Origin of the sequence: Pseudomonas fluvialis (genome assembly GCF_002835605.1) — a bacterium.
Classification (GTDB): Bacteria; Pseudomonadota; Gammaproteobacteria; order Pseudomonadales; family Pseudomonadaceae; genus Aquipseudomonas; species Aquipseudomonas fluvialis.
The window spans coordinates 337,502-395,172 of record NZ_PIYS01000003.1; the positions used below are offsets into that span (position 1 = coordinate 337,502).

The following is a 57,671-nucleotide window of genomic DNA, read 5'->3' on the forward strand; positions in this document are numbered from 1 at the left end:
CTGACCACACAACCCTGGGAAAACCCGCGGGACAATCGCCCCCTGCAACAGGTCCTGCAAGACAGCGACCTGCTCCTGGCGATCGACGACAGCCAGCTCTACAACTCGCAAACCGCCAAGACCATCCTGCTGAGCAGCTACAGTCGCCAACGCGCCGTCATCGGCCCTAGCGCTGCCTTCGTCAAGGCAGGCAGCCTGGCTAGCAGCTACAGCGACCAGGCAGACTGGCTGGCCACGCTGGCTCCTTTGCTCGAGCAACCCAGCCAGCAATGGCCGAGCAGCCTGTATCCACAACACTTCAAGGTCATCAGCAACCGCCCGGTAGCTCGCGCTCTGGGTCTGGCACCACCTGACGAGCCGCAGTTGCAACGCCTGCTTCGCGAACACGAGGCGCAACCATGAGCCTTTTGCGTCCCCTCGATATCCACACGCGCACCCAGCTGATCAGTGTTGGCCCTGCCCTGCTGCTGACCTTGCTGTTGACCGCCTTCTTCACCCATGCCCGGCTCAGCGACCTGCAGGATGAACTACGCAGCACCGGGCAACTGATTGCCTCGCAATTGGCGCCAGCCTGCGAATTTGGCGTGATCACCGGCAACCAGCAGATTCTCGACAACCTCCTCCAAGCCACTCTGAGCAGTCAGCCGGTGCGCTTCATTGAGGTGCGTGACAGCGAAGACCAGATCCTTGCCTTTATCCAGCGAGACACTCAGACAGCCGTGCGAGTACGCAGTTTTCAGGCAGCCATCAACCTGCAACAGGTCAGCCTGGAAGGTAGTGAACCCTTTGCCAGCAACAACCCACCCGCCAGCGATGACACCACCTATCTGGGCCGCGTTGTGGTCGGTCTTGCCGAAGACACCTTCGACCGTCGTCAACAAGGTATTCTGCTCAAGGCCATCAGCATTTCCCTGTTCGCCCTGCTCCTGACCTTCCTGCTCGCGCGGCGCCTGTCGTCGCAACTATCCACACCACTCAGCGACATGAGCAAAGCCGTGGAAGCCATTCAGGGTGGCAACTATCAGAGCAGCCTACCGGTTCCCGAAGACCCACAGCTGGGCAGCCTGGCACAGCACATCAATAGCCTGGCCAGCGCCCTGGATCACGCCAGTCGCGAACAGCAAATGGCCATGCAGGCATTGATCAGCGCCCGCGAGGAGGCCGAACGCGCCAACAGCGCCAAATCGGAGTTCCTGGCCATGATGAGCCATGAATTGCGTACGCCCATGAATGGCGTGCTGGGCATGCTGCAACTGCTGGAAACCACCGAACTCAACCACGAGCAAAGCGAGTACGCCGAACTGGCCGTGGAGTCCACCGAGCACTTGCTCAAGGTGATCAACGATATCCTCGACTTCTCGCGCATTGAGCGGGGCGCTCTGGAGCTGGAATGCATTCCCTTCCTGCCCGCCGAACTGCTACGCAACTCGGTCCAGGTATTCCAGCACAGCGCCCAGCAACGCGGCCTGCAGCTTGACCTGCAGCTGGCCGAAGGCCTGCAAGGCATCCAGGCCTTCGGCGACCCCACGCGCATCCGCCAGATACTGGTCAACCTGATTGGCAATGCGCTGAAGTTTACCGAGCAAGGCTCTATCTGCATCGATGTAGCCTGGCGGCAACGTGATGAAGACAGCCTTTGGCTGACCTGCGCCGTGCAGGATACCGGCATCGGCATCGCCAGCGCGCAGCTGGACGCCATGTTCGATGCTTTCCGCCAGGCTGACAGCTCGATCTCCCGACGCTACGGCGGCACCGGATTGGGTCTGCCCATTGCACGCACCCTGGCCGAATGCATGGGCGGACGCCTCACCGCGCGTAGCCAGGAGGGCCAGGGCTCGACCTTTACACTGGAAATTCCCTTGTTCTTCTGCCAGCACGGCCAGTGCGCCGGGCGCAGCATGCCGGCGGCCAGTGCGCCGCCTACCCAGCTCAACGTATTGCTGGTCGAAGACAACGCGGTCAACCGCAGTGTCATCGAAGCCATGTTGCAAAGCCTCGGCCACCGGGTGATCTGCGCCAGCGATGGCCAGCAGGCCATCGATTTGCTGGCGCATGAGCCCATATCCCTGGTGCTCATGGACTGCCGCCTGCCCGTACTGGACGGCTACCAGACCAGTCGCCTGATCCGCCAGCGCTTTACTGCCGCGCAGCTCCCCATCATCGCCCTCACCGCCAATGCCCTACCCGGTGATCGTGAGGCCTGCTTGGCCAGCGGCATGAATGATTACCTGGCCAAACCGTTCAAACGCACCGAACTCCAGCGCCTGCTGCAGCAATGGAGCAGTCCGGGAGCCTCGACTTTCGATGAGTAGCATCAAGTCTCGCTACACGCCATGCTGCTACCCTGCAGCCGGTTGGCATTACCATTGGATGAAAATGGGTGAACAGTTGTACGCTATGCGCTGTGACTTTCTGCAGCGTGTCACAGTCTATGGCTAGGCTGATGCCCCTGAGCATAAGTCTGCTCGACCAGGATGACCTACCGGCCCGCTGCACGCGGCACTTTGAGGAACCCGCATGACCAAGCAAAACGCCTATACCCGAGAAGAACTGCTGGCCTGCGGGCGCGGTGAACTGTTCGGCCCGGGTAATGCGCAACTGCCCGCGCCCAATATGCTGATGATCGATCGCATCCTGCACATCAGCGAAACCGGCGGGAAATATGGCAAGGGAGAAATTGTTGCGGAACTGGATATTCATCCGGACCTGTGGTTTTTCGCTTGCCACTTCGAGGGCGACCCGGTCATGCCCGGCTGCCTGGGCCTGGATGCCATGTGGCAACTGGTCGGTTTCTATCTCGGCTGGCAAGGCAATCCCGGCCGCGGACGAGCCCTGGGCTCGGGTGAAGTGAAATTCTTTGGCCAGGTACTGCCTACCGCCAAGAAGGTCACCTACAACATCCATATCAAACGCACCATCAACCGTTCGCTGATCCTCGGCATCGCCGACGGCAACGTCAGCGTCGATGGCCGCGAGATTTACAGCGCCGAAGGCCTGCGCGTTGGCCTGTTCACCTCTACCGACAGCTTCTGAAGGACATCCGCATGCGTCGCGTCGTGATCACCGGTCTGGGCATCGTTTCCTGCCTGGGCAATGACAAAGAGACCGTAACCGCCAGCCTGCGCAACGGCCAGTCAGGCATTCGCTTCAATCCGGCCTATGCCGAGATGGGCCTGCGCAGCCAGGTTTCCGGTTCGGTGCAGCTCAATCTGGAAGAGCTGATCGACCGCAAGATCTATCGCTTCATGGGCGACGCAGCGGCCTATGCCTACCTGGCCATGCAACAGGCGATTGCCGATGCCGGGCTAAGCGCCGAACAGGTTTCCAATCCGCGTACCGGCCTGATTGCCGGCTCGGGTGGCGCTTCAACGCTAAACCAGATGGAAGCCATCGACACCCTGCGCGAGAAAGGCGTCAAGCGCATTGGCCCCTACCGCGTGCCGCGCACCATGGGTAGTACTGTTTCGGCCTGTCTGGCCACCCCCTTCCAGATCAAGGGCGTCAATTACTCGATCTCCTCGGCCTGCGCTACCAGTGCGCACTGCATTGGCAATGCCATGGAACAGATCCAGCTGGGCAAGCAGGACATCGTCTTCGCCGGCGGTGGTGAGGAAGAACACTGGAGTCAAAGCTGCCTGTTCGACGCCATGGGCGCTCTGTCCACCCAATACAACGAGACGCCCGAACGTGCGTCGCGCGCCTACGATGCTCAGCGAGACGGCTTCGTGATTGCCGGCGGTGGCGGCATGGTGGTGGTTGAGGAACTGCAGCACGCACTCAAGCGCGGCGCAAAGATCTACGCGGAAATCGTCGGCTACGGCGCAACCAGCGACGGCTATGACATGGTCGCCCCGAGCGGCGAAGGTGCCGTGCGCTGCATGCAGCAAGCCCTGGCTAACGTAACTACGCCTATCGATTACCTGAATACCCACGGCACGTCGACCCCCGTCGGTGATGTCGCCGAAGCCCGTGCCGTGCGCGAAGTATTCGCGGACAAGGCGCCGCTGATCAGCTCCACCAAGAGCCTCTCCGGGCATTCGCTGGGTGCTGCCGGCGTTCAGGAAGCCATCTACTGCCTGTTGATGATGCAAGGCGGCTTCATTGCCGGCTCGGCCAACATCGACACCCTTGACCCCGAGGTCGCCGATCTGCCCATCCAGCGCAGCACACTGGAAAACGCCAAGATCGACACGGTGATGAGCAACAGCTTCGGTTTCGGTGGCACCAATGCCACCCTGGTACTCAAGCGCTGGCAAGGCTGAGGCAGGCGACAGAACATGCCCTGTCAGTGCACGGCATGTTCTGTATTGACCGGAGGGGCTGCATGGATCCGCAAGACTTGTTGAAGCTGGTCAGCCAGAGCATGCCCTATGGCAAATACCAGGGCCGCCTGCTGGCTGACCTGCCAGGTCATTACCTGACCTGGTTTGCCCGCCAGGGTTTTCCACGCGGCGAACTGGGCCGCCTGCTGGCCCTCATGCACGAGATTGACCACAACGGACTGAGCGCCCTGCTCACTCCGCTGCGCCGCCAGACGCCTAGCTATTAAGCCGACTGGGTAGCCCGCTGCAGGCTGGGCTGGGCAAAAATCCCCACTTCCACAGCCAGCTCCAGCAGCCTTTCCAGGTCACAGCGATAGACCAGCACTGCCTGCAAGGCATCATCCAGCGGCTCGCTGAAGTCCACCAGCACATAGCCGCCCTTTTCCGGATACAACGCCGACAACTGCACCTGAATGCGATTGAGTGCCTTGGCGGCCTCAACCTTGTGCAACTGCTTGGCCTTGAGTACAAAGTTCACCTGCGGCCCGAAAGACTCGGTGATCTGCTGGAACAACTGGTCATAGCGGTCAGCCTGGAACAGTACGGTATCCGGCAGACTGCCCACCACCACCCATTCACCCAGGGGGATGGGGAATTCATCGTCGTAATTGATATCCGCATTGGCCTGCAGGAAGGCCTGCGGATCGGCATAAGCCTGCGCGGCTTCCTCGGCTACGCGGGCGATCTGCTCATCACTCATGCATCCGGAGCTGATCAGGGTAATGAGTTCCTGCAAAGCGGCTTTCATGGCGCTACCTCAACAACCAAACGCCGCATTGTCGCCGATACGACAGCGTAGCGCCCAGTGGTTTATCCTTGCAGCCCCGTTTCAGACTTCACGGAGCAGCCTGTGTCAGCGGTTATCGCCATCCAGCAGCTGTCAAAAACCTATGCCTCGGGGCACAGCGCCCTGCGCCAGGTCGACCTGGAAATTCAGCGCGGCGAAATCTTCGCCCTGCTCGGCCCCAACGGCGCGGGCAAGACCACGCTGATCAGCATCATCTGCGGCATCGTCAACCCCACTAGTGGCCAGGTACTGGTCGATGGCCAGGACATTGTCCGCGACTACCGTGCCGCGCGCAGCCAGATTGGCCTGGTACCCCAGGAACTGGTCAACGATGTGTTCGAGACCGTCAGTGCCTCGCTGCGCTTCAGCCGCGGCCTGTTCGGCAAGAAGCCTGACCCTGCCTACCTCGAACAACTGCTACGCGACCTGTCCCTGTGGGACAAGCGTGACGCCAAGATTTTCGAGCTATCCGGTGGCATGAAGCGCCGGGTGATGATCGCCAAGGCGTTGGCCCACGAACCACGCATTCTATTCCTCGATGAACCCACCGCTGGCGTCGATGTCGAGCTGCGCCGTGACATGTGGGAAATGGTACGGCGCCTACGCGAGCGAGGCGTGACCATCATCCTGACCACTCACTACATCGAGGAAGCCGAGGAAATGGCCGATCGCATCGGCATCATCCGCAAGGGTGAAATCATCCTCGTCGAGGATAAGGCGCTACTGATGCGCAAGCTCGGCAAGAAACAGCTGAGCCTGCAACTCAAGCAACCACTGGCCAGCCTGCCGGGCAGTTTGCAGGGCTTTGCCCTGGAGCTCGACGCACAGGGCCAAGTGCTGCGTTATCACTACGATGGCCAGCAGGAACACAGCGGCATTGCCGAACTGCTGCGTACGCTGGACGAGGCGGGTATCGAGTTTGGCGACCTGCAATCCAGCCAGAGCTCGCTGGAGGAGATTTTCGTCAACCTGCTGAGGGAGTCGGCATGAACCTCTATGCCATTCGCGCTATCTACCGCGCTGAACTCGCACGCACCTGGCGCACGCTGATGCAGAGCATCGCTACGCCGGTCATTTCGACGTCGCTGTATTTCGTGGTGTTCGGCTCGGCGATCGGCAGCAGCATGACCCAGGTACAGGGGATCAGCTACGGTGCCTTCATCGTCCCCGGGCTGATCATGCTCGCCCTGCTCACCGAGAGCATTTCCAACGCCTCTTTCGGCATCTACATGCCACGCTACTCGGGCACCATCTACGAAGTGCTCTCGGCCCCCGTCTCACCTCTGGAGATCGTCATTGGCTACGTCGGCGCGGCTGCGACCAAGTCGATCATTCTTGGTTTGATTATTCTTTGCACTGCACGCCTATTCGTCAGCTTCGAGATCGCTCATCCGCTGTGGATGGTGGCCTTCCTGCTGCTGACGGCCATCACCTTCAGCCTGTTCGGCTTCATCATCGGCCTCTGGGCAGACGGCTGGGAGAAACTGCAGATCGTACCGGCGCTGATTGTCACCCCGCTGACCTTCCTTGGCGGCAGTTTCTACTCGATCAGCATGCTGCCACCCCTCTGGCAGCAACTCACCCTGTTCAACCCGGTGGTGTACCTGATCAGCGGCTTTCGCTGGAGCTTCTACGGCGTTACCGACGTACCTGTCGGCATCAGCCTGGGCATGACCCTCGGCTTCCTGGCGTTGTGCCTGGCTACCGTGTACTGGATGTTTCGCACCGGCTACCGGCTGAAAAGCTGACCTGATCTCAGCGTGGCAAGGTAGCCGTAGCTGCCACCAGTGCCTGTGCCTGGTAGCCACGCAACAATTCCAGCACGCCCTGCGCCGGCAGTGGCCGGCTGAAATGGTAGCCCTGCATCTCGTCACAATCATGCTGCGCCAGGTAGAACAGCTGCGCCTGGCTTTCCACACCTTCGGCCACCACGCGCAGCCCCATGCGATGCCCCAGTGCAATGACCGAAGTGGCAATGGCTGCCGCACGCAAGTCCGTGGTGACATGTTCGACGAAGCTGCGATCGATTTTCAGGTAATCCACGGGCAGCCGGCTAAGGTAGGCCAGGCTTGAGTAACCGGTGCCGAAATCGTCGATCGACAGCTTCAGCCCCATCTGCTTGAGGCGAGCCAGCACACCCAGTGCCTGCTCGGGATTTTCCATAAAGATGCTTTCGGTCAGCTCAAATTCCAGGCAATGCGCCGGCAGCCCTGTCAGTTGCAACACCTCGGCCACTCGCTCGGGGAAGCCAGGCTGCTTGAGTTGGTCAACGGAAATATTCACCGCCATAGTCAAGGCTGGCAGCCCTTGCTCCTGCCAGCGCCGGCTTTGCTGGCAGGCTTCCAGTAATACCCAATCACCCAGCGCATGAATGAGGCCACTCTCCTCGGCTACCGGGATGAATGCCTGCGGCGAGACATATTGACCGGTACGCACATCGCGCCAGCGAGCCAGCGCTTCCACCGCATGGATACGCCCGCTGGCAATCTCGACCTTCGGCTGGTAGTGCAATTCCAGGCCACCCAGGCTCAATGCCTGACGCAACGCACTTTCCAGGGCCAGACGCTGCTGGGCGCTGATATCCATTTCATTGCAATACAGGCGCACGCGCTCGACCGGCGATTGCTCGGCATGGTGCAGGGCAATATCCGCATTCTTCAGCAATACTTCGAAGCCGCCGGTAGCACCCTGCAAAAGACTAATCCCGGCCTTGGGCGTCAGTTGCAGCTGATGCTGCTGCAACAAAAAGGGGCGTGACAAGGCATCGACCATGCGCGTGGCACGCTGCAAGGCATCCTCGGCATCGCGTACCTGGCAGAGCAATACACTGAACTGCCCACCCTCCTGGTGCGAAACGGTGTCCTGGGCTTTTACACAGTTTTTCAGGCGCCGGCCGACCTCACGCAATACCTGGTCACCAACGGCCCAGCCCAGGCTGTCATTGATGGTTTTCAGTCGGCCAATGCTCAGCGACACCATAGCCAGCGCCGGGTGCAACTCACCGGCTTGCTGGCTGGCCTGGGTAAACCGTCGCGCCAGCAACTGGCGATTGGGCAGATTGGTGGTCTGATCGTAATAGGAGACGAAGTCCAAACGCTCGGCGATGCGCTTGTGCTCGCTGATATCCAGGTGGATATCGATATAGTGGGTAATCTCTCCCTGCTCGTCACATACCGGGCTGATCGACACCAGTGCCCAGTAAAGTTCACCATTCTTGCGCTTATTGAGCAGTTCACCCATCCATACCTTGCCGCCACGAATGGTATTCCACAAATCCTGATAATTGCTGGAAGCGGTTTCTCCGGAGCGCCAGACACCAGCCTTGTGACCAATCAACTCATCCTCCCGGTAGCCGGTCACCTTGGCAAACTGCGGATTGATGTACTCGATGATGCCATGTCGATCGGTAATCAGCATGGCCGCCACACTCTGCTCGATAGCCGTGTGCAGTTTATGCAACTCGCGTCCCTGCACGGCACGGCGCGCACAATCGGCGAGCAGTTGCTCGCGCATACGCTCGAAGGCCTGGCCCAGCCGGCCCACCTCATCGTCCTGCAGTGCCGCCAAGGGGTGATCCAGCTGACCGCCGGCAATCTCGTTGGCAGCCAGGGTCAGGCGCTGCAAGGGTTGCAGGATACGCTTGCGCAGTAGGTGTACGGCCAGGCTGAACAGGGCAAACAGAGCAATGAATGCGAGCAGAACCAGTTGTCTTGCCCATACCGCATTGCGTCGCAACTGTTCGACATTCTCTTCGAACTGCCGGCCCAGGCTGCGCGACATCTGGTGCACGCTCTGGATAGCCAGGGTGGCCTGGGTAAACCACTGCTCGGCGGTTACCTGATAGGCTTCCTCGCGTCGGCTGCTAGCCAGGATATCGGCTCGCAGCTGGTCATAAACCAGCATTTCGCGTTCGAAATGCAGACGCACCTGCTGCAACCCCTGCCGCCCTTGCAACTGGTCAAGAATTGCCTCTGTGCGCCGCCGCGCCTGCTCCACCACACTGCGATGCTCATCCAGTTGGCGCTGCTCGGCGAGCGTCAGCGGCGAGCGCCGCGACAACACCACGACCAGCAGGGCACGCTCACGGCCCAGGTATTCACCCATGGTGAACAACACATCCTTGATAATCGGCTGCGAAGCATAACTGTAGATGTTGTCTTCCAGCGGCAGCATGCTCACCCCAGCCAGGCTGTGCAGCACCTCGATCATGCGACTGCTGTCACTGATCCATTGGCTGCTTTGCAAGGCCGGCCGCTGCCCTGTCACCGCGGCAGCCACAGCCACGCGGCGCGACTGCAAGGTGCTCAGCATTTGTGCAAGACGCTGCTGGTACTGGGCAAGCGGGTGTCCGGGGGAAAGCTCTACCAGCTCGTCGAGTAAACGGCGTAGCTGTTCATGCTGGCGATCAACAGCTCTGCGCTGCACCTGCACACGCAACCACAGACCATCATCCGGAGCATCCAGGCTGGCCAACAGGCGGGCGGTAAGCCCCCGTTCGACCGCCAGCTCCGCGCTGGCCTGCTGACTGGTATCGACCAGGCGATTGCTTTTCTGCAGCCAGTCGACCGCCAACACCTTGGTATGGCTGTCAGCCACCAGCCAAAGGCCCAATGCCCCCAGCAACAACGCCAGCATCAGGGTCAGCAGGAAAAACAGGTTTCGTATCGACATGCGCTCACTCGTTCCGGACTCGGGCCGCCGCCATTTCACCCACATCACAGCCTGATGCATGGCAGTTTGCGATCTTCTGGGTATTTTCACAAACCCGATCACCCAGAGCGATGCGACCGATGCGCCGAGGCTGATGCTCAGGCGCCACGCACCTCGCCGAGTAAATCCCCCTGTAGCGCGCCTGGCTGCGCACTGAACAGGTGTGGGTAGCAGCTCTGCAAGTGCCCCAGAAACAACTCCAGCGGCAGGTCGCTGAACTGCCCGTGATCCCGCAGGTACTCCATGTAGCGGCTACCCGCACTATTGAAGGGATAGAAAACGCTGTCCTGGCGACCATCGAAGTCCAGTGGCGCCACGTTGAAAGCGCGACAAAGCGCAGCATTGAAAGCCGGCGTCGCCTTGACCCAGCGCCCGTCCAAGTACAGCTCGGTATAGCCATGCATGGCAAACACATCCGTGCGCAGTAGCTGCAGCAAACGCGGCGACGACAGGTGATTGCGTACATCCGCCAGGCCAATACGTGCGGGAATGCCGCAGTGGCGCGCGCAGGCCGCCAGGAGTAGCGCCTTGGGCACGCAATAGCTTTCCCCTTGCTGCAACGCATGACTGGCCTTGAGCGTGGCCGGCTCACTACTGAAGCAGTAAGGGTTGTAGCGCAACTGGTCACGCACTGCGTAGTACAGGCTGACCGCCTGCTCGCGCGGAGCAGCCTGAACGCCACGGTGCTGCTCGGCGAAGGCTTTTACCGCCGGGTGCTGACTATCGATGTACTCGGCGGGTTGCAGGTAGACATGCATGGCAACGCTCCTCTGTCTCCGCCAGTCTAGGACGACAAGCGGCAAGGCCCCCAGCGCCGATCATGCCAAGTTGTCCGCCTAACAAGCCAGGGCCTTGCGTATAATTGCCAGCCCTACTTTTCCACGGATCGCGCCATGACTGCCAAAGACACTGCCCTCGACTATCCCCTGGCTTTACTAGGCCACCTGCGCGGTATCCTGCAGGCGCTGGGCGACGCCGAGCAGATCGAGGACGATAGCCATGCCCTGTTCCTTGAGCGCTATGACGAACTGCTGGAGCAACTGCGCCAGGAACCGGTAGCCAGCCAGTACCTGGGCCAGGAACTGATCTGCCAGATATTCCAGCGCTATCCGCAGATTGCCCACCTGGTACCGCGCGACCTGCTGTGGTTCTTCGCCGGCGACTGCCTGCACTACATGCCGGACGAGGAAATCGCCTTGTACCAGCGACTCGATGAACGCCGTTTCGAAGCCGAAGCCAACGATGAACCCTTCGACTGGCAACACGAGAAACAGTGGCTGCTCGAACAGGCCCAGGGCGCCCCGCACTGAGCGGGGCCGGCCATAAAAAACGCGACCCGAAGGTCGCGTTTTTTATGGCCGGGTCATGGCTTACGCCTGACGCAGCTTCTCCGGTTTGATCAGGAAGCGGGCCAAGGCCGGCAACAGCCAGATCGCCCCGAACATATTCCAGAGGAACATGAAGGTCAGCATCAGGCCCATGTCGCCCTGGAACTTGATCGCCGAGAAGATCCAGGTCGCCACGCCAATCGCCAGGCACACACCGGTAAACAGTACCGCCTTGCCGGTGGACTTGAGCGTTTCGTAATAGGCATCCTGCAAAGCCATACCCTGGCGCAGGTAGGTTTCCATGCGGCTGTAGATGTAGATGCCATAGTCGACACCGATACCCACACCCAGCGCGATCACTGGCAGGGTTGCTACCTTCACGCCGATGCCCATGTAAGCCATCAGCGCATTGCCCAGTACCGAAGTCAGCACTAGCGGCAGGATCACACAGAGCGTGGCAGCAAGGGAGCGGAAGGTCAGCAGGCACATGATAACCACCGCCGCATAGACAGCGATGAGCATGGTGGTTTCCGACGAGGCAATTACCTCGTTGGTAGCGGCTTCGATGCCCGCGTTCCCCGCTGCCAGGAGGAACTCCAGGCCGTCTTCGTTATGCTCCTCGGCAAACTGCTTGGCGACTGCAACGGTACGTTCCAGCGTCTCGGCCTTGTGGTCGTTGAGGAACACCAGTACCGGCGCCAGCGAGCAGTTGCCGTTGTACAGACCTTCGGCACGCGCAATGGAGTTGTTCAGCACGTCCTGGTTGCGCGACAGGGTTTCCCATTTCAGGTTGCCCTCGTTCATGCCCTTGATGACCTGCTTGGACACGCTCACCATGGATACCGCCGACTGCACGCCCTCGGTGTTCTCCATTTGCCACATCAGCTGATCCATCGCCGACAGGGTCTTGTAACTGGAGCAACCTTCTGGCGCCGTCTTGGCCATGATCACCAGCACGTCCGAGCTGGTCGAGTAGTTGCGGATGACAAAATCGTTATCCAGGTTGTAGCGCGAGTCGGGGTGCAGCTCGGGAGCGCCCTGGTCAAGGTCACCGATCTTCAGATTCTGGCCATACCAGATGCCGCCGCCCAGGGCAGCCAGCGCCACCACCACGGAAATCGGCGCCACCAGGGGGTGGGCGAAATTGGAGATCAGGCGCCAGAACGGATGATTCTTGCTGGCCTCTTCACGACTGATGCGTACGGCTTTCTGGCTGATGCCGATATAGGAGATGGTCACCGGCAACAGGATCAGGTTGGTGAGGATGATCACCGCCACACCGACCGAAGCGGCAATGGCCAGCTCGCGGATCACCCCGATATCGATCAACAGCAGGGTAATGAAGCCGACGGCATCGGAGAGCAGCGCCACCATGCCCGGAATGAACAACTGGCGGAAAGCCCGACGCGCAGCCGTCAGGGCATCGGGCGCATCCCCCGAGGCCATGGCAATACCATTGATCTTCTGCACCCCATGGGAAATACCAATGGCAAACACCAGGAACGGCACCAGCATCGAATAGGGGTCAAGACCAAAGCCCAGCACATTGAGCATGCCCAGCTGCCAGACCACGGCAATCAGTGTGGTGCACACCACTGCCAGGGTGCTCTTGAAACAGTGGGTAAACCACAACAGCAGGACAAAGGTAATGGCGATAGCCACACCGAAGAACATCACCACACCGATCAGGCCATCGATCAGGTCGCCGACCTTCTTGGCAAAACCGATGATGTGCACCTTCACATTGGGGTTCTGTGCCTGGTACTTCTCGCGAATTTTCTCTTCCAGCTCATGGGAAAACTGCTGGTAGTCGAGCTTGATCAGACGGCTCTGATCCTGTGGATCCGGGTAGGACTCGAGCAGCGGGACATCAATGATGCTCGACTTGAAGTTGTTGCCCACCAGGCGGCCGACCTGACCAGACTTGAGTACGTTGTTACGCAGCTCTTCCAGACTCTCCGCGGAACCGTCATAGGTCTGCGGAATGACCTCGCCACCATCGAAGCCTTCTTCGGTGACCTCGGTCCAGCGAACGTTGGGGCTCCACAGCGACTTCATGCCAGAACGATCGACGCCGGCAATGTAGAACACCTCGTCATTGATCTGACGCAGGGTCTCCATGTACTCCTTGGTGAAGATATCGCCATCCACCGCTTCCACCGCAATACGCACCGTGTTGCCCAGGTTGGACAGGTCGTTGCGGTGATCCATCATGTTCTTGATGTAGGGGTGCTGCAGGGGAATCATCTTCTCGAAGCTGGTCGACGGACGAACCTGCGCCGCCTGGTAAAACAGGAACAGGCTGATCAGGGTACAGATCAGGATGACCGCCGGACGATTATTGAAAATCAGACGCTCGAGAAAAGGCGCCGGCGTGTGTTGTTGCTTGTTGATGCTCATGGGGCAAACTCCCGGCCTTTATTATTGTTGATCCAGTTCACTGCCATTGGCCGTGGCGAGGTGTACGCCGCCCTGACCAACCAGGATCAAGCCACCATTGCCGGCACTGGCTACTCCCGCCAGCGGCAAGCGGTCGGCACGGTTGATAACCGTGAAACTCTGGCCGGCATCACGACTTAGCAGCACGCTGCCACCATGGCCGACCACAACCAGCTGCCCGTCTTCCAGCAGTGCGCTGCCGGCCAGGCCAAACTCCAGCGGGCCGTTCTCCGCTTCCAGGCGAATCGCCTGCCAGCTGTTGCCGAAGTCACTGGAGCGGAACAGATGGCCACGCAAGCCGTACACCACCAGGCTACCGGGCTGCCCAGTGGCACCCACACCAAACAGCGAGCCTTCATAAGGGCTGGCAACAGTTTCCCAGCTCAAACCCCAATCGGCCGAGCGATACATCAGCCCCAGTTCACCGACCACGAACAGGCCGCCCCCCTCCACATAGGTCACCCCGTTAAGGTGATAAGCATCGGGATTGTCCAGGCGTTCGCTGATCTCTTCCCAGGTCTGACCACCGTTGTTGGTGGTCAGCACAGCACCGTAGGCGCCCACGGCAAAGCCCTGCTGGCGGTTGCGGAACCAGACATCCAGCAACGGCGCCTCGCGTTCGAGATCACGGTACTGACGTTGCCAGGTCTGACCACCATCACGACTGGCAAGGATTTGCGCATCGTGGCCAACCGCCCAGCCATGCTGGTCATCGACAAAGAACACGCCGGTCAGCATCTGCCGAGTAGGCACTTCGGCCTGCTGCCAGTTTTGCCCCTGGTCATCGGAGAAAAGGATGTGGCCACGATCCCCCACGGCCACCAGACGATTGCCGGCACGCACTACGTCGACCAACAGGCTGTGCACGGCACGCTCGGAAGGCACGGCGTAACCAGGCTTGGCAGGCGCAACGGCCTCAGCCTGCACCAGCGCTGGCAGGCTCAAGCCGGCCAGCAGGGCCAGCAGCGCGCAAACCTTGCTCAGTGGAAGCAGACGACTGGCTGTCGATGCGGCTACGGGCTCCATGCCCACATCGAATCGCGTGCGCCGCAAGACGGGCTCACTCATACACCTTTCCCCCTTATTGTTATAGGTGAATCTGCATTCGGGCAGACGGGCTATCCTATAGGCCTAGGCAAAGCCCTGACAATCAACCCGTCGTTATGTTTTGTTAAGCGTAACCCCGCATGCTTGAGCATTTCCGGCACTTTTCCCGGGTTTGCACATCAACACGCCGCACAAATGCCGGTCGCCACTCCGCCGTCAAGCCGTACGCAGGCTTTTGTCGAGCACCTCGAAGACATCGCTGGACAATGATCCACTGTCGCGGATACGCAGCAACTCGTTGCGCATCAACGCTTGGCGCGGCGCGTCGTAGCGTGCCCAACGTGTCAACGGAAGCAACTGACGGGCAGCAATCTGCGGATTGAGGCGATTGAGGGCAATCACCTGGTCAGCCAGGAAGCGATAGCCGGCGCCATCGGCCGCATGGAAATGCACCAGGTTCTGGTTGGCAAAGGCACCGATCAGTGCACGCACCTTGTTGGGATTCTTCAGACTGAACGCCGCATGGTTCATCAAGGCCTGCACGCGCGCCAGCGCACCAGGACGCTGGCAGGCCGCCTGTACACTGAACCACTGATCCATGACCAGCGGATTATCGGCAAAGCACTCGGCAAACTGGGCCAGCGCACGCTGCGCGGCTTCCTCGGCGGGGCTGTTGACCAGCACCGCGAGAGCCGCCAGACGCTCCGTCATATTGTCCGCCGTCTCGAACTGCTCGACACAGGCGGCCAGCACTTCGCCACGATTGCACAGCATCAGGTAGGACAGCGCGATGTTCTGCAGGCTGCGCCGGGCAAAGTGCGCGGCCTCGGCCTGATACGGCGTGCTGCGCGACACCTGGCGGTTGGCCTGATAACGCGCCCACAGCGGCTCAAACAGTGCCTCGGCCAGGCGAGCACGGGCAAACTCGCGGGCCGCATGGATAGCCTCGACATCCGCCTGCTCAGCCAGCTCGGCCAGGTAGCCTTCGCCGGGCAACGAGAGCATCTCGGCCACCATGGCCGAATCCAGGCTGTGGTTTTCCAGCACACTGCGCAGCGCCGTAACCAGCCTCGGATCGAGCAACATGGGCTCGCCACGCTGCTGCTGGCCGATCAGCTCCTGCAACACCTGCACGGCCAGTTGCTGGCCGGCTTCCCAGCGATTGAAGCCGTCGGAGTCGTGCTGCATGAGGAACATCAACTGGTCGCGGCTGTACGGGAAGCTCAGCTTCACCGGCGCGCTGAAACCGCGCAACAACGACGGTAGCGGCTGTTCGGCCAGATTGACGAAGGTAAACGACTGCTGCGCCTCGGTAACTGAAAGCACACGCTGAACGCCCTGCGCCTGCGCTTCGCCGGCCAACTGCAGGGGCAGCGCGTTACCCTGGGCATCTAGCAGCCCCAGGGCAACCGGAATGACAAACGGCTGTTTTTCCGACTGCCCCGGCGTGGCCGGGCAGCTTTGTGCAAAGGTCAGGGTATAACGCTGCGCGAGCGCATCGTAGTGGTCACTCACTACCAACTGCGGCGTACCGGCCTGACTGTACCAGCGCTTGAACTGGGTCAGGTCGACGCCGCTGGCATCCTCCATGGCCTTGACGAAGTCGTCGCAGGTTACCGCCTGGCCGTCGTGCCGTGCGAAGTACAGGTCGGAACCCTTGCGGAACAGTTCGGCGCCAAGCAGGGTATGGATCATACGCAGCACTTCCGCACCCTTCTCGTAGATGGTCAGGGTGTAGAAATTGGAAATTTCCATGTACGCATCCGGGCGCACCGGATGGGCCATCGGGCCGGCGTCCTCGGCAAACTGGTGGGTACGCAGATAGGCCACGTCTTCGATTCGCTTGACCGTGCGCGAGTGCATATCGGCCGAAAACTCGGCATCACGGAACACCGTGAAGCCTTCTTTCAGGGACAACTGGAACCAGTCGCGACAGGTCACCCGGTTGCCTGACCAGTTGTGGAAATACTCGTGGGCCACCACTGCCTCGACGCGCTGATGGGCCGCATCGGTGGCCGTTTCGGCCCTGGCCAGCACACAGCTGGAGTTGAAGATATTGAGGCCCTTGTTCTCCATGGCACCCATGTTGAAGTCGTTGACCGCGACGATCATGAAGATGTCCAGGTCGTATTCGCGCCCGTACACCTCCTCGTCCCACTTCATCGACTTTTTCAGGCTGTCCATGGCGTGCTGCACCTTGTCGATGTTTTCCGGCTCGACATAGATGCGCAGTGCCACGTCCCGCTGGCTCATGGTGGTAAAGGTGTCTTCGACACACCACAGGTCGCCGGCAACCAGGGCGAACAGATAGGCCGGTTTTCTGAACGGATCTTCCCAGGTCGCCCAATGGCGCCCCCCCTCTTCCGTGCCGCTGGCAATCGGGTTGCCGTTGGACAGCAACACCGGATAGCGATGCTGTTCGGCGCTGAGCGTGGTGGTGAATTTACTCATCACGTCGGGGCGATCGAGGTAGTAGGTAATCTTGCGGAAGCCCTCGGCCTCGCACTGCGTACAGAACATGCTGCCGGACTTGTACAGGCCTTCCAGCGCGGTATTGCTTTCCGGGTGGATACGCACGCTGCTGTCGATGACGAACTGCTCGTGCGTCGGCTGCAGGCTCAACTGGCTGTCGCTCAGTTGGTAATCACCCGCCACCAATACCTGGTCACCCAGTTTCAGCTCCAGCAACTCCAGCTGCTGGCCATCCAGTACCAGCAACGGAAGGCCAGCGCCCGCCTCGGGGTTACGCCGCATCACCAGTTGGGCGTGCACCAGGGCGTGGTCCTCGAACAGCTCGAAGGTCAGGTGTGTCTCGTCAATCAGGTAGTCCGGCACCTGATAGTCCTTGAGGTAGATCATCTTCGGTTGTTCGGTACGCATAAGGGGAGCCTCGTCCAATTCGAGTAACAGCGCTGAAAACGGGAGGCTGAACGCCTCATTCATGCGTTCAGCCTCCAGCGTCAAGCGCTCTTTTCGTCTTTAAGCGGCAATCTCGTGGATCGCCAACTGGTAAGCGGTGTATTTGCGGATATTGATGACACCGCTGTCGAACATCAGGTACTGCCCCTTGATGCCCAACAGGGTACCTTCGGCGACAGGATCTTTGTCCAGGTTGAAACTGTTGATCTTCGCCGGGTAGGCCGTGATCGGGTACTGAATGGTCGTGACAGCGACGTCATACACCGGCTGGATGGCCTGCAGGCCAAAACGCTGCTGCAACGCGGCGATACCCTCCGCACAACGCGCAAACAGCTGCTCACGCAGCGCCGGCAGGTCGACAGGCTCGGCATCCCCCTTGAGCAAGGCACGCCAGTTGGTCTTGTCGGCTACCTGGCTACGCAGCAGATCTTCGACAAAGCCCGACTGCTGACGGGTCGCTACGCGCATGATCGGCAAGGCCTGGCTGGCGCCCTGGTCGATCCAGCGCGTCGGCACCTGGCTAGCCCGGGTAATACCCACCTTCACACCACTGGAGTTGGCCAGGTAGACGACATGATCGGTCATGCAGAACTGCTCACCCCAGGCAGGCTCGCGACAGGTGCCGGCCTCATAGTGGCACTTTTCCGGGCTCATGATGCACAGGTCACACTGCGCCAGCTTCTGCATGCAGGGATAGCAATAACCCTGGCTGTAGCTGCTCTTGGTCTTGCGCCCACAATGGCAGCAATGGATGGCGCCCAGGTATTCCAGGCGTACGGTTTTACCCAGCAGGCTGTTCAATAGCAGCGGCTGCTCACCCAGGTGCAGGGCATACTGCACCGGCGTGTCCAGTTGCGTATGCATCTTGTGCAGTGCGCCACGCGCCAGCTCCTGTATCAATGCCGCGTCCCCGAAGCCGGGGCAAACAGGGCGTTGCTGGCTGCCGCCTGCTTGGCCTTGGATCCACATTCCTGGCCACCCATGTAACCGGTACGCTCCTCCTCGGGCAGGTTGTGCTGTTCCCAGGCGATCATTGCCTGCAGAGTCAGCTCTTTCTGCTCACGGGTCAGCAGGCGGCCATCCGGCCACTTGCCGATCTCTACCGCCTGCTTGAGGTTCTGGTAGATCTCCGGGGTTATGTTGGCAATCATCTCGGCAAAACTGCTCATTGCATTCTCCTCGCCCTCTATCAATTCGTTCGCCGCGCCCAGAGCCCTGCCAGAAGGCCCAGCAGGCAGCCCAGCAACAGGCCGCCGACATGCGCGGCATTGGCTATCTGGCCAAACCCAAGGGCAGTGATCAACCCGCTCAGGCACAACAACAGCCAGACCAGCATCATCACCAGCACCCCGGCCGGCAGTTGCAAGCCGGCCTGCGGACAGAGGCGCTGATACCACCAGCAATAGCCCAGCAACGCATAGAGTACCCCAGACAGGCCGCCAAACAGCCCAGGCCCGCCAATCAGATACTGTGCCAGGTTAGCCACCAGGGCGCTGCTCAAGGTCAGCCAGAGCAGCGTCCAGCCGCCTCTGGCCGCCTCGATACGTCGCCCCAGCTCCCAATACCACAAGCCGTTCATGGCCAGGTGTAACAGCCCAAAATGCACCAGGGCGGGAGTCCACAAACGCCACCACTGGCCTTCGGCCAGGCTGTCCTGCAACGGCAGGAAATACAGATGGCGCTCATCAAAAGTAAAGGCCTGAAAGTTCAGCCAGGCGAGCACCTCGATGCGCTCACCCAGCCCGCTGAGCAGTGCGACCAGCAGGCTCAATGCGAGCACCAGCAGGCTCACAGGTGCCTGCAGCAGACGCTGTTTCAGACGCGGCGCCGGAGACGACGCCGTATTGTGCTGCGGCAACCACTGCGGATCCTGCTCGTAGCGCTGATAGAGCATCTCAACCTGCGCCACCCAGGCCTGCTCGGGCACCCACAACACCTGTGCACCGCCCTCTTCGGTAAAACGATGCGGCACCTGCAACTGCTGCAACTGCCGGGCAAAACCGACCAGGTCATGATCCAGGGGCCAACGACGCACCACTACCCCGCTCATTGCGGCAACTCCGGGCGTTCTACCTCGACCCAGCAGAACTTGCCGGGGTCCAGCTGGCGCTCCTCATCGAGCCGATAGGCCACCAGCTTGCCGAACTTCACTGCGCTGTAATCCAGGCAGGCCAGGTTGGGACGAATCGGCGCCGGCCGCCCCTGCCGCCAGTAATGCCCCACGAACAACAGCGGCTCATCGGCCCCATAGGCCAGCAGCCGGCTACGCTCGCCCGGTCCCAGGGGCATGGCTGCCACCGGCTCGGGCAACGCATCGGGCTGGAAGACCACATCACCATAGGTGCGCGGAGCCTCTTCCCAGAACTTGGTGCGGAAGAAACGCCGGGTATAGCCGTCACCACTGGTCAAGGTCATACCCGCAGGCAATGGCAGGTCAGTACCACGCAACAACCGCTCGAACACCTGGCCAGCCAGGCTGCCTGGTAACGCGGCCTCGGCAACAAACGCCTGATCAACCTGCGCATTGGCAAAACGACCACGTAACTGGTCAATCAACTGTTGATCCCAACAGGCATGCACCAGGCGGAAATGTGCGCCCTCCAGCAGTAGCGGCAACTGCAGGAACCAGTCGAGGAAAGCCTGCCAGTCCACGGGATGCGCCTCGAACTGCTGCTGGGTTTCGCGGATCAACCGCGCATGCCGCGGCGTATGCTCGCGCACAAATTGACACGCGCTATGCGGCGGAGCCGGCGTGTGCCAGCCAAGGGCGTTGAACTCATGATTACCCATGATGCACAAGGCCTGCCCGGCCTCGACCATATCGTGCACCAGGTGCAGCGCTTCGCGGATACGCGGCCCACGATCGATGATATCGCCGAGAAACAGCGCCTGTCGGCGCGGGTGCTGCCAGACACCCCGCTGGCGCTTGTAACCCAGCTGCTCCAGCAGGCGCTCCAGGGTATGTGCACAACCATGCACATCGCCGATCAGGTCGTAGCCACGCCCTGCCTCGAGCACACGCGGAGTGTCCATCAATCGCCTCCGCCCAGGCGGCTCCCCCAGCCCAGCTTGGTGCGGCAGACCTCGTAGTAGTTGTGGTCGAGCGGATGGATCAGCTGCAGCTTCTGGGGCTTCTTCAACACCGTGATGGTATCGCCGGGCGCACAGGTAAAGTGATTCTGGCCGTCACAGGATACCTGCGGGTAGATCGCGATATTCGGCGACACCACGATACGCAGTTCGCTGTTGCTGTCGACCACGATCGGTCGGCTGGATAGCGTATGCGGATACATCGGCACGACCACAATCGCATCCAGCTTGGGATGCATGATCGGCCCGCCGGCCGATAGCGCATAGGCGGTCGAGCCAGTAGGTGTGGCCACGATCAACCCGTCGGCCTTCTGACTGCAGACAAAATGCCCATCGATATACAGCTCGAATTCGATCAACTGGGTCGACTTGCCTGGGTGCAGCACCACATCGTTCAGGGCGTCACCCTGACCTATCGCCTCACCATGCCGACGCACCTCGGCCTCCAGCAGAAAGCGGTTCTCCACCAGGTACTGGCCATCCAGCACCTCGGCAACCTTCTGTTCGAGCTCATCCGGGCGGATATCGGTCAGAAAGCCCAGGCTACCCCGATTGATCCCCAGTACCGGCACCTTGTGACGTGCCAGCGCCCGCGCTGCACCGAGCATGCTGCCATCGCCGCCCACCACGATCACCAGATCGCAGACTTCACCGAGGATCTTCCGCGAGCAGGTCTGCAGGCCATGCCCTGGCAACACTTCGGCAATGGTGTCTTCAAGAATCACATGCAGGTGGCGGTCGAGCAGGAAGCGTTTGAGACGCCGGATGCTATCAAGCACCTGGGTGCTGCCGAGGCGGCCAATAATGCCGATATTGCGGAACTGCTCCATGGGACCCCTGCCTGCCACACCGCCCGAAAAGGGCTCGATTATGGGCGAAAGCACGATCCCTCAGCAAACCGGCAAACGCCCTGGATCAGGCACTACGCTCGATGCGTCCACCACTGCGCGCCAGGTAGCCGGCACCGTTCTCGCTAAGCAGCGCATCGCGTTGCAACGCCGGCAGCGCGTCATAACCATCCCGTAGGGCATAGGCACTGAAACCCAGCTGAGCCAATAGGTAGACGGCATTGGCACTGCGCTTGCCGCTGTCGCAGTAGCAGATGTAACTGCGCTCCTTGTCCAGCAGGCGTGCCTTGAGGCGCAGCAGGTGCAACGGCATGTTCAACGCCTGAGCTGCATGCGCCTGCTGGTATTCATCCTGCAGGCGCACATCCAGCCAGGCCGCCCCCTGCGCCAGCAGACGCGAGGCTTCGCCCAGCGACAGCTGATCGACTACCGGCGCCTTGAGCAGCGCTACGAAATCCTGGCGATCCAGGCGCAACAACAGGCTATCTTCCAGCAGCGTGACGCTGGCATTGCGCGGACGATCGGCCAGCAGGGCTTCTTCACCGAAACAGGCACCCAGCTCCAACTCGGCCAATACCTGGCGCTGGCTGTCGCTGCCACGTAATACCTCGGCCCGCCCCTGCTTGAGGAAATAGCAGCAATCGCCCTGCTCACCTTCCTGTAGCACCACACTGCCCGCCGGCAGCGTCACCGGCTGCAGCCGACCCAGCATGGCACGCACGTTGGCGGGAGGAACACGAGCAAACAACGGATTGGCCAGCAGGCGCTGTAACCACTCAAGATCCTCGCCATCCTGCTGCAATTCCAGCAACAACCCCTGCAAGGCGGAATGCCAGGTCAGTAGACGAGTCAGCGTGGCACTGTCCAGCGCCAGCACACTGACGTCACTCAGGGCTCGAGCCTGCTGCACACGCGGCAAGGCCGGCGACAACGGATGGCAGCTGGCAACAGTGCCAGCCTGCAGACGCTCCTCGCAGCCATCAGCATCTTCCAGTAGCAGCTCGCCACTGAGCAGGTAATAGGTCGTGCGCGCCTGATCGCCGCGGCGGAACAACAATTGCCCGGCCAATACATGCTGCGGCACCAGTTGCGTCCGCAACTCGCGCCACTGCTGCTCGGAAAGCATGTTCAGCGGCGTCAAACTACGCAACTGAGCCGGGGTCAAGGCGTCATTCATCACGGGCTTCCTGCGGGTTGCACCCTTGCCGATCACCGGCCTGCAGGGCGCGCGCGCCTTGCAAACCGCCACTGTGCAGCATGACCAGGCGGGTTCTTGGTGGAAAGTAACCCCGCTGCACATATTGGCGCAATGCCAGCAAGGCCTTGCCGGTATAAATCGGCTCCAAAGGTATACCGCTATGCCGGGTAAAATCACCCATGCACTGCAGCAGCTCTGCATTAACTCTAGCAAAGCCTCCCAGGCTGGCATCCACCAGCCGATAACCACCTGCCGGGCAGCCTGCCTCAGCCAGCAACGCCTCGATCTGCCGCTGTGGCTGATAACGCGGCGGCACCGCCAACGCACCCCACAATGGATGCGCGCCCTGCTCGGCCAACACCAGGCCGGCCAAGGTTGTGCCACTGCCCACAGCAAGCCACAGCGCGTCATAGTCAGACCAGCCAATACCTGCCAATCCGGCACGCAGGTGCTCGATAATCATCGCGCAGCCCGACAGGCCAGGTGCACCGCTGCCACCTTCGCCAATCAGCAGATAACCGGGATAGCGTGCCTGCCAGGCACGCCAGAAAGATTCATGGTGGCGCTGACGATAATCTCCGTGACTCAACCAGTGCAGGGTCATACCCCAAGCCTGCAGATCCATTACGGTAGGCGTCTGCTGCGGCTCGCCGCGCAGCAAACCGACACAGGGCAAGCCCTGTTCCTTAGCCAGTGCAGCCAGAGCATGCAGGTGATTGGAGTGTGCGCCGCCCACGCTGAGCAGGCCACAGGCACCCTGAGATAGAGCCAGCTGCAGGTAGCCGGCCAGTTTGAACGGCTTGTTGCCGGACAGCACGGGATCCAGTTGATCCAGACGCAACACGGCCAGCTCAACACCGGCCTGCTGCAACCAGTCGCTATTCACCCGCTGCAACGCTACCGGAACATCACGCAGCAGGTTCAGGCCTGGCTTTTTACCCGAGAGGCAACCTTGTGGCGTGAGCAGCAATTGCTATCCCCATCGACAAAACGGCTAGGCGTGTCGACCCGATCCAGGGGCATCGCACACCGCTCGCCATTGGCCAGACTGGCCTCGCACGTCGGCTCCTGATAGTGCGCCAACCACTTGCGATACTGCCCTTCGGCCACAAAACACTTACTGGCTGCGTAGCCTACCGGGTTGTCCTGATAGCGCGCCATGTCTTGCAGAGGGATGGTCAGGTGCCCCGCGCCCGGATGATAGGCGACGAACACCACGCCTAGTCGCGACAGACGCTCAAGTATCTGCTCGCCGCCCTGGCTGGCCAAGTGCTCGCACTGCTGGCGCAGACGCTGGATTTCCGCCTGCGCCTGAGCATCCTGTTCATGGCGATAGGCCAGCTCCATGTCGCGAATGGCAATCTGCTCCTTGTACTCGACCACGGCCGCACGCACCTTGGCCTGCAGCTCGGCCTCGTACTGGCTGCGCAGGCTATCGTTTTCCGTTTGACCGCTGTGTTCGATGCTGCGCAGTTGCTCCTGCATCTCCTGGCGCGCTTGGGCAAAACTGTCACTCTGCGCCTGAATCTGCTGTTTGAGGCTCTGATTGAGTGCCTGCTGCTGTTTAAGTTGTTGCTGGAACTGCAACAACTGCTCCTGCAACGGTGCCAGCTGCTGCTCAGCAGCCAGCCGTGCCTTGGCCAGCTCTTCCTCATGCTGGGCGATCAGGCTGGTGATGCGCAGTCGCTGCTGCTTGATCAACTGGGCGGTTTTCTGGCGATGCTCCTGCTCCAACTGCTCGGCCAAGCGCGCGGCCTCCTCGCGCTCGGCGTCCGGCTTGGCATACCAGCGATCCTCCGAGGCCACCTGCAGACGGCCCAGTTCAACCGGCGCACTGTCTTCCTCGACCAGCACACCGAGGTTGTTGCGTTTCACGGCATCGCGCAGCAGTACCAGATCATTCTGGGTGGGTGCCAGGCTGGGATCCCAGAGGTGCATCTGGTGCCAGGACACCGGGCACTGGCTGCGGCAGGCCAGACGAATCGGCCCTGCCCCCAAATCCGGGCCACGGCCGGCCTTCTCCGCCAGATGACGCAGCGGGATGTTCCAGCCGGTATCGGCTCTCCCCTGCTCGTCGAAGTCCAGGTAGAACAGCACCAGCGAGCGAATCAACAGCCGCGGATTGATCAACACATAGGCCGCCCGCATCTGCCGGTCAGCAAACTCGGCAAAGTTCACCACGCCATCGAGCATGGCCTCAAACTCGGGATAAAACATCTCCTTGCAAATGCCGCGCTCGTTGAAGAACAGCACGGCCTCAACCATCTGCGGTTTGCTTTGCACGCTCATGATCATCTCCAGACTCGACCGTCCATCCGCTCGGACAACAACGGTCAGCCATAGTGCAACAGGCAAGTGCGTCGCTACTAAGGTTCAGCGCAGGTTCGCCAACCCGGCTCGCCCTCGGTGCCTTGACGCTTTTTCAGCGAGTCTAGGGGAATTGCCAACGCGGGCAATGTGACCCGGTTGGCAGGCCTCCGGAGCGGAGTGCCTGGCCAACAGGTCGACAGGAAAAACTGTGATGCGGGTCAGGCCAGCCCACCACGCGGCAGGCTGGCCTGCAGGTCACAGGCTGGCCGCCAGGCGCGAGCCCTGGTTGATGGCACGCTTGGCATCCAGCTCGCTGGCCACATCCGCGCCACCCGCCAGGTGCACGTTGACACCGGCAGCCTGCAGAGCCTCCTGCAGCTCACGTTGCGGTTCCTGACCGGCACAGATGATGATGGTATCTACCGGCAGCACCTGCGGCCCGCCACCGGCTACGCTGATGTGCAGGCCGGCATCATCGATCTTCACGTACTCGACACTATTGAGCATCTGCACATTCTTGCTCTTCAGCCCGGCGCGGTGAATCCACCCGGTGGTCTTGCCCAGGCCATCACCCACCTTGGTTTTCTTGCGCTGCAACAGGTAGACCTCACGCGCAGCGGCATGCGGCTGCGGCTTGACCCCGGCGATACCACCGCGCGCATTGAGACCCAGATCGATGCCCCATTCCTTCCAGAAGGCCTCACGATCCAGGCTGCTCGATTCGCCTTGATGGGTGATCAGCTCGGACACGTCAAAACCGATACCACCGGCACCGATCACCGCCACCTTCTGACCTACCGGCTTGCGCTCGAGAATCGCATCGAGGTAACTGATCACCTTGGCATGCTCGATACCTGGAATAGCCGGAGTGCGCGGCACGATACCGGTGGCCAGGATCACTTCGTCGTAGCCGCCGGCAATCAACTGCTCAGCCGTCACCCGGGTATTGAGGCGCACGTCAACGCCGGTCTGCTGCAACTTGTTGGCAAAGTAGCGCAGGGTTTCGTAGAACTCTTCCTTGCCAGGAATCCGCTTGGCCACATTGAACTGTCCACCCACTTCGCTGGCGGCGTCGAACAGGGTCACGTTGTGTCCGCGCTCTGCCGCTACGGTAGCCGCCGACAAACCCGCAGGACCGGCACCGACTACGGCAATCTTCTTCACCTGAGTGGTGGGGATATAGTTCAGCTCGGTCTCATGGCAGGCACGCGGGTTGACCAGACAGCTGGTCAACTTGCCACCGAAGGTATGGTCCAGACAGGCCTGGTTACAGCCGATACAGGTGTTGATGTCCTGGCTGCGCCCTGCAGCAGCCTTGTTGACGAACTCGGGGTCGGCCAGGAAGGGGCGCGCCATCGACACCATATCCGCATCGCCTTCGGCCAACACCTGCTCGGCAACTTCCGGGGTATTGATGCGGTTGGTGGTGCACAGCGGGATATTGACCTGACCCTTCAGCTTGGCGGTCACCTTGGTGAAAGCGGCACGCGGCACCTTGGTAGCGATGGTCGGGATGCGTGCCTCGTGCCAACCGATACCGGTGTTGATGATGGTGGCGCCGGCCTTCTCGATGGCCTTGGCCAACGTGACAATCTCGTCCCAGTTGCTGCCACCCTCGACCAGATCGAGCATCGACAGGCGATAAATAATGATGAAGTTCGGGCCGACCGCCTCGCGCACGCGACGGACGATTTCTACCGGCAGGCGCATACGGTTCTCGTAGCTGCCACCCCAGCGATCAGTGCGCTGGTTGGTGTGCGCCGCGAGGAACTGGTTGATGAAGTAGCCTTCCGAACCCATGATCTCCACGCCATCGTACTCGGCCACCTGCGCCAGCTTGGCGCAATTGACGAAGTCGGCGATCTGCTTCTCGATGCCTTCTTCATCGAGCTCACGCGGTTTGAAGGGATTGATCGGCGCCTGGATGGCGCTCGGCGCCACCGACTTGGGGCTGTAGGCATAACGTCCGGCATGCAGGATCTGCATGCAGATCTTGCCATCCGCCTCATGCACGGCGCGGGTCACAATCTTGTGCTTCTCGGCCTCTTCAAGGGTCGTCAGCTTGGCCGCCCCGGAATACACCCCCCCCTCTTCGTTCGGGCCAATGCCGCCGGTCACCATCAGGCCAACGCCGCCACGGGCGCGCTCAGCAAAATAGGCTGCCATGCGTTCGAAGCCGCCCGGCTTTTCTTCCAGACCCGTGTGCATCGACCCCATCAGGGTACGGTTCTTCAAGGTGGTGAAGCCCAGGTCCAACGGAGCCAGCAGGTTCGGGAAATATGCAGCAGTCATGAAAGTCTCCACAGCAGGCGAACGGCGTTACACGGGATAGCTGCAGCGTCGCGGCGCTACAGTCGGTTATGGCATAGACGATAATCAGCCTTCCTGACAGCCTCAATGACCAAAAATAACAAGTTAATGATCTTAAGAGACACGCAGCTCTTGGCTTTACCAGACACTTCTCCTACCCTGAGCCATCACATTCCGTTGCAACCACCCCATGCGCCGATTTGCTCTCTGGCTTGCCCTCCTGCTCTTGGCCTTCGCCATCTTGGGCTACGCATACTGGACACAACAACGTACAGCCAGCTACCAGCTCAGTGACCTGCGTCTACATATACTGACCAGCGCGCAGCCGGCGCCCTTTCTGCTGGATTTGCAGCCACGTCTCTACAGCAGTGACTACCGCGATCTCGCCACCCTGCATGGCAAACTGGCGGGACTGTTGCGCCAGGCTCAGGAAGCTCAGCTGATGTCCTCCGACAACCTGCTGGTCTTGCCCGAGCACATTGCCAGCTGGCTGTTTCTGCAGGAGGAGAAACCCCAGCTGTATGCGGCACAGCAACTCAGCGAGGCGCTGCCCCTGCTCGGTCTAAGCCATCCTTTGCTGTGGCTGCAAGGCAAACTGCAGGGCGAACAGCTGCCCCAGCAACTGATACGCCACAAGGCACAACGCCTGGCAGACGATTATCTGTGGCTGTGTCGCCAGCTGGCCAGCGAGTTCCAGGTTTCGCTGCTGGCCGGCAGCCTGCTGTTGCCCGCCGCCGAATACCGCGACGGACGCCTGCATACAGATGGCCGCGGTGCCTGGCAGCAAGTCGGCCTGGCCTGCGCTGCCGATGGCACTCTCTTGCTACCACCGCAGCAACAGCCCTGGGACGCCCATACACCTCCCGGTCAATTGCAGGCGCAGATGCTTCGCCAGCTTGGCCATACAGCAGCCATTTCCCTGGAGCAGGCCAGCCTGCCCTGGCCCCTACCCGGCAGCCAGCACAGCAACAGCCGCCCAGCGGTCAGCCAACTACAGGCGCACCCACTCCAGCCATGAACCGACCGCGCATTCGCCTCGGCGACCTGTCGGTGGCCTTTACCCAAAGCCTGGCGCAAGCCGTCGAACACTGCGGGCAATCCGGTAGCCAGCTGCTCGCCCAGTTTGGCCTCGATCCCGCACGCCTCAGCGAGGCACAGGCACGCTTGTCCATCCCGCGCTTCATGCACCTGGGACATGCCGCCATCAGCCTCACCAGCAACCCGGCACTGGGCCTGCTGATGGGCGAACTCAGCCATTTCAGTCAGGCAGGCCTGGCCGGCATAACCGCCGCACAGGCCCCCAACGTGCGCGAAGCCGCACGGGTGCTGACTCGTTTCGAACCTTTGTATGCCCACAACTACCGAGGGCAATCGAGCTTTCTCGAAGACAGCGGTGGCGCCTGGCTGTGCTTCTACTCGATCAGCCCCTACAACAGCTATAACCGCTTTGTGGTCGATTCGGTACTGGCCAGCTGGGCCTGCCAACTGAGCCAGCTGTGCGCCCAGCCGCCGGGCCGGTGCTTGCCTATCGAACGTGTCGAAATCGAATTCACTGCACCAGACTACAGCGAACGCTATTCGCCCCTGTTTCAGTGCCCGGTAGAGTTCAGTGCCAAGGCCAATCGCTTGCGCCTGAGCCAGACCAGTCTGGCGCTGCGCAACCCGCAACACTGCCCGAGCACCTGGCAGCACCTTCTGCAACTCTGCGAAGAAGCCTTGCAGCAACGCACCCGCACACGCAACCTGAGCGAACGCGTTGGCCAACTGCTCGGCCCATTGCTACAGGGGCACGAACCGACCCTTGCAGACATTGCGCGACGCCTGCAGATACCGGCCTGGACCTTGCGCCGCCGTCTGACCGAGGAAGGCACTCAGTTTCGTCAACTGCTTAACGATACGCGCCGCGACCTGGCCATGACCTATATCCGCGACACTGAACTGGCCTTTGGCGAGATTGCCTATCTGCTCGGCTTTACCTCGGCCGCAGCCTTCCAGCGGGCTTTCAAGCGCTGGAGCAGCACAACCCCAGGTGAATATCGCCGATCACAGCGGCAGTCGGCCTGAACCGCACTGACACGCTATGATGTAGCCACTGCACCGGCAAGGAAGACGCCATGCGCTTCACTCGACTGTTACTCGCTGCGCTACTCCTACCGGCACTAACGACGCAAGCTGACGACCTACTGCTGATCCAGAGCTACCACGACGGCTACCCCTGGGATCAAAGCTATATCCATGGCCTGCACAGCAAGCTCGGCGAACAGCACCGCCTGCTGCGCTTTGCCATGGATACCAAGCGCTTGCCCGTGGAAGAGCATGCCGCACGCGCCGAAGCCGCCTGGCAATTTTTTCTACAGAGCAAGCCACGCCTGGTGATCCTCGCGGATGATGCAGCCATTCGCCTGCTCGCCAAACGTCTCAACGAGCATGGCACCCCGACAGTATTTCTCGGCCTGAACGACAACCCTCGCCTGCTCGGCCTACAGCAACTGCCGCTGGTCACCGGCGTTCTGGAACGCCCACTGTTCCGCCGCTCGATCGTCGAACTACAACGCATCGTGGGGCCCGAACTGCGCCGCGTACTGGTGTTGTTCGACAGCGACATCACTTCGGCAGTGGCCATCCGTGAAAGCTTTGCCGACCGGCGCCACTATCAGGTCGGCGCGGTCAGCGCCGACATCCATCAGGTCAGCCAGTTCGATGACTGGCAGGCACGCGTTTCTCAGGCGCGCCAACAGGGTTATGACGCACTGATCATCGGTCTCTACCAGACCCTGCGCGATGAGCACGAAAGGGTCATGGACGGCCAGCAGGTACTCGCCTGGACAGCACAGCACAGCCCGATCCCCCCCTTTGCCTTCTGGGACTTCAGCGTCGGCCCGGACAAGGCCATTGGCGGCCTGGTGCAATTCGGCCAGGTACAGGGGGAAGCCGCTGCCAGCCTGGCCCTGGAGATTCTCGCAGGCGCCAAGCCATCCAGCCTGACCCCACGCGCTGCGGAAAATGGCCAGTACCTGTTCAGCCGTTCGGGCCTGGCCAGGTGGCAACTCCAGCTACCCGAAGAGCTGCTCGACAAGGTTTACTGGACGGAATAAATCAGCTGTAAAAAGAACCGGAGCCCAAGGGCTCCGGTTCTTTTGACACGCAACGAGCGCTTAGTTGAGGCGTTCGAAGATCGTGGTGATGCCCTGACCCAGGCCAACGCACATGGTGGAAACACCAAAGGTACCGTTGTTCTGCTTCATCACGTTCAGCAGGGTGCCGGAGATACGCGCACCGGAGCAGCCGAACGGGTGACCCAGGGCGATGGCACCGCCGTGCAGGTTGACCTTCTCTTCCATCTTGTCGAGCAGCTTGAGGTCTTTCAGCACCGGCAGAGCCTGGGCAGCGAAGGCTTCGTTCAACTCGACATGGCTGATGTCATCCATGCTCAGACCGGCACGCTTGAGTGCTTTCTGAGTCGACGGCACCGGGCCGTAGCCCATGATCGCCGGATCAACACCGGCCACCGCCATGGCACGTACTACAGCCATCGGTTCGATGCCCAGATCCTTGGCGCGCTGGGCGCTCATGACGATCATGCAGGACGCACCGTCGGTGATCTGCGAGGAAGTACCTGCAGTCACGGTGCCGCCTTTCGGGTTGAATGCCGGCTTCAGGGCGGCCAGGCTTTCCACGGTGGTTTCCGGACGAATGGTTTCGTCGAAGTCGAAGACCTTCAGGAAGCCATTCTCGTCGTAGCCTTGCATCGGGATGATTTCATCCTTGAACTTGCCTTCGACGGTGGCCTTGTGTGCCAGACGGTGCGAACGCTCACCGAACGCGTCTTGTGCTTCACGGCTGATGCCATGCATCTTGCCGAGCATTTCCGCGGTCAGGCCCATCATGCCCGATGCCTTGGCGGCATACAGGGACATGTGCGGGTTCGGATCAACGCCGTGCATCATGCCAACGTGGCCCATGTGCTCCACGCCGCCGATGACGAAAACGTCACCGTTGCCGGTCTGGATGGCCTGCACGGCAGTGTGCAGGGCGCTCATCGAGGAGCCGCACAGACGGCTGACGGTCTGACCAGCGCTGCTGTGCGGGATCTGGGTCATCAGCGACGCCATGCGCGCGATGTTCCAGCCCTGCTCCAGGGTCTGGTTGACGCAACCCCAGATCACATCCTCGACTTCCGCCGGGTTGACCTTGCTGTTGCGCTCCAGCAGCTTGCTGATCAGATGCGCCGACATGTTCTCGGCGCGGGTGTTGCGGTGCATGCCGCCTTTGGAACGACCCATCGGGGTACGGCCGAAGTCGACAATGACTGCGTCTCTCGGATTCAGGCTCATATTTCTACTCTCGCTCTGTTCGCTGCGCGATTAACCGAAGAACTTCTGGCCATTGGCGGCCATTTCACGAAGCTTGGCGGTCGGGGTGTACAGCGCGCCCAGGTCGGCATACTTGTCGGCCAGCGCGACGAATTCGGCAACACCGATGGAATCGATGTAGCGCAGTGCACCACCACGGAAGGGAGGGAAGCCGATACCGTAGATCAGGCCCATATCGGCCTCAGCTGCAGTCTCGACAATGCCGTCTTCCAGGCAACGAACGGTTTCCAGGCACAGCGGAATCATCATCCAGTTGATGATGTCTTCGTCGGTCACTTCACGCTGCTCGTACACGATCGGCGCGAGAACTTCCTGAACGCTGGCATCGATAACTTTCTTCGGCTTGCCGCGCTTGTCGGTCTCGTAGGCGTAGAAGCCCTTGCCATTCTTCTGACCCAGGCGGTTGGCCTCATAGAGAGCATCGACAGCCGAACGGCGATCATCCTTCATACGATCTGGGAAGCCGTCAGCCATGACGTCACGACCATGGTGGCCGGTGTCGATACCAACAACGTCCATCAGGTAGGCCGGGCCCATCGGCCAGCCGAACTTCTCCATGACCTTGTCGATGCGCACGAAGTCGACGCCGGCGCTGACCAGCTTGGCGAAACCGCCGAAGTACGGGAACAGCACGCGGTTGACCAGGAAGCCCGGGCAGTCGTTGACCACAACCGGGGTCTTGCCCATCTTCTTGGCGTAGGCAACGGTAGTGGCCACGGCCACTTCGCTGGACTTCTCGCCACGGATAACTTCAACCAGCGGCATCATGTGCACGGGGTTGAAGAAGTGCATGCCGACGAAGTTTTCCGGACGCTTGAGCGCCTGGGCCAGCAGGCTGATGGAGATGGTCGAGGTGTTGGAGGCCAGGATGGCGTCTTCACGCACCACACCTTCTACTTCAGCCAGCACGATCTGCTTGACCTTCGGGTTCTCGACCACGGCTTCGACAACGATGTCGACATTGCCGAAATCACCGTAGGACATAGTCGGACGGATGGCGTTCAGCGCTTCGGCCATCTTGGCCGGAGCCATGCGACCCTTGGCAACGCGGTTGCCGAGCAGCTTGGACGCTTCGTTCAGACCCATCTGGATACCCTCTTCGCGGATATCCTTCATCAGGATCGGAGTGCCTTTGGAAGCGGACTGATAGGCGATACCACCACCCATGATACCGGCGCCCAGTACGGCAGCCAGCGTCACGTCGCGCGCCTGGGCATCGTAACCCTTGGCTTTTTTCTTCAGTTCCTGATCGTTGAGGAACAGACCGATCAGGCTCTGCGCAACCGAGGTCTTGGCCAGTTTGACAAAGCCGGCGGCTTCAACTTCCAGTGCCTTGTCACGGCCCATGCCGGCGGCTTTCTGGATAGTCTTGATCGCTTCAACCGGAGCCGGGTAGTTCGGACCGGCCTGGCCAGCCACGAAGCCCTTGGCGGTTTCGAAGCTCATCATCTGCTCAATGCTGTTGAGCTTGAGCTTTTCCAGCTTCGGCTGACGCTTGGCCTTGAAGTCCAGCTCACCGGAAATAGCGCGCTTGACCAGATCCAGCGCAGCAGCCTGCAGCTTGTCGGCAGCTACCACGGCATCCACGGCACCCACTTTCAGGGCTTCAGCCGCCTTGTTTTCCTTGCCACCACAGATCCACTCGATGGCATTGTCATTACCGATCACGCGCGGCAGACGTACGGTACCGCCAAAGCCTGGGTAGATGCCCAGCTTGACTTCAGGCAGGCCTACCTTGGCGCTCTCAGCCGCTACGCGATAGTCGGCAGCCAGGCACATTTCAAAACCGCCACCCAGGGCGATGCCATTGATGGCGACCACGGTCGGAACCGGCAGGTCTTCGAAATCGTTGAAGATCTTGTTGGCTTCGAGGTTGCCGGCCACCAGCTCTTCGTCAGGCAGCTTGAAGTTATCGACGAACTCGGTGATGTCGGCGCCGACGATGAACACGTCCTTGCCACTGCTGACGATCACACCCTTGACCGAAGCGTCGGCCTTGATGGCGTCGACTGCTGCACGCAGCTCATTCAGGGTAAGGCGGTTGAATTTGTTGACGGACTCACCCTTGAGGTCGAAATTCAATTCGACGATGCCGCCCTCAAGAGCCTTAACCGTGATGGCTTTACCTTCGTAAATCATCAACTGATCTCCACGGTATGGAAGCTGAACAGTTACACATCGGACGCCAGCCTACAGCAGGCATCCCCGGACATAGCCGAGGGAGCATAGCTGCATTCTTTTCTCTGGCACACCCGCCGACGCGATAATCAGGCGAAATGGCGAAGCCCATAGGACAAACGCTCAATTCATACGCCCGTTTGATTCGGGTGCGCACACATTCAGGCAAACGCCGACGTTTGTCAATTACGGATCAGTTCACGAACCCCCCGCACCATACGGCGATGGAGAATTATTCAGCAACGCAATGATCCGCGATAAGAAACAACACGCCAGACAGCACAACGCCCCGCAAGCGGGGCGTTGTGCTGTCTACAGGTACAACTTAAAAACGCTCGATTTCCGCGCTGGCCTGCAACTGCCGACGGTAAGCCGCAAAGTCTTCCTGACCGACACGCGAAGCCAGGAATTGCCTGTACATGGCCAGCTCTTGCGGCTGCAACTCACCCTGGTCGTCGTTGACGCCATTCAGACGCACGAGCACCTGGTCACCATTACTCAAGGCCACTTGCGTAAATACCGGCTGCTCGGGCGACTGCGGTCGCTGCATACGGAATACTGCCTGCAGGATAGCCGGGGCCACCCCTTCCTGAGCACGGCCAGCCGCTTCCAGAATCGTCCAGGCCTGCGCCTGATCCTGCGATGTAAACCCCTTGCGCAGAGCTTCAAGCTGCTGACCAGCCAGTTCCTCGGCCTGCTTGGCAGCCTGTTCGGCTTCCAGCTGCTGACGAATCTCGAGCTGCACGTCGACCAAGGCCTGCGGTTGCGGCTTGAGGTGTTGCTTGACACGCACCACCACAACCGTCGAGGGGTCCAACTCAATGGCTGAACTGTTGGCACCGTCCTCAAGCAACTCAGCACTGAAAGCCGCTTGAACAACCTGCCGGTTAGCCGCCAGACCTTCGCCCCCCTCACGACCGAACGGACCAACGCTGAGCACGGCCAGATCCATTTCCTGAGCAGGCTGATGCAGGTCAGAGGCTTCAAACGCCGAGTCCTCCAACTGCTTGACCGCTTCGACAAAGCGCTGCTCAACCTGCTGGGTTTTCAGCTCACGCTCCAGTTTTTCACGTAGCTCAGCAAAGGCCGGCACCTCTGGCGCCTGCACACCCAGCAGCTTGATCAGGTGAAAACCGAACTCCGTACGTACCGGCGCAGAGACCTCTTGCAGCTGCAGCCCGTACAAGGCCTCTTCAAAGGCCGGGTCATAAACGCCCGGCCCCGCAAAACCAAGATCCCCGCCTTCGGCAGCTGAGCCGGTGTCTGCGGAGAAGTCACGAGCCAGAGCTGCAAAGTCTTCACCCTTGGCAATCCGCTCAGCCAGCTGCTCGATCTTGGTACGAGCCTTGGCCTCGTCCTGCTCTGCATTGACTTCCACAAGGATATGCGCGGCCTGACGCTGCTCAGCCAGATTGGCAATCTCCTTCTGATACAGCGCCTGCAAGTCATCTTCATTGACGTCGACCTGATCGAAGAAGGCATCCTTCTTCAGTTCGACATACTCCAGCGTCACCTGCTCGGGCGTCATGAAGCGTGCTTCATGCTCTTTGTAAAACGACTCGACTTGCTCATCGGATACGCTGACCGCAGCACGATCAGCGACAACCGTCAGGTAGGCAAAATCGCGTGTCTGACGATCCAGACGAGCAAAGGCCTTGATCTCCGCATCCGTCACAAAGGCACTGCCTGCCAGGCCGGCGCGCAGCTGGCCAATGAGCATTTCCTCACGCAGCATCTGACGAAAACGCAGGCGATCAAAACCCATCTGGCGAATAACCTGATCGAAGCGGTCGGCATTGAACTGCCCATCGACCTGGAATTCAGGCGTCAGCAAAATCAACTGGTCAATGGCCGCATCGGAGAATGCAAAACCGGCATCCGCCGCGCCTTGCAACAGCAACTGCCGATCAATCAACCCCTTAAGAGCCGACTCACGCAGCAGCTTGTCATCCAGCAACGAAGCATCAAAATCCTTGCCCAGTTGCTGCTGCAACTGACGGCGCTGCATATCAGCTGCCTGAGTCAGTTGATCAAGGGTGATTTCCGCACCATTGACCAACGCGGCATTGTTGCGATTACTGCCCGAGTTGACGATCGCCTCAAAGCCGGTAAAGGCCATCAGCACAACAATCAGGCCGACAATGGTCTTGGCAATCCAGCTTTGTGAATTGTCACGAATATTCTGCAGCATGGCTCCCCCAGAACGACCATAAACGGCTGGTCGTGCGGCTTGGGTAGATTCTAAATAGAACAAAGGCGCATCCTAGGATGCGCCTTCTAGCAAGTTGCGAAGCGGATGGGACTCGGTTCCGCGCCCCTCGGCAAGCTAGCTTGCCGCTTCGCTGTCAGCTGGAACATGCCAGCTGACAGGGCAAAGGCTGAGCGACGCGTATCAGTTGACGGCGTCTTTCAGTGCTTTACCCGCTTTGAAACCCGGAATCTTGGCAGCAGCGATGTTGATCGGCTTGCCAGTTTGCGGGTTGCGGCCAGTGCGCGCAGCGCGCTCTTTAACGGCGAAGGTGCCAAAGCCAACCAGTACCACGGAATCACCAGCCTTCAGGGCATCAGTGACGGATTCGATTACTGCATCCAGCGCACGGCCAGCAACAGCTTTCGGGATATCAGCAGATGCGGCGATGGCATCGATCAGTTCCGACTTGTTCACTCTAAGTCCCCTTTAATTCCTATTGGATTGTTTCTTGATTTTGGTGTGAGCAAAGCGGGCGCTGGTTGGCCTGCTGACACGCGTGAGCGGCTTTATAACAAGGGCTCGGAAATAGTGTCAACAAAGCCCCCCGGCTAATGCGTGCTGATTCGCTCCTTGGAATCAGGCTCGCGCTTGTCATCCTTTGCAACCATCTCGGGAGCCGCATCGGGCAAGGGCTCCGGGGCGTATTGCAACGCAATCTGCAGGACCTCGTCAATCCATTTAACCGCTTTGATCTGCAGGTCCTGGCGAATGTTCTCGGGAATGTCCTTGAGATCGCGCAGGTTCTCTTCCGGAATGATCACTGTCTTGATGCCACCACGATGTGCGGCCAGGAGCTTTTCCTTGAGCCCACCAATGGCCAGCACCTGGCCACGCAGGGTGATTTCACCCGTCATTGCCACGTCGGCACGCACCGGAATCTTCGTCAGCGCCGAGACCAGTGCCGTACACAGACCGATACCGGCACTCGGGCCGTCCTTCGGCGTTGCCCCCTCGGGCATGTGAATATGCACGTCATGCTTCTCGTAAAAGTCTGTAGCAATACCCAGACTCCGCGCCCTGCTGCGCACCACGGTCAGCGCTGCCGTCATGGACTCAGCCATGACATCTCCTAGCGAACCGGTTTTGATCAACTGCCCCTTGCCCGGCACCACAACGGTCTCGATGGTCAACAGCTCGCCACCAACCTGTGTCCAGGCCAGGCCGGTAACCTGCCCTACCTGATCTTCCTGCTCCGCCAGACCAAAACGAAACTTGGCTACCCCCAGGTAGCTTTCCAGGTCATCTGGCTGCAGGGTCAAGGCGATGCGCTTATTGCCAGCCTGCTGCTTGACCACCTTGCGGCACACCTTGGCAATCTGCCGCTCAAGGCCACGCACGCCCGCTTCTCGGGTGTAGTAACGAATGATGTTGCGCACTGCGGCCTCACTAAAGGCCAACTCACCTTTCTTCAGGCCATTGGCCTGGGTCTGCTTGGGCACCAGGTAGCGTACGGCAATGCTGACTTTTTCGTCTTCGGTATACCCGGGCAAACGAATGATTTCCATGCGATCCAGCAAGGGCGCCGGGATATTCATGGAGTTGGCCGTGCACAAGAACATCACATCGGAAAGGTCGTAATCGACTTCCAGGTAGTGATCGTTGAAGTTGTGGTTCTGCTCCGGATCGAGCACTTCCAGCAAAGCCGAAGCAGGGTCACCACGCATATCGCTGGCCAACTTATCGATTTCATCCAGAAGGAACAGTGGGTTGCGCACCCCTACCTTGCTCAGCTTCTGGATCAGGCGTCCCGGCATTGAGCCGATGTAGGTACGTCGATGCCCACGAATCTCTGCTTCATCACGCACCCCCCCCAGGGCCATGCGCACGAACTTGCGATTGGTGGAACGCGCAATGGACTCGGCCAGCGAGGTTTTGCCGACACCTGGCGGGCCGACCAGGCACAGCACCGGCCCCTTGAGCTTCTTCACCCGCTTCTGCACAGCGAGGTATTCGAGAATGCGCTCCTTGACCTCCTCCAGACCGAAGTGATCAGCATCGAGGATTTCCTCGGCACGTGCCAGATCCAGACGCACCTTGCTGTGCGCCTGCCAGGGCACATTGATCAGCCAGTCCAGGTAGGAGCGCACCACGGTCGCTTCTGCCGACATCGGTGACATCTGGCGTAACTTGTTCAACTCAGCAGTCGCCTTGGCCTTGGCTTCGACCGTCATGCCGGCCGCCTCGATGCGCTTTTTCAGCTCATCGATTTCGTTATGACCGTCCTCGTCCTCGCCCAGCTCCTTCTGAATGGCTTTCATCTGCTCATTCAGGTAGTACTCGCGCTGGCTACGCTCCATCTGTTTCTTCACCCGGCCACGGATGCGCTTTTCTACCTGCAGAAGATCCAGCTCAGCATCCAGCAACGCCAGCACATGCTCGACACGCTCGGACAGCTCTACCTTTTCCAGGATGCCTTGTTTCTGCTCGATCTTAAGCGCCACGTGCGCCGCCATGCTGTCCACCAGGCGTCCGGGCTCATCAATGGCACTCAGCGAAGCCAAGACTTCGGCAGGCACCTTTTTGCTGAGCTGCACATACTGCTCGAACTGCCCGAGCAGGCTGCGTACAAATACCTCAGCCTCACGCTCAGCCGGTTCAGCCTCTTCCAGCAAGCTGACGCAGGCCTGGCCATAGCTGCCGGACAGATCGAAGTGTTCGACGGCGCCACGCTGCTCCCCTTCGACCAACACCTTGACCGTGCCATCAGGCAGCTTGAGCAATTGCAGGATGGTGGCCACCGTACCCATACGGTACAGCCCCTCCTCAGCCGGATCATCATCCGCCGGGTTGCGCTGTGCCAGCAGCAAGACCTGCTTGTCGCCATTCATCGCAGCTTCAAGCGCCTCGATGGACTTCTCGCGTCCGACGAACAGAGGAATGACCATGTGCGGATAAACCACGACATCACGCAACGGCAGCAAGGGCAATTCGATGGTTGTATTCATATATTCAGCTCTGCGGCGACCGGAAGGTCGATAAAGACAGGATCTTATGCAGCCAAGATGGGGATGGCTGGCGAAAAAAACAAGCCGCGCGCCCATAAAACTAAGGGGCCAACAGGCCCCTTTTGTTTCATTACGCGTCGGGTGCGGCCTTGGCCGGCAGGTCATTACTGGCGTAGATCAACAGCGGCTTGGAAGCCCCCTGGATCACGCTTTCATCAACCACAACCTTGCTGACACCCTCCTGCGAGGGAATGTCATACATGGTATCCAGCAACACATTCTCGAGAATCGAGCGCAGGCCACGTGCCCCGGTCTTGCGCTCCAGCGCACGCTGGGCAACTGCCTTGAGCGCATCGGCACGAAACTCCAGCTCAACGCCCTCCAGTTCGAACAGACGAGCGTACTGCTTGGTCAGCGCGTTCTTCGGCTCGGTGAGAATCTGCATCAGCGCCGCCTCGTCCAGTTCATCCAGGGTGGCAATCACCGGCAGACGACCAACGAACTCAGGGATCAGACCAAACTTGACCAGATCATCCGGCTCCACATCACGCAGGGCCTCACCGACCTTCTTGCCACTGTCCGGGCTACGCACCTCGGCATTGAAACCGATACCACCTTTGGTAGAGCGCCCCTGGATGACTTTCTCCAGACCAGCAAAAGCCCCACCACAAATGAACAGGATATTGCGCGTATCCACCTGCAGGAATTCCTGCTGCGGGTGCTTGCGACCACCCTGCGGAGGCACCGAAGCCACCGTACCTTCAATCAGCTTGAGCAGAGCTTGCTGCACACCCTCACCCGATACATCACGGGTGATCGAGGGGTTATCGGACTTGCGCGAAATCTTGTCGATTTCATCGATGTAGACAATGCCCATCTGGGCCTTCTCGACATCGTAGTCGCACTTTTGCAAGAGCTTCTGGATGATGTTCTCGACATCCTCACCGACATAACCCGCTTCAGTGAGCGTAGTGGCATCGGCAATGGTAAAGGGTACGTTGAGCAAACGCGCCAGCGTCTCGGCAAGCAAGGTCTTGCCCGAGCCGGTAGGACCGATCAACAGAATATTGCTCTTGCCCAGCTCGACCTCATCTTTCTTGTCACGCTGGTTGAGACGCTTGTAGTGGTTGTACACCGCCACCGAAAGAATCTTCTTGGCGCGCTCCTGACCAATCACATACTGATCCAGGATGGCGCTGATCTCACGCGGAGCGGGCAACTTGTGCGCCTGGCTGTCAGCCTGAGCTTCCTGCACCTCCTCGCGGATGATGTCATTACACAGGTCGACGCACTCGTCGCAAATGAACACGGAAGGACCGGCAATCAGCTTGCGTACTTCGTGCTGGCTCTTGCCACAGAACGAGCAGTACAGCAGCTTGCCGTTATCCTCTCCGTTACGGGTATCAGTCATTCGATTGATCCAATCCGATAGGCCTAAAACACAAGATGGCGGCTAGCCCGGGTATTTTCAACCCTACCTGGCAGGCATTGGCCGCCGTAGCATCATTTTCCTGACGACCTGTCAGCCAATAACCGGGCGCTTGCTCAGCACCTGATCGATCAGGCCGTACTTGACCGCCTCATCGCCACTCATGAAGTTGTCGCGATCGGTATCGCGAGCAATGACATCAATCGGCTGCCCGGTATGATCAGCCAGGACCTTGTTGAGGCGGTCACGGATGGTCAGGATTTCCCGGGCATGAATCTCGATATCCGAGGCCTGTCCCTGGAAACCACCCAATGGCTGGTGAATCATCATCCGCGAATGGGGCAGACAATAGCGCTTGCCAGCGGCACCCGCCGTCAGCAGCAAGGCACCCATGCTGCAGGCTTGGCCGATACAAATAGTCGAGACATCAGGCTTGATGAACTGCATGGTGTCGTAGATCGACATGCCTGCGGTAACCGAGCCACCCGGTGAATTGATGTAGAGGTGAATATCCTTGTCCGGATTCTCCGCCTCAAGGAACAGCAACTGAGCTACCACCAGATTGGCCATGTAGTCTTCTACCTGACCAACCAGGAAAATCACCCGCTCCTTGAGCAGGCGAGAATAGATATCGTAGGCACGCTCGCCACGGGCAGACTGCTCGACCACCATGGGCACCAGGCCACCGGCTGCTTGAATTTCGGGCATTTGCTGCAGATAAGAATTGCGGGACATGTCCGGCGATCGCTCCCTAATGGTTTTTCATGTCGCTAAGACACATAAGCCAGCGAATCCGCTGGCTTATGTTCAACTCGAAGGAAGCTAGGTACTTACTCGGCAGCACCAGGTGCGGCGGCCGGCTTGACTGCTTCTTCGTAGGAAACCGGCTTATCGGTCACCTTAGCCTTCTGCAGGACAGTATCTACAACTTGCTCTTCCAGCACAACCGAGCGAACCTCACCCAGTTGTTGCTCATTCTTGTAGTACCAGGCCACGACCTGCTCCGGCTCTTGATAGGCCGAAGCCATTTCTTCGATCAACTCGCGAACGCGCGCATCATCGGGCTTCAGCTCAGCCTGCTTGACCACCTCAGCAATAATCAGTCCCAAGCTGACGCGACGCTTGGCCTGCTCTTCGAAGAGCTCAGCAGGCAGCTGTTCAGGCTTGATGTTGCCACCGAACTGCTGCACGGCCTGCACACGCAGACGCTGCACTTCATTGGCCACCAGCGCCTTGGGCAGTTCAACCGGGTTGGCAGCCAGCAGGCCTTCCATCACCTGGTTTTTGACCTTCGACTTGATAGCCTGGCGCAGCTCACGCTCCATGTTTTTGCGCACTTCGGCGCGGAAGCCTTCCAGGCCACCCTCGCTCGCACCAAACAGTGCGAAGAACTGTTCGTTGAGCTCCGGAAGAACCGGTGCAGCTACAGCATTGACCGTCACAGTGAATTCGGCGGTTTTGCCAGCCAGTTCGAGATTCTGGTAGTCCTCAGGGAAGGTCGGAGTAATTACGCGCTCTTCGCCGGCCTTGGCCCCCACCAGTGCCTCTTCAAAACCCGGGATCATGCGACCCGAACCCAGCACCAGGGCAGTCCCCTTAGCCGAACCACCCGCAAAAGCCTCACCCTCGATCTTGCCGACGAAGTCGATGTTCAACTGGTCGCCATTCTCAGCAGCACGCTCCACGGCTTCAAAGCGCGTATTCTGCTTGCGCAGAATGTCCAGCATGTTGTCCACATCCGCCTCGCTGACTTCAGCCTGCGGGCGCTCGACCGTGATGCCCTCGAAACCGGCCACCTGAATTTCCGGATAGATCTCGAACGTAGCCACGTACTCGAGGTCTTTGCCTTTCTCGAACACCTTGGGCTCCACGGAAGGCGCACCGGCCGGATTCAGCTTCTCGGCGACGATGGCTTCGTAAAAGCTGCTTTGAATCAGATCGCCCAGCGCTTCCTGACGAGCACTGTCCTCATAGCGCTGACGAATAACGCTCATCGGCACCTTGCCGGGACGGAAACCAGGCACTTTGGCACGGCGTGCAGTTTGCTGCAGGCGCTTGGTCACTTCACTCTCGATACGCTCGGCCGGAACGCCAATGGTCAGACGACGCTCAAGAGCGGAGGTGCTTTCAACAGAAACTTGCATGGATATCCCTCGTTGCACAAACGTAGGCCGGCCGCACCGGCTCCCAGAATCAAGGGCACGCATTCTAGAGACTTGCGAAAAAGAAGTCACCCACGCGCGCGCAATGAAGCAGGCCGCCACAACCGAAATTGACTATATAAAAGGAAGAGATGGTGCGGACGGAGAGACTCGAACTCTCACACCTTGCGGCGCCAGAACCTAAATCTGGTGTGTCTACCAATTTCACCACGTCCGCGTGGTCTTGCCGGAAACGAAAACGCCAGGCTTAGCCTGGCGTTTTCTCGAATATGGGGTGGACGATGGGAATCGAACCCACGACACCAGGAGCCACAATCCTGTGCTCTACCAACTGAGCTACGCCCACCATATTGCGTTACCGCTTTGCTTACCCTGCGAGCCAATGGCGCACCCGGCAGGACTCGAACCTGCGACCATCCGCTTAGAAGGCGGATGCTCTATCCAGCTGAGCTACGGGCGCTTATCAATCTGCATTCTTAGCTGAGCGCAGACTCAAAGCTTTGGCTCTACAAACTGTTACCAGTCCAGAGTGCCATCTAACCCAGCGCAGGCTGTGCTCGACAAGCGGGGCGCATGTTACTCAGCCGCCTGCTCAGCGTCAACAAGAAAAAATAAAAATTTCAGCCAGTTACGTAGCCGCAAGAATTTTCGTCCAGCACCCTGGCCAGCTCCGAGCACACTTTCCGCTGACACAACATCAGCAACTGGCGAGTGCCTTTGCCAGTTCTGGTCATCGTGCGAGAATAGCCATCCTTTTTAGCCCCAGCATGGTTAAGCAGCTTCATGACCGCACAACTGATCGATGGCAAAGCCATTGCCGCCAGCCTGCGCCAGCAGATTGCCCAACGAGTCACCGAGCGCCACCAGCAAGGTTTACGCGCCCCCGGCCTGGCGGTGATCCTGGTCGGCAGCGACCCTGCCTCGCAAGTCTATGTAGCGCACAAGCGCAAGGACTGTGAAGAAGTCGGTTTCGTTTCACGGGCGCATGACCTCCCTGCCAGCACCACGCAGGAGGAGCTGCTTGCACTGATCGACCAGCTCAACGCCGACACGCAGATCGATGGCATTCTCGTGCAACTGCCTCTACCTGCTCACCTCGACGCCTCGCAGCTGTTGGAACGTATTCGCCCAGACAAGGATGTAGACGGCTTTCATCCCTTCAATATTGGCCGCCTGGCACAACGCATGCCCTTGCTGCGCCCCTGCACCCCCAAGGGCATCATGACCCTGCTACACAGCACCGGTGCCGACCTACACGGCCTGCATGCGGTCATCGTTGGCGCTTCCAATATCGTTGGCCGCCCCATGGCCCTGGAACTGCTGCTGGCCGGCTGCACCACCACGGTTACCCACCGCTTTACCAAAGACCTGGCCAGCCATGTCGCCCAGGCCGACATTGTCGTGGTGGCGGTGGGTAAGCCGGGACTGGTCAAGGGCGAGTGGATCAAGCAAGGCGCCATCGTCATCGATGTGGGCATCAACCGCCAGGCCGATGGCAAGCTGGTTGGCGATGTTGACTTCACCAGCGCAGCGCAACGTGCCGCCTGGATCACCCCGGTCCCCGGCGGTGTAGGTCCGATGACCCGCGCCTGCCTGCTGGAAAACACCCTGCACGCCGCCGAACAACTCCACAACTGATCCAACCCGGCCTTGTCATCCCTTCCAGACCGACAAGGCCTGCCGGACAACACACTGTCAGACCTCACACTGGCATTACGGCGCATTTCGCTTATGGTTAATCACGAAGTGCGCTGTTTTGGCACATCTGCCGCTCAAGTCCCCCCTGCCCTATGCCGATACTGCACAAGGCACATGAATGGAGTTTCTTCATGCAACAGGGTCTTCTCGCCAGATTCATTCCGTCACAACTGACCGACCAAGCCAGCATCCTGCAAGCTCGCACACTCGCCTTCAGTGGCCTGTGCAGCCTGGTCATCGGCCTTTACAGCTGCATCAAGTGGGGGCGCCTGGGTAATGAAGCCCTAGCTTATGGCTCGCTGCTGCTGGTGCTGGGCATGCCCTTGATGCTGTTTTTGTTGCGCAGTGCCTGGCTGCCGGTAGCCGCCGTAGCCAACGTGGCCCTGACCTGCATGGCCAGTTACTCGATGATTCTCATCTACCAGCTGGGCGGCCTGCATTCGGCACACCTGTACTGGCCGGCGGTAATGATCGTTTTCGCCTACCTGATGGCAGGGCCACGCAGTGCAGCTGTCTGGGGTTTATTGCAAGCACTGTTCGTATTCTGGCTAATTCGCCTGGAGCGCAGTGGCGCCAACCTACCGGTCTTCGAGCTAAGCCCACGCGACGCAGCCGTCAACATTTACTCAGGCTTCCTCCTGCCGATCCTCACCTTGTGGCTCGCCCAGTGGTACACGGCACGCTTACGCCAGCAAGCCTTTGGCGAAGCAGCTGAAGGTGTGGAGGAGGCACGACGCAACGCCGCCCAGGCCAGTCGTAACCAGGAGCAACTGGGCAGTCTCGTCGAAGAAGTACGCCAAGGCGCCAACAGCCTGCTGCACATGGCCCAGCAATTACAGGACACCCTGGGCGGCATCCGCCAGCGCTGCCAGAGCATAGACCAGGACGTACAGCACCAGGCCGACGCCATGCAACAACTGGATGCTGCCGTGCACGAAGTCCTGCAGCAGCTGGCCAACAGCACCACACAGATGCAGCAACTCAACCAGCAGACCGAGCAAAGCACCACACAAATGCAACAGTGCGCCGCACGCATGGGTGATGCCGAGCAGAGCATGCAGGCTATCGAGCAAAGCAACCAGCGCATTGCCGAAGCCATGCAAATGATCAGTGCCATCGCCCAGCAAACCAATCTGCTGGCCCTTAACGCCGCCATTGAAGCAGCACGCGCCGGCGAACATGGCCGAGGCTTTGCCGTGGTTGCCGATGAAGTACGCAACCTGTCGCAACGCAGCAACCAGACAGCCGATACGGTGCAGGGCGTGCTGGAAGCCTCGCAGGGGATTGTCGCAACCGGCGTCAACCAGGTAGGCCAGGCAGGCAGCACCATTCTCGATAACGCCGCACGCAGCGCCGAGATATCCAGCTCCATTGCCGAGCAACGGCAGACCCTGGATAACGCGCACAGCCAATTGGTCGAAGTGCGCGAACACAGTGCCAGCCAGCGCGCCGCCAGCCAACGCCAGCGCGAAGCCAGCGCCGAGCTGCTCGCCGCGCAGGGCGAACTCAGCGAACTCGGACAGCGCCTGGCGGCACTCTCCCAGCAGCTGCACCAGCGTATCAATCACTGACGAGCACTTGCCAGAGGCGTGGCGGCAATCGTATTGTCGCCACCTGGCCAGTCTACTGGCCAACGTCGCTCGGACGGTTCCGGGCGCTTACGTCTGCTGAGGAAATCATGGCTGAACATGCCAAGCGCCGCTTTGCGCGCATCGATCGTCTGCCCCCCTACGTTTTCAACATCACCGCCGAACTGAAGATGGCCGCCCGCCGCCGTGGCGAGGACATCATCGACTTCAGCATGGGCAATCCAGACGGCGCCACCCCGCCGCATATCGTCGAGAAGCTGGTGCAGGTCGCCCAGCGCGAAGACACCCACGGCTACTCCACCTCCCGCGGCATCCCGCGCCTGCGCCGCGCCATCTCGCGCTGGTACAAGGACCGCTATGACGTGGAGATCGACCCGGAAAGCGAAGCCATCGTCACCATCGGCTCCAAGGAAGGCCTGGCGCACCTGATGCTGGCCACCCTGGACCACGGCGACACCGTGCTGGTACCCAACCCGAGCTATCCCATCCACATCTACGGCGCGGTGATCGCCGGCGCTCAGGTGCGCTCGGTGCCGCTGGTACCGGGCGTGGACTTCTTCGCCGAGCTGGAGCGGGCCATCCGCGAAGCCATCCCGAAACCGAAGATGATGATCCTCGGCTTCCCCTCCAACCCCACCGCGCAGTGCGTGGAGCTGGACTTCTTCGAGCGCGTGGTAGCCCTGGCCAAGCAGTATGACGTGCTGGTGATCCACGACCTGGCCTACGCCGACATCGTCTACGACAGCTGGAAAGCTCCGTCGATCATGCAGGTGCCGGGCGCCAAGGACATCGCCGTGGAGTTCTTCACCCTGTCCAAGAGCTACAACATGGCCGGCTGGCGGATCGGCTTCATGGTCGGCAACCCTGAACTGGTCAGCGCCCTGGCGCGGATCAAGAGCTACCACGACTATGGCACCTTCACCCCGCTGCAGGTCGCAGCCATCGCCGCCCTGGAAGGCGACCAGCAATGCGTGCGCGATATCGCCGAGCAGTACCGGCAGCGCCGCAACATGCTGGTCAAGGGCCTGCACGAAGCCGGCTGGATGGTGGAGAAGCCCAAGGCCTCCATGTATATCTGGGCCAAGATCCCCGAGCCCTATGCCCATATGGGCTCGCTGGAGTTCGCCAAGAAGCTGCTGCTGGAGGCCAAGGTCTGCGTCTCGCCGGGCCTGGGTTTCGGCGACTACGGCGATGACCACGTACGCTTTGCTCTGATCGAAAACCTTGATCGCACCCGCCAGGCGATCCGCGGCATCAAGGCGATGTTCCGCGCCGATGGCCTGCTGCCAGCCAGCCCGCGCAAATCCAGCTAGCGCGCACCAAAAAAAGGCAGCATCCAGCGATGCTGCCTCTCCATAAGCCTGCCATGCTGTCCATAGCCTCCCCTGGCGTGCGCCCGACAAACCACGCCCAGCCTTTACGACTACCTCTTAATAGGTAGCCTTGCTGTTGTTTTTAAAGGGTTTTCATCTACCTCTGAAAATTTCTTCGGGGCGCCAGGGACTACTGGCCCGCACCTTGCAAACCTCCTGTCATCGCCACCCACAACAACTAGAACAGGTGGTGCTCCTGCCTAGCCGGGCGCCGTTAAGACAGAAGGACTTTGCCATGACCGAGCGTGACAAACCCCAGGCCCAGAGCCGCCGCAGTTTCCTGAAACAATCCATTGCCCTGGCCGGCGCCGTAGGTGGTATTACCAGCCTGGGCCTGGCCGCCCCGAACAGTTTGCGCAGTGCCGCCTGGGCGGCCGGTTCCGATGCTCCAGAAAAAACCAGCCTGAAAGTCGGCTTCATCCCGCTGACCGATTGCGCCTCTCTGGTGGTAGCCGCTACCCAGGGCTTTGCCGGGAAATATGGCTTGCACATCACCCCGAGCAAGGAAGCCTCATGGGCAGGCGTACGCGACAAGCTCAACACTGGCGAACTGGACGCCGCCCACGTGCTGTACGGCATGATGTACGGCGCGCAACTGGGTCTGGCCGGACCGCAGAAAGACATGGCCGTCCTCATGGGCCTCAACCAGAACGGCCAGGCCATTACCCTCTCCAAACAGCTGCGTGAAGCCGGTGTCACAAACGGCGCACAACTGGCCGCTCACCTCAAGCAAGGTGGCAAACCCCTGACCTTCGCCCAGACCTTCCCCACCGGCACCCATGCCATGTGGCTGTACTACTGGCTGGGCAGCCTGGGCATCAACCCACTGAGCGACGTAAAAACCATCACCGTACCGCCACCGCAAATGGTCGCCAACATGCGCGTCGGCAACATGGATGGCTTCTGCGTAGGCGAGCCCTGGGGCGCCCGGGCAATCTTCGACCGTATCGGCTTCACGGCCGTCACTACCCAACAGATCTGGCCGGACCATCCGGAGAAAGTTCTCGGCACTACCCGCGCCTTTATCGAGCAACACCCCAACACGGCGCGCGCGCTGATCATGGCCATCCTCGATGCCAGCCGCTTTATCGAAGCCAGCGAGGCCAATCGGCGCAGCACGGCCAAGCTGATTTCCGGCAAGGCCTATGTAAACGCTCCGCTCAAGGTCATCGAACCGCGCTTTCTGGCTCAATACGAAGATGGCCTGGGCAACCGCTGGCAGGATGAACACGCCATGGCTTTCTGCCGCGAGGGCCAGGTCAATTTCCCCTATCACTCCGACGGCATGTGGTTCCTCACCCAGTTCAAGCGCTGGGGCCTGCTCAAGGAGCAGCCCGACTATGCCGGCCTGGCCGCCCAGGTCAACCAGACCACGCTGTATGGCGAAGCCGCCAGCCAGTTGGGCCTGGCCGTACCCGCGAACGTCCTGCGTAGCAGCACACTGATCGACGGTCAGCGCTGGGATGGCAGCGATCCGGCTGGCTATGCGCAATCCTTTGCCATCCACGCCTGATCTGGAGCCAGACCATGAATGCGCCCCTGAAAGTCCCTGCGCCAGTTCCTCAGCCGGTGAGCGCCTGGCAGCGCTTGAGCCCTTCACGCAGCACCCTGCTCAATCTGGCGCGCGCCGTGCTAGCGCCTCTTTTGGGTCTGTTGCTGTTTCTTCTGGTATGGGCGGCGATTGCCGGCCGCAGTGAAGGCCTGCCCGGCCCTTGGTCGACCTGGCAGGCGGCCCTGCTGCTGTTTGCCGACCCCTTTTATGACAACGGCCCGAATGACATGGGCATCGGCTGGAACATCCTGCACTCGCTGGGCCGCGTCGGCATTGGTTTCGGCCTTGCCGCACTGGTCGGCATCCCGCTGGGTTTCGCCATTGGCCGCTTCGCCTTCCTCAACGGCATGCTCTCGCCGATCATCAGCCTGCTGCGTCCCGTATCTCCGCTGGCCTGGCTACCGATCGGCCTGCTGGTGTTCGAGGCTGCCGGCCCGGCGTCGATCTGGGTGATCTTCATCAGCTCCATCTGGCCAATCATTCTCAACACGGCCGCCGGCGTGGCCAGCGTGCCACAGGACTACCTGAACGTAGCCCGGGTGCTCAAGCTTTCCGAGTTCAAGGTACTCACCCGCATCCTTTTCCCGGCGGTGCTGCCCCACCTGATGACCGGCATTCGCCTGGCCATCGGTGTCGCCTGGCTGGTGATCGTCGCCGCGGAAATGCTCACTGGCGGCACAGGCCTCGGCTTCTGGGTGTGGGACGAGTGGAACAACCTCAACGTCGAACACATCCTCATCGCCATCATCATCGTCGGCCTGGTCGGCCTGGCTTTGGAGCAGAGCCTCGTCTGGTTGGCCAAACGCTTCGACTATGCCAGCTGATTGACCTCACCCAGCACGCCTGCCACGGCAGGCGCAGGAGATATTCTCATGGAAAAATTCGTAGAACTCAGCCAGGTCAGCAAACACTTCGATACCAAGCAGGGACGTTTCCAGGCGCTCAGCGATGTCAATCTGAGTATCGCCCGTGGCGAGTTCGTGGCACTGATTGGCCACTCCGGCTGCGGCAAGTCGACGGTGCTCAACCTGATCGCAGGCCTGCTCGATGCCGACAGCGGCGGCCTGATCTGCAATGGCCGAGAAATCGACGGCCCCGGCCCGGAACGTGCAGTGGTCTTCCAGAACCACAGCCTGCTGCCCTGGATGACCTGCTTTGCCAACGTGTACCTGGCCGTGGAGCGCGTCTTCGGGCGTGACCACAGCAAGGCCGAGCTCAAGGCACGTACCGAGCAAGCCTTGCAGATGGTGGGGCTCAGCCATGCCAGTCACAAATACCCCAACGAAATTTCCGGCGGCATGAAGCAGCGGGTCGGCATCGCCCGCGCCCTGGCCATGCAACCCAAGGTACTGCTGATGGATGAGCCGTTCGGGGCACTGGACGCGCTGACCCGCGCCCACCTGCAGGATGAGCTGCTGCGTATCGTCACGCAAACGCAAAGCACCGTGGTGATGGTCACTCATGATGTCGATGAAGCGGTACTGCTTGCCGATCGTATCGTGATGATGAGCAATGGTCCCGCCGCCACGGTCGGCGACATCCTGCAGGTCGACCTGGAGCGCCCCCGCGACCGCCTGGCACTGGCCAACGACGCGCAATACCACGCCTATCGCAGTGCCGTCCTGGAATTTCTCTACCAGCGCCAGCAGCGCCCTGCCGCCTGAAGCAGCTAGCAGTCGTGGCGTGCCACGACTGCCAGGCGGTATACAATGGCCGCCCTGTCTGCCGAGAGAACACCATGGCCCGCCTGACCCTCGATTTCCCTGAAGAGCTGTTCTGTTTCAGCACCTCGCTCAGCGTGCGCGTCACTGACATCAATGGCGCCAATCACCTGGCCAACGACGCGCTGATCTCGATGATCTCCGAGGCTCGCGCGCGCTTTCTGCACGCCTATGCCATCGCCGAAGTCAACCCGCAAGGTATCGGGATTATCGTCACCGACCTGGCCACCGTGTATCGCGCCGAAGCCTATGCACGCGATCAGTTGCTGTTCGAAGTCGGCATGATGGACCTCAACAAATACGGCGCCGATATCATCTTCCGCATCAGCCGTCCTGCCGACGGCACGCTGATCGCCCTGGCCAAGTCCGGCTTTGTCTTCTACGACTACACCCAGTCGCGGGTCAGCCCCTGGCCCGAGGCGCTGCAGCAACGCTTTAGCCAGGCCGATCGCCTCGCCTGACACAGCACCAACACGGGGCAAACCGCGCGCACCGGCACGTTGCTGACGCCCCAGCAGCGCGCACCCAACGCCTCACCTGCGCGCCTCACCCCTGCTGCAACCCCAGCCGCAACGGGCCCTCCAGCCTGTTGGCCCGAGACTTGCTAAACCTGCCACAGCAGCAGCCAGGCGGCTGCCCGCTAGGAATCGTGCAGGCGCTTGTCAGCACCTCCTGTGCCGCCCCGCTACCGGGGCCACCGACCAGCCTATCCGGCTAGCCGGTGCCTTGCCCGCTTGCCTGACAAGCCAAAGGTGGTCTCGCCACACCCCGCCGGCCACAAGTCGGCGTCTCTCCGCACCGTAGTGTCTAGTGCCACGCACGCTAGCCACTACGGTACGGGGCCCTCTATCGCTGATACCGAGGTACGCCATGCACACAAGTTTCTGGAAAGCCGGCCACCCACCGACCCTGTTTGCCGCCTTCCTTTATTTCGACCTGAGCTTCATGGTCTGGTACGTACTTGGCCCGCTGGGCGTGCAGATTGCTGCCGACCTGGGGCTGACAACCCAGCAACGCTCGCTGATGGTCGCTACACCGATTCTCGCCGGAGCCATTCTGCGCTTCGTACTGGGCATCCTCGCTGACCGCACCTCGCCCAAGTCCGCAGGGCTGTTTGGCCAGGTGGTGGTGATTCTTGCCCTGGCGGTCGCCTGGCTGCATGGCATCCACAGCTTCGAGCAGGCGCTGCTGCTGGGGCTATTCCTCGGTTTTGCCGGCGCCTCTTTTGCCGTTTCCCTGCCGCTGGCCTCGCAATGGTATCCGCCCGAGCACCAGGGCAAGGCCATGGGCATCGCCGGCGCCGGCAATTCCGGGACGGTCCTCGCCGCGCTGTTCGCGCCTGGCCTGGCGGCCCTGTTCGGCTGGAACAACGTGTTCGGCCTGGCGCTGATTCCACTGCTACTGACGCTGCTGATCTTCGCCGGCATGGCCAAGAACGCCCCCACCCGTCCTGCCCCCAAAGCCCTGGGTGACTATCTCAAGGCACTGGCCGACAAGGACAGCTGGTGGTTCATGTTCTTCTACAGCGTGACCTTTGGTGGCTTCCTCGGTCTGGCCAGTGCCTTGCCCGGTTACTTTTTCGACCAGTACGGTTTCGACCCGGTCAAGGCCGGCTACTACACGGCGGCCTGCGTCTTCGCCGGCAGCCTGATGCGCCCACTGGGTGGCGCGCTGGCCGACCGCATCGGCGGCATTCGCTCGCTGCTGGTGATGTACACGGTAGCTGCACTGGCAATCGCCGTGGTCGGTGTGAACCTGCCCAGCGCCAGCGCCGCACTGGCGCTGTTCGTGGTCGCCATGCTGTGCCTGGGCGCCGGTAACGGCGCGGTATTCCAGCTGGTGCCGCAGCGTTTCCACCGCGAGATCGGCGTGATGACCGGGCTGATCGGCATGGCCGGCGGCATCGGCGGTTTCTGCCTGGCCGCCGGCCTGGGTGCCATCAAACAGGCCAGCGGCGACTATCAGCTGGGCCTGTGGCTGTTCGCCAGCCTTGGCGTGCTGGCCTGGATCGGCCTGTTCAGCGTCAAGCGTCGCTGGCGCAGCACCTGGGGCAGTTCGGCCATGACCGCCGCACGCGTGTGAGGCAGACTGGCATGACCGACCAGCAGCCGGAGATGGCCAGGCATGACACTGCAACTTGCCCTTGGTGAAGCCAGCCAGCGCGGGCCACGGCGTGACAACCAGGACGCCCTGCGCGTGGTCACCCCGGCGCCCGCCCTGGCCAGCAGCAAGGGCTATCTGCTGGCCATGGCCGACGGTGTCAGCCAGTGCAGTGATGGTGCACTGGCCGCACAAAGCAGCTTGCAGGCGCTGGCGATGGACTACTACGCCACGCCGGAAACCTGGCCGGCAACGCAGTCTCTGGAGCGTTTGCTGCAGGCACACAACCGCTGGCTGTTGGCCCAGGCCCCTGGGCAGAGTCTGCTGACCACCCTCAGCTGCCTGGTCTTGCGCGGTCGTCGCTATACCCTGGCGCACATCGGTGATTGCCGCATCTACCGTTACGCCGATGGCCGCTTACAGCGCCTTACCGAGGACCATGTGTGGCCACAAGCCAACATGCAGCACGTACTCAGACGTGCCCTGGGGCTGGATCAAAGCCTGCAGGTGGACTACCAGCAAGGCAGTCTGCAACCCGGTGAACGCTACCTGCTACTCAGCGATGGCGTCTGGGCTTACCTGGCAGACAGCCAGATCAGCCAGTTGCTCGCCGCCGGTCACGACTGCCAGGCTACCTGCCAGGCCCTGGTCGACAGCGCATTGCGCAATGGTGGCCAGGACAACGCCAGCGCCCTGCTGGTGCATGTACTGGGCGTACCTGAAAACGAACTGGCGGCGGAACTGCAAGAACGGCAGGATTGGCCAACCCCGCCACGCCTGCAGCCTGGCCAGCATTTTGAAGGCTGGCAAGTCGAGGCGCTGTGGCGCCGCTCGCGCCAGGCCGTGCTCTATCGGGTACGCGATGCGCAGGGACTGACCTGGCTGCTCAAGACCCTGCCGGAAGAGCTGGCGACCGACAGTGCGGCACGCCAGGCGCTGCTCCACGAAGAGTGGTTGATGCGTCGCCTGGCAGGCCAGTCTGTGGCCGACCTGCACGACATGCCTGGGCGTCGCCACCTGTATTTCGTTCAGCAGCAACTCGATGCCCAGCCACTCAGCACGCTACTCGAGCAACAGGGGCCCTGGCGTCTGGCGCCCTGGCTGGAGCTCATGCGCGCCATGCTCGGGCTGCTTGGCCAATTGCAACGACGCCACATCGTGCATCGCGACCTGACCCTGGACAACCTGCTGCTGGACGCGCAGGGCCGCCTCTACCTGGTGGACTTCGGCCTAGCCTACTGCCCCGGCCTGCACCCGGAAGCTCCCCCAGCGGGGGCCGGCACCCCCAGCTACCTGGCCCCGGAACTGTTTGCCGGCGCCGCCCCGCATAGCCAGCAGGATCTTTATGCGCTGGGCGTAGGCCTGTACCGGCTGCTCACCGGCCACTATCCCTACGGTGAGATCGAAGCGTTCCAGCGGCCACGCTTCGGCGTGGCAAAGCCACCCAGTCGCTACCGTCCAGAACTACCGGACTGGGTCGACGCCCTGCTGCTCGATGCCCTGCACGCCGATCCCAGGCAACGCTACGAGTCCGCCGAGCACTGGCAGCATGCCCTGCAACAGGGCGAACGGCGGCCATTACGTCACACGGCTCAACCCTGGCTGATACGCCAGCCATTACGCCTCTGGCAAGGCATTGCCCTGCTGGCGCTGCTCGGCAACCTGCTGTTGCTGATTGCCCTGCTGCACTGACAGCCGCGCACCTGCACCAACGTGAAGCAGACGCCCATCCCTGACTCGCCAGCTCGCACCAGAACAGCTCCGCACGCGCTTAAGTACTTCGCAAAAACCCTTTAAAAACAAAGTAAAAGTCTGTTTTTAAAGGGTTTTTAATTTTAGGCACAGTTTCTGCTTTAGCCACTACACACTGCGGCACTCGGAGAACACTCCCTGGCCAGCTGCCTTAGCAACAGACGCAGCAAGCAGGCTCAACATCCGCAAGGCATGACGGTGAGGACGATGAAAAAACTCAAGCTGGTGATGGTCGGCAACGGCATGGCTGGGGTACGCACCCTGGAAGAGCTGCTCAAGATAGCCCCGGATCTGTACGACATCACAGTGTTCGGCGCCGAGCCGCACCCCAACTACAACCGCATTCTGCTGTCACCGGTGCTGGCGGGCGAACAGACCTTCGAAGAAATCATCCTCAACGACCTCGACTGGTACGCCAAACATGGCATCGACCTGCGCCTGGGCCGCAAGGTAGTGCAAATCGACCGACGTAACCGTCGGGTCGTCGCGGATGACGGCAGCAGTGCCGAATATGACCGCCTGCTCCTGGCCACCGGCTCGTTGCCCTTCATCCTGCCGATTCCCGGCAAGGACCTGCAGGGCGTGATCGGCTACCGCGACATCGCCGACACCCTGGCGATGATGGACGCCGCCAAGCAGTACAAGCATGCCGTAGTCATCGGCGGCGGCCTGCTCGGCCTGGAAGCCGCCAATGGCCTCAAGTTGCGCGGCATGGACGTCAGCGTGGTACATATCGGCGACTGGCTGCTGGAGCGCCAGCTCGACCGCACCGCCGGCGCATTGCTGCAGCAGTCACTGGAGCAGCGTGGCCTGAACTTCCTACTGCCCAAGCACACCGCCGAGCTGCTGGATAACGGCGACGGCCGGGTATGCGCTGTTAAATTCAAGGATGGCGAGGTGATTCCGGCCGACCTGGTGGTAATGGCCGCCGGCATCCGCCCCAACAGCGAACTGGCGGAACAGGCCGGCATCGCCTGCAACCGCGGCATCCTGGTGAACGACACCCTGCAGACCTACGACCCGCGCATCTATGCCATCGGCGAATGCGCCAGTCACCGCGGTATCGCCTATGGCCTGGTGGCGCCGTTGTTCGAGCAGGCCAAGGTGTGTGCCAATCATCTGGCCCAGCTCGGCTTTGCCCGTTACCAGGGCTCGGTGACCTCCACCAAACTCAAGGTCACCGGTATCGATCTGTTCTCCGCCGGCGAGTTCATGGGCGGCGAAGGCACCGAGACCATCACCCTCTCCGACCCTATCGGCGGCGTCTACAAGAAGCTGGTACTCAAGGATGACGTGCTGGTCGGCGCCTGCCTGTATGGTGATACCGCCGATGGCGGCTGGTATTTCCGGCAGATCCGTGAACAGGCCAATGTCGCGGCCATTCGCGACCACCTGATGTTTGGCGAAAGTACCACCGGGGATGTTGGCCACCAGGGCCAGAGCAGCGCTGCCAACATGCCCGACAGCATGGAAGTGTGCGGCTGCAATGGCGTGTGCAAAGGCACCATCGTCAAGGCCATCCAGGAGAACGGCCTGTTCTCGGTGGACGAGATCAAGAAGCACACCAAGGCCGGCAGCTCCTGCGGTTCCTGCGTCGGCCTGGTCGAGCAGATCCTCATCAGTACCGTCGGTGGTGCGGCAGACGTCAAGCCGAAAAGCGAGAAAGCCATTTGCGGCTGCAGCGAGCTGACCCACGGCCAGGTACGCAAAGCCATCCGCGATCACCACCTGACCAGCCTGAGCGACGCCATGACCTTCATGGACTGGCAAACACCCAACGGCTGTGCCACCTGTCGCCCGGCACTCAACTATTACCTGATTTCCACCTGGCCGGGCGAGGCCAAGGACGACCCGCAGTCGCGCCTGATCAACGAACGCGCCCACGCCAACATCCAGAAAGACGGCACCTACTCGGTAGTCCCGCGCATGTGGGGCGGCGTGACCAACCCGTCCGAGCTGCGCCGCATCGCCGACGTCGCCGACAAGTACCACGTGCCGATGGTCAAGGTCACTGGCGGTCAGCGCATCGACCTGCTGGGCATCAAGAAGGAAGACCTGCCGGGTGTGTGGAAGGATCTGGACATGCCCTCCGGCCACGCCTACGGCAAGTCCATCCGTACCGTGAAGACCTGCGTGGGCAGCGAGTTCTGCCGCTTCGGCACACAGAATTCCACCCAGCTGGGCATCGACCTGGAACACGACCTGTTCAACATGTGGTCGCCGCACAAGGTCAAGCTGGCCGTCTCCGGCTGCCCGCGCAACTGCGCAGAAGCGGGCATCAAGGACATCGGCATCATCGGCGTGGACTCCGGCTGGGAGCTGTATATCGGCGGTAATGGCGGTATCAAGACCGAGGTAGCGGAGTTTTTCGTCAAGCTCAAGAGTGCCGAGGAAGTGCGCGAATACAGCGCCGCCTTCCTGCAGCTGTACCGCGAGGAAGCCTTCTACCTGGAACGCACCGTGCACTACATGCAGCGCGTCGGCATGGAGCACATCAAGAAAGCCGTGCTGGAAGACGAAGTCAACCGTAAGGCCTTGGCCGAGCGCCTGCGCTACGCGCTGTCGCTGGAGCAGGACCCCTGGCAAGAGCGCATCCACAGTCCGGCGCTGAAGAAAGAATTCGAACGCATCCCGGTCACCCAACTGGAAACCGCCTGACCTTGCCGGCCCGCCTACGGTGGACCGTTACCTACCTTTTCTCTGTTGGAGTACGACCCATGAACTGGATGGATATCTGCGCGCTGGACGAAATCAACCCGCTGGGCTCGCGCATCGTCGCCAGCAGCAAAGGCGACATTGCCATTTTCCGCACCGCCGATGACCAGGTGTTCGCTCTGCGTGACCGTTGCCCGCACAAGGGTGGCCCGCTCTCTCAGGGCCTGGTGCATGGCAAGCAGGTGACCTGTCCGCTGCACAGCTGGCAGATCAGTCTGGAAAACGGTGAAGCGCTGGCCCCCGACGAAGGTTGCGCACACAAGTATCCGGCCAAGGTGGAAAACGGCCGGGTACTGCTCTGCCTGGAAAAACAGCGCGACTGCGCCTGCCACTGAACGCGTTCGGCGCTTTTCGCCCAACACGGGCCCCAAGGCTGTCAGGCGTAGATCGCCGGAGTAATGCCATGACCCTGCATACCACCGCCTCTACCTGTTGCTACTGTGGCGTCGGCTGCGGCGTGCTGATCGAGCATGACGGGCAGCGCATCCACAACGTACAGGGTGATCCGCAGCATCCGGCCAACCT

At 60.7% G+C, this 57,671-nt stretch carries 46 protein-coding genes and 3 tRNA genes (2 of these 49 running past the window's edge); 23 read left to right on the top strand and 26 right to left on the bottom strand.

Features of this window, described 5'->3' with window-relative positions; all coding sequences use genetic code 11:
- From CW360_RS03445 to CW360_RS03465, 5 genes are all read left to right on the top strand, one after another.
- On the top strand, positions 1-402 hold the end of the coding sequence (locus tag CW360_RS03445; RefSeq protein WP_101192792.1) for an ABC transporter substrate-binding protein. The gene continues 474 nt to the left of window position 1, outside the view; the window shows 402 of its 876 coding nt (coding positions 475-876); its start codon lies beyond the left edge, outside the window; the stop codon is at positions 400-402.
- Entirely contained in the window at positions 399-2,312 is a 1,914-nt protein-coding gene (locus tag CW360_RS03450; RefSeq protein ID WP_101192757.1) for an ATP-binding protein, read from the top strand. The genes CW360_RS03445 and CW360_RS03450 overlap by 4 nt, the downstream gene beginning before the upstream one ends.
- Positions 2,313-2,517: 205 nt before the next feature.
- Positions 2,518-3,033 (top strand): 3-hydroxyacyl-[acyl-carrier-protein] dehydratase FabA, encoded by a 516-nt coding sequence (gene fabA / locus CW360_RS03455; RefSeq protein WP_093985411.1) that lies wholly within the window; start codon positions 2,518-2,520, stop codon positions 3,031-3,033.
- Positions 3,034-3,044: 11 nt separating this feature from the next.
- Positions 3,045-4,262 (top strand): beta-ketoacyl-ACP synthase I, encoded by a 1,218-nt coding sequence (gene fabB / locus CW360_RS03460; RefSeq protein ID WP_093985410.1) that lies wholly within the window; start codon positions 3,045-3,047, stop codon positions 4,260-4,262.
- Between the two features lie 62 nt (positions 4,263-4,324).
- Positions 4,325-4,549 carry a DUF3820 family protein gene (locus CW360_RS03465; protein WP_101192758.1) on the top strand — a complete coding sequence of 75 codons (225 nt, stop codon included), beginning with the start codon at positions 4,325-4,327 and terminating at the stop codon, positions 4,547-4,549.
- Here CW360_RS03465 and CW360_RS03470 read toward each other — a convergent pair.
- Positions 4,546-5,070, bottom strand: coding sequence for a hypothetical protein (locus tag CW360_RS03470; RefSeq protein WP_093985408.1), 525 nt, complete (start codon positions 5,068-5,070; stop codon positions 4,546-4,548). The genes CW360_RS03465 and CW360_RS03470 overlap by 4 nt on opposite strands.
- 102 nt (positions 5,071-5,172) lie before the next feature.
- Between CW360_RS03470 and CW360_RS03475 the strand changes: the two genes are divergently transcribed.
- Positions 5,173-6,099, top strand: coding sequence for an ABC transporter ATP-binding protein (locus CW360_RS03475; protein WP_093985407.1), 927 nt, complete (start codon positions 5,173-5,175; stop codon positions 6,097-6,099).
- Positions 6,096-6,857: an ABC transporter permease gene (locus CW360_RS03480; protein WP_101192759.1), complete on the top strand. Its 762-nt coding sequence runs from the start codon at positions 6,096-6,098 to the stop codon at positions 6,855-6,857. The genes CW360_RS03475 and CW360_RS03480 overlap by 4 nt, the downstream gene beginning before the upstream one ends.
- Positions 6,858-6,864: 7 nt before the next feature.
- Here the strand turns inward: CW360_RS03480 and CW360_RS03485 are convergent, their stop codons facing one another.
- Together CW360_RS03485 and CW360_RS03490 are read right to left on the bottom strand one after the other, a co-directional pair.
- Entirely contained in the window at positions 6,865-9,780 is a 2,916-nt protein-coding gene (locus CW360_RS03485; RefSeq protein WP_170307348.1) for an EAL domain-containing protein, read from the bottom strand.
- Between the two features lie 137 nt (positions 9,781-9,917).
- Positions 9,918-10,577 (bottom strand): transglutaminase-like domain-containing protein, encoded by a 660-nt coding sequence (locus CW360_RS03490; protein ID WP_101192761.1) that lies wholly within the window; start codon positions 10,575-10,577, stop codon positions 9,918-9,920.
- 135 nt (positions 10,578-10,712) lie between these two features.
- Here CW360_RS03490 and CW360_RS03495 point away from each other — a divergent pair, with 135 nt between their 5' ends.
- On the top strand, positions 10,713-11,129 hold the full coding sequence (locus CW360_RS03495; RefSeq protein ID WP_101192762.1) for a PA2817 family protein: 417 nt from the start codon (positions 10,713-10,715) through the stop codon (positions 11,127-11,129).
- A 60-nt stretch (positions 11,130-11,189) separates the two neighbouring features.
- On the opposite strand, the gene CW360_RS03500 is transcribed toward CW360_RS03495, so the two are convergent.
- The 12 genes from CW360_RS03500 to CW360_RS03555 form a co-directional block, all read right to left on the bottom strand.
- A complete protein-coding gene (locus tag CW360_RS03500) occupies positions 11,190-13,547 on the bottom strand; it encodes an efflux RND transporter permease subunit (protein WP_093985402.1) in 2,358 nt (785 codons plus the stop codon).
- 21 nt (positions 13,548-13,568) lie between these two features.
- On the bottom strand, positions 13,569-14,654 hold the full coding sequence (locus CW360_RS03505) for a WD40/YVTN/BNR-like repeat-containing protein (RefSeq protein WP_101192763.1): 1,086 nt from the start codon (positions 14,652-14,654) through the stop codon (positions 13,569-13,571).
- 195 nt (positions 14,655-14,849) lie between these two features.
- Entirely contained in the window at positions 14,850-17,513 is a 2,664-nt protein-coding gene (gene pepN, locus CW360_RS03510) for an aminopeptidase N (RefSeq protein WP_101192793.1), read from the bottom strand.
- 99 nt (positions 17,514-17,612) lie between these two features.
- On the bottom strand, positions 17,613-18,449 hold the full coding sequence (locus CW360_RS03515; protein WP_101192794.1) for a DUF2797 domain-containing protein: 837 nt from the start codon (positions 18,447-18,449) through the stop codon (positions 17,613-17,615).
- Positions 18,449-18,721, bottom strand: a complete 273-nt coding sequence (locus tag CW360_RS03520) for a YeaC family protein (RefSeq protein ID WP_093985400.1) — start codon at positions 18,719-18,721, stop codon at positions 18,449-18,451. Before CW360_RS03520 ends, CW360_RS03515 begins: the two co-directional genes overlap by 1 nt.
- Positions 18,722-18,741: 20 nt before the next feature.
- On the bottom strand, positions 18,742-19,602 hold the full coding sequence (locus CW360_RS03525; RefSeq protein WP_101192764.1) for a rhomboid family intramembrane serine protease: 861 nt from the start codon (positions 19,600-19,602) through the stop codon (positions 18,742-18,744).
- Positions 19,599-20,585 carry a metallophosphoesterase gene (locus CW360_RS03530; RefSeq protein WP_371870538.1) on the bottom strand — a complete coding sequence of 329 codons (987 nt, stop codon included), beginning with the start codon at positions 20,583-20,585 and terminating at the stop codon, positions 19,599-19,601. Before CW360_RS03530 ends, CW360_RS03525 begins: the two co-directional genes overlap by 4 nt.
- Positions 20,585-21,472: an NAD(+) kinase gene (locus CW360_RS03535; RefSeq protein ID WP_093985398.1), complete on the bottom strand. Its 888-nt coding sequence runs from the start codon at positions 21,470-21,472 to the stop codon at positions 20,585-20,587. Before CW360_RS03535 ends, CW360_RS03530 begins: the two co-directional genes overlap by 1 nt.
- A gap of 85 nt (positions 21,473-21,557) precedes the next feature.
- Positions 21,558-22,667: a cyclic nucleotide-binding domain-containing protein gene (locus tag CW360_RS03540; RefSeq protein ID WP_101192765.1), complete on the bottom strand. Its 1,110-nt coding sequence runs from the start codon at positions 22,665-22,667 to the stop codon at positions 21,558-21,560.
- Entirely contained in the window at positions 22,660-23,583 is a 924-nt protein-coding gene (locus tag CW360_RS03545) for a 1-aminocyclopropane-1-carboxylate deaminase/D-cysteine desulfhydrase (protein WP_101192795.1), read from the bottom strand. Before CW360_RS03545 ends, CW360_RS03540 begins: the two co-directional genes overlap by 8 nt.
- Positions 23,584-23,609: 26 nt before the next feature.
- Positions 23,610-24,977 carry a chromosome partitioning protein ParA gene (locus CW360_RS03550; protein WP_101192766.1) on the bottom strand — a complete coding sequence of 456 codons (1,368 nt, stop codon included), beginning with the start codon at positions 24,975-24,977 and terminating at the stop codon, positions 23,610-23,612.
- A 276-nt stretch (positions 24,978-25,253) separates the two neighbouring features.
- Positions 25,254-27,290, bottom strand: coding sequence for an NADPH-dependent 2,4-dienoyl-CoA reductase (locus CW360_RS03555; RefSeq protein WP_101192767.1), 2,037 nt, complete (start codon positions 27,288-27,290; stop codon positions 25,254-25,256).
- Between the two features lie 208 nt (positions 27,291-27,498).
- Here CW360_RS03555 and CW360_RS03560 point away from each other — a divergent pair, with 208 nt between their 5' ends.
- The 3 genes from CW360_RS03560 to CW360_RS03570 are packed head-to-tail and all read left to right on the top strand — an operon-like array spanning position 27,499 to position 30,403.
- The gene (locus CW360_RS03560; protein ID WP_101192768.1) at positions 27,499-28,326 is read left to right on the top strand and encodes a carbon-nitrogen hydrolase family protein; all 828 of its coding nucleotides are present in this window, start codon (positions 27,499-27,501) and stop codon (positions 28,324-28,326) included.
- The gene (locus CW360_RS03565) at positions 28,323-29,372 is read left to right on the top strand and encodes an AraC family transcriptional regulator (protein WP_101192769.1); all 1,050 of its coding nucleotides are present in this window, start codon (positions 28,323-28,325) and stop codon (positions 29,370-29,372) included. Before CW360_RS03560 ends, CW360_RS03565 begins: the two co-directional genes overlap by 4 nt.
- A 50-nt stretch (positions 29,373-29,422) precedes the next feature.
- Positions 29,423-30,403, top strand: a complete 981-nt coding sequence (locus tag CW360_RS03570) for an ABC transporter substrate-binding protein (RefSeq protein ID WP_101192770.1) — start codon at positions 29,423-29,425, stop codon at positions 30,401-30,403.
- Positions 30,404-30,463: 60 nt separating this feature from the next.
- Here CW360_RS03570 and fadA read toward each other — a convergent pair whose 3' ends face one another.
- The 11 genes from fadA to CW360_RS03630 form a co-directional block, all read right to left on the bottom strand.
- Complete coding sequence (gene fadA, locus CW360_RS03575) at positions 30,464-31,642, bottom strand: acetyl-CoA C-acyltransferase FadA (RefSeq protein ID WP_093985390.1); 1,179 nt, start codon at positions 31,640-31,642, stop codon at positions 30,464-30,466.
- Positions 31,643-31,672: 30 nt separating this feature from the next.
- On the bottom strand, positions 31,673-33,820 hold the full coding sequence (gene fadB / locus CW360_RS03580; RefSeq protein WP_101192771.1) for a fatty acid oxidation complex subunit alpha FadB: 2,148 nt from the start codon (positions 33,818-33,820) through the stop codon (positions 31,673-31,675).
- Positions 33,821-34,184: 364 nt separating this feature from the next.
- The gene (locus tag CW360_RS03590; RefSeq protein WP_093985388.1) at positions 34,185-36,050 is read right to left on the bottom strand and encodes a SurA N-terminal domain-containing protein; all 1,866 of its coding nucleotides are present in this window, start codon (positions 36,048-36,050) and stop codon (positions 34,185-34,187) included.
- 201 nt (positions 36,051-36,251) lie between these two features.
- Positions 36,252-36,524 (bottom strand): nucleoid-associated protein HU-beta, encoded by a 273-nt coding sequence (gene hupB, locus CW360_RS03595; RefSeq protein WP_093985387.1) that lies wholly within the window; start codon positions 36,522-36,524, stop codon positions 36,252-36,254.
- 134 nt (positions 36,525-36,658) lie between these two features.
- Entirely contained in the window at positions 36,659-39,055 is a 2,397-nt protein-coding gene (gene lon, locus CW360_RS03600; protein ID WP_101192773.1) for an endopeptidase La, read from the bottom strand.
- Between the two features lie 130 nt (positions 39,056-39,185).
- Positions 39,186-40,466, bottom strand: a complete 1,281-nt coding sequence (gene clpX, locus CW360_RS03605; protein WP_093985385.1) for an ATP-dependent Clp protease ATP-binding subunit ClpX — start codon at positions 40,464-40,466, stop codon at positions 39,186-39,188.
- A 111-nt stretch (positions 40,467-40,577) separates the two neighbouring features.
- A complete protein-coding gene (clpP, locus tag CW360_RS03610) occupies positions 40,578-41,219 on the bottom strand; it encodes an ATP-dependent Clp endopeptidase proteolytic subunit ClpP (RefSeq protein WP_093985384.1) in 642 nt (213 codons plus the stop codon).
- A gap of 95 nt (positions 41,220-41,314) precedes the next feature.
- The gene (gene tig / locus CW360_RS03615) at positions 41,315-42,628 is read right to left on the bottom strand and encodes a trigger factor (protein ID WP_101192774.1); all 1,314 of its coding nucleotides are present in this window, start codon (positions 42,626-42,628) and stop codon (positions 41,315-41,317) included.
- Positions 42,629-42,778: 150 nt separating this feature from the next.
- Positions 42,779-42,863 (bottom strand) — tRNA-Leu (locus CW360_RS03620).
- A gap of 53 nt (positions 42,864-42,916) precedes the next feature.
- Positions 42,917-42,992: transfer RNA gene (locus tag CW360_RS03625), tRNA-His, on the bottom strand.
- A 37-nt stretch (positions 42,993-43,029) separates the two neighbouring features.
- Positions 43,030-43,106, bottom strand: a tRNA-Arg gene (locus tag CW360_RS03630).
- A gap of 323 nt (positions 43,107-43,429) precedes the next feature.
- Between CW360_RS03630 and folD the strand changes: the two genes are divergently transcribed.
- The 12 genes from folD to CW360_RS03690 form a co-directional block, all read left to right on the top strand.
- A complete protein-coding gene (folD, locus tag CW360_RS03635; RefSeq protein ID WP_093985382.1) occupies positions 43,430-44,284 on the top strand; it encodes a bifunctional methylenetetrahydrofolate dehydrogenase/methenyltetrahydrofolate cyclohydrolase FolD in 855 nt (284 codons plus the stop codon).
- A 1,094-nt stretch (positions 44,285-45,378) separates the two neighbouring features.
- A complete protein-coding gene (locus tag CW360_RS17240; RefSeq protein ID WP_374288334.1) occupies positions 45,379-45,915 on the top strand; it encodes a methyl-accepting chemotaxis protein in 537 nt (178 codons plus the stop codon).
- A 107-nt stretch (positions 45,916-46,022) separates the two neighbouring features.
- On the top strand, positions 46,023-47,246 hold the full coding sequence (gene alaC / locus CW360_RS03645) for an alanine transaminase (RefSeq protein ID WP_170307350.1): 1,224 nt from the start codon (positions 46,023-46,025) through the stop codon (positions 47,244-47,246).
- Between the two features lie 295 nt (positions 47,247-47,541).
- Positions 47,542-48,819 (top strand): CmpA/NrtA family ABC transporter substrate-binding protein, encoded by a 1,278-nt coding sequence (locus CW360_RS03650; RefSeq protein ID WP_101192777.1) that lies wholly within the window; start codon positions 47,542-47,544, stop codon positions 48,817-48,819.
- Positions 48,820-48,833: 14 nt separating this feature from the next.
- Positions 48,834-49,682 carry a nitrate ABC transporter permease gene (ntrB, locus tag CW360_RS03655; protein WP_101192778.1) on the top strand — a complete coding sequence of 283 codons (849 nt, stop codon included), beginning with the start codon at positions 48,834-48,836 and terminating at the stop codon, positions 49,680-49,682.
- 48 nt (positions 49,683-49,730) lie between these two features.
- Positions 49,731-50,522, top strand: a complete 792-nt coding sequence (locus CW360_RS03660) for an ABC transporter ATP-binding protein (protein WP_101192779.1) — start codon at positions 49,731-49,733, stop codon at positions 50,520-50,522.
- Positions 50,523-50,596: 74 nt separating this feature from the next.
- The gene (locus tag CW360_RS03665) at positions 50,597-51,040 is read left to right on the top strand and encodes a thioesterase family protein (RefSeq protein WP_093985376.1); all 444 of its coding nucleotides are present in this window, start codon (positions 50,597-50,599) and stop codon (positions 51,038-51,040) included.
- A gap of 409 nt (positions 51,041-51,449) precedes the next feature.
- Positions 51,450-52,661 carry a nitrate/nitrite transporter gene (locus CW360_RS03670; protein ID WP_093985375.1) on the top strand — a complete coding sequence of 404 codons (1,212 nt, stop codon included), beginning with the start codon at positions 51,450-51,452 and terminating at the stop codon, positions 52,659-52,661.
- Between the two features lie 42 nt (positions 52,662-52,703).
- On the top strand, positions 52,704-54,371 hold the full coding sequence (locus CW360_RS03675; protein WP_101192780.1) for a bifunctional protein-serine/threonine kinase/phosphatase: 1,668 nt from the start codon (positions 52,704-52,706) through the stop codon (positions 54,369-54,371).
- Between the two features lie 267 nt (positions 54,372-54,638).
- The gene (gene nirB / locus CW360_RS03680; RefSeq protein WP_101192781.1) at positions 54,639-57,089 is read left to right on the top strand and encodes a nitrite reductase large subunit NirB; all 2,451 of its coding nucleotides are present in this window, start codon (positions 54,639-54,641) and stop codon (positions 57,087-57,089) included.
- Between the two features lie 59 nt (positions 57,090-57,148).
- On the top strand, positions 57,149-57,481 hold the full coding sequence (gene nirD, locus CW360_RS03685) for a nitrite reductase small subunit NirD (RefSeq protein WP_093985372.1): 333 nt from the start codon (positions 57,149-57,151) through the stop codon (positions 57,479-57,481).
- Between the two features lie 68 nt (positions 57,482-57,549).
- Positions 57,550-57,671, top strand: the beginning of a protein-coding gene (locus CW360_RS03690) for a nitrate reductase (protein ID WP_093985371.1). The gene runs 2,587 nt beyond the window's last position; 122 of the gene's 2,709 nt are visible here — the first part of the coding sequence; the start codon lies at positions 57,550-57,552; the stop codon falls past the right edge of the window.

What these genes read in the sequence shown, in the direction of transcription:
- CW360_RS03650 (WP_101192777.1), top strand. Translation starts at nt 47,542, where the DNA reads ATGACCGAGCGTGACAAACCCCAGGCCCAGAGCCGCCGCAGTTTCCTG.
- CW360_RS03490 (WP_101192761.1), bottom strand. Translation starts at nt 10,577, where the DNA reads ATGCATGTCTACCTGCAACCCGCCGAGTACATCGATAGTCAGCACCCG.
- CW360_RS03665 (WP_093985376.1), top strand. Translation starts at nt 50,597, where the DNA reads ATGGCCCGCCTGACCCTCGATTTCCCTGAAGAGCTGTTCTGTTTCAGC.
- nirB (WP_101192781.1), top strand. Translation starts at nt 54,639, where the DNA reads ATGAAAAAACTCAAGCTGGTGATGGTCGGCAACGGCATGGCTGGGGTA.
- CW360_RS03535 (WP_093985398.1), bottom strand. Translation starts at nt 21,472, where the DNA reads ATGGAGCAGTTCCGCAATATCGGCATTATTGGCCGCCTCGGCAGCACC.
- CW360_RS03520 (WP_093985400.1), bottom strand. Translation starts at nt 18,721, where the DNA reads ATGAGCAGTTTTGCCGAGATGATTGCCAACATAACCCCGGAGATCTAC.
- CW360_RS03495 (WP_101192762.1), top strand. Translation starts at nt 10,713, where the DNA reads ATGACTGCCAAAGACACTGCCCTCGACTATCCCCTGGCTTTACTAGGC.
- CW360_RS17240 (WP_374288334.1), top strand. Translation starts at nt 45,379, where the DNA reads ATGGGTGATGCCGAGCAGAGCATGCAGGCTATCGAGCAAAGCAACCAG.
- CW360_RS03505 (WP_101192763.1), bottom strand. Translation starts at nt 14,654, where the DNA reads ATGAGTGAGCCCGTCTTGCGGCGCACGCGATTCGATGTGGGCATGGAG.
- CW360_RS03565 (WP_101192769.1), top strand. Translation starts at nt 28,323, where the DNA reads ATGAACCGACCGCGCATTCGCCTCGGCGACCTGTCGGTGGCCTTTACC.
- CW360_RS03480 (WP_101192759.1), top strand. Translation starts at nt 6,096, where the DNA reads ATGAACCTCTATGCCATTCGCGCTATCTACCGCGCTGAACTCGCACGC.
- CW360_RS03550 (WP_101192766.1), bottom strand. Translation starts at nt 24,977, where the DNA reads ATGAGCGTGCAAAGCAAACCGCAGATGGTTGAGGCCGTGCTGTTCTTC.
- lon (WP_101192773.1), bottom strand. Translation starts at nt 39,055, where the DNA reads ATGAATACAACCATCGAATTGCCCTTGCTGCCGTTGCGTGATGTCGTG.
- CW360_RS03470 (WP_093985408.1), bottom strand. Translation starts at nt 5,070, where the DNA reads ATGAAAGCCGCTTTGCAGGAACTCATTACCCTGATCAGCTCCGGATGC.
- CW360_RS03525 (WP_101192764.1), bottom strand. Translation starts at nt 19,602, where the DNA reads ATGAGCGGGGTAGTGGTGCGTCGTTGGCCCCTGGATCATGACCTGGTC.
- CW360_RS03500 (WP_093985402.1), bottom strand. Translation starts at nt 13,547, where the DNA reads ATGAGCATCAACAAGCAACAACACACGCCGGCGCCTTTTCTCGAGCGT.
- CW360_RS03555 (WP_101192767.1), bottom strand. Translation starts at nt 27,290, where the DNA reads ATGACTGCTGCATATTTCCCGAACCTGCTGGCTCCGTTGGACCTGGGC.
- tig (WP_101192774.1), bottom strand. Translation starts at nt 42,628, where the DNA reads ATGCAAGTTTCTGTTGAAAGCACCTCCGCTCTTGAGCGTCGTCTGACC.
- fabA (WP_093985411.1), top strand. Translation starts at nt 2,518, where the DNA reads ATGACCAAGCAAAACGCCTATACCCGAGAAGAACTGCTGGCCTGCGGG.
- CW360_RS03540 (WP_101192765.1), bottom strand. Translation starts at nt 22,667, where the DNA reads ATGAATGACGCCTTGACCCCGGCTCAGTTGCGTAGTTTGACGCCGCTG.
- alaC (WP_170307350.1), top strand. Translation starts at nt 46,023, where the DNA reads ATGGCTGAACATGCCAAGCGCCGCTTTGCGCGCATCGATCGTCTGCCC.
- CW360_RS03530 (WP_371870538.1), bottom strand. Translation starts at nt 20,585, where the DNA reads ATGGACACTCCGCGTGTGCTCGAGGCAGGGCGTGGCTACGACCTGATC.
- CW360_RS03465 (WP_101192758.1), top strand. Translation starts at nt 4,325, where the DNA reads ATGGATCCGCAAGACTTGTTGAAGCTGGTCAGCCAGAGCATGCCCTAT.
- folD (WP_093985382.1), top strand. Translation starts at nt 43,430, where the DNA reads ATGACCGCACAACTGATCGATGGCAAAGCCATTGCCGCCAGCCTGCGC.
- CW360_RS03670 (WP_093985375.1), top strand. Translation starts at nt 51,450, where the DNA reads ATGCACACAAGTTTCTGGAAAGCCGGCCACCCACCGACCCTGTTTGCC.
- fadA (WP_093985390.1), bottom strand. Translation starts at nt 31,642, where the DNA reads ATGAGCCTGAATCCGAGAGACGCAGTCATTGTCGACTTCGGCCGTACC.
- CW360_RS03485 (WP_170307348.1), bottom strand. Translation starts at nt 9,780, where the DNA reads ATGTCGATACGAAACCTGTTTTTCCTGCTGACCCTGATGCTGGCGTTG.
- fabB (WP_093985410.1), top strand. Translation starts at nt 3,045, where the DNA reads ATGCGTCGCGTCGTGATCACCGGTCTGGGCATCGTTTCCTGCCTGGGC.
- CW360_RS03450 (WP_101192757.1), top strand. Translation starts at nt 399, where the DNA reads ATGAGCCTTTTGCGTCCCCTCGATATCCACACGCGCACCCAGCTGATC.
- ntrB (WP_101192778.1), top strand. Translation starts at nt 48,834, where the DNA reads ATGAATGCGCCCCTGAAAGTCCCTGCGCCAGTTCCTCAGCCGGTGAGC.
- CW360_RS03660 (WP_101192779.1), top strand. Translation starts at nt 49,731, where the DNA reads ATGGAAAAATTCGTAGAACTCAGCCAGGTCAGCAAACACTTCGATACC.
- pepN (WP_101192793.1), bottom strand. Translation starts at nt 17,513, where the DNA reads ATGCGTACCGAACAACCGAAGATGATCTACCTCAAGGACTATCAGGTG.
- CW360_RS03570 (WP_101192770.1), top strand. Translation starts at nt 29,423, where the DNA reads ATGCGCTTCACTCGACTGTTACTCGCTGCGCTACTCCTACCGGCACTA.
- nirD (WP_093985372.1), top strand. Translation starts at nt 57,149, where the DNA reads ATGAACTGGATGGATATCTGCGCGCTGGACGAAATCAACCCGCTGGGC.
- fadB (WP_101192771.1), bottom strand. Translation starts at nt 33,820, where the DNA reads ATGATTTACGAAGGTAAAGCCATCACGGTTAAGGCTCTTGAGGGCGGC.
- CW360_RS03560 (WP_101192768.1), top strand. Translation starts at nt 27,499, where the DNA reads ATGCGCCGATTTGCTCTCTGGCTTGCCCTCCTGCTCTTGGCCTTCGCC.
- CW360_RS03590 (WP_093985388.1), bottom strand. Translation starts at nt 36,050, where the DNA reads ATGCTGCAGAATATTCGTGACAATTCACAAAGCTGGATTGCCAAGACC.
- clpP (WP_093985384.1), bottom strand. Translation starts at nt 41,219, where the DNA reads ATGTCCCGCAATTCTTATCTGCAGCAAATGCCCGAAATTCAAGCAGCC.
- CW360_RS03675 (WP_101192780.1), top strand. Translation starts at nt 52,704, where the DNA reads ATGACACTGCAACTTGCCCTTGGTGAAGCCAGCCAGCGCGGGCCACGG.
- clpX (WP_093985385.1), bottom strand. Translation starts at nt 40,466, where the DNA reads ATGACTGATACCCGTAACGGAGAGGATAACGGCAAGCTGCTGTACTGC.